This is a genomic window from Marinifilum caeruleilacunae, from assembly GCF_013141825.1.
GTDB classification, from domain to species: domain Bacteria; phylum Bacteroidota; class Bacteroidia; order Bacteroidales; family Marinifilaceae; genus Marinifilum; species Marinifilum caeruleilacunae.
This window is the reverse complement of sequence record NZ_RZNH01000036.1, coordinates 1-57,671: the sequence shown is the minus strand read 5'-3', so window position 1 is coordinate 57,671 and position 57,671 is coordinate 1. Positions and strand designations below refer to the sequence as shown.

Below are 57,671 nucleotides of genomic sequence, written 5' to 3'. Positions count from 1 at the left end.
CCAATTTGCTCTCTTCATCCTGATAACCAATTCGAATTTTATCGATAATATCGAAGCATAAATCGTAGGTTTCAAGACTGAACTCCAGATCATTAACTTGTTTTTTCTCTTCGTACAATTGGCTAAATACGTTAGCCTTCCCTTTTAAGATACTTAGAATAACTATTTGTGGTTCTATATTCTCTATAGTAGGATTGGTATAAATGGTAGAATCAACAAAATTATCCAATTCAGAAATGATTGCTTTTTGATAAAAATTAAGCGAAGTCAGATTTTGGTCCTGATCACCGTAAAATTCACCAATATTCATTAAGCAGATTGCAACATCAGGATGTTTAGGACCGAAATTACTTTCATAAATATCACGGGCCAATTGTAAATACTTTAAAACATTGTCCGTATTCTTTACTTTATATTGAAAGATTCCATAGTTGAGATAAAGATGCCCAAGGTTATAATGATTTTCGTCTCCCTGTGATTTTATTATATCTATACTTTGCAAATAATAAGAATCCGCTTCTTTAAAATTACCCAGGTTCTTATAGCAGTTCGCAATTCCATTTAAAGTTTTAAATATGTTTCTATCATTAGTCTCTTTCTTAACTGACAATGATTTCATATAATAATTCAAGGCAACTTTAAATTCTTTTCTGTTATAATAATTGTTACCAAGGTTATTATTTATATGCGAAAGGTAGCGTGAATGACCATCACCAATTAGTGACAAGGCTTTTTCATAATAACTTTGAGCCTTAAATAAATCTAAAATTTCATTATAAATATTCCCTGTATTAACATAAATAGGTACCAACTTAGCAGATTCAATACCATAATTGTCAATGGTATAAAGCTCTGCCATGTTAAAATACTTCAATGCATCAGCTCTTTTTCCCAATTGTTTTTTAATCACACCAAAATTGACATAGGTACGATAAATCATATTCTTATCGCTAACCCCACCATTTTCGATGGTTCCAACTGCATTTTCGAATGATTGAACCGCATATTGAAATTCCCGAGCCCTGAAAAATTCCAAGGCACGATTAAATTGATTAACCAGTACAGAATCAGGTTTAAGGTTTTCAACCTTTTGATCTTCAGTAAGAATGGAGGAAAGTGCCAAATTCTTGTTTTCGCCAGAGAGCAAAACAAGTAAAAGAGAGAAAAGCAGAACTTTTTTTAGATTTTTTTTCACGCTCAAGTAGTTTTTCTTAATCTTCTTAGAAACAATGCTTTATATACGCAGTGTTTCCTAAAAGGATTTAAATATATGCAGTTTTTTTCACTTTTTTTTAAAAAAACTTTCAATCGCAGGGTTACCTTTTTCTAAAAACCGGAATAAAGGGGTGTAATTGTTTCCTTAAAAACTAAAAAAACGACCCAATAGCAATGAAAAATTTCGAAGTATTAAACACAGAAGATTTAAAAAACATTAAAGGTGGAATGCAGGATAAATCAATCGATGAAGATATCCTAGTTTAACCATCCTCGACCCATAGTAATCCAAATTTTCCAAAAAAGTATTTTCCTAAGTATTAACGACCAAATTAAGCAATGAAAAATTTCGAAGTATTAAACACAGAAGATTTAAAAAACATTAAAGGTGGAATGCAGGATAAATCAATCGATGAAGATATCCTAGTTTAACCATCCTCGACCCATAGTAATCCAAATTTTCCAAAAAGTATTTTCCTAGTTATTAACGACCAAATAACAATAGCAATGAAAAATTTCGAAGTATTAAACACAGAAGATTTAAAAAACATTAAAGGTGGAATGCAGGATAAATCAATCGATGAAGATATCCTAGTTTAACCGACCTCGACCCAAGTAATCCAAATTTTCCAAAAAAGTATTTTCCTAGTTATTAACGACCAAATTAAAATAGCAATGAAAAATTTCGAAGTATTAAACACAGAAGATTTAAAAAACATTAAAGGTGGAATGCAGGATAAATCAATCGATGAAGATATCCTGGTTTAAGAAAAATTTGAATAAGTAGATAGTAATTTTTATATTTACTAGTCTCTTATCCTATTCACAATGAACACCTTTGAAAAATTAACAACTCAAGAGTTAGACCAGGTTCTTGGTGGTTACCAGGACAAAACAATAGATGAAGACATCTTAGTCTAACAAATTCCCATACCATATTTTCATAATTGCATCTTTTTAAGATGTATTTGATTGAGCCTTGTAGTGTAGGCTTAGGTCAAAAAGTGTAAAAAAAAATTAATGTCAAATTCATATTAATGGAGAAACGTCCTACATATAAAGAATTGCAACGACAGTTGGAGGAGGCACGTGCTCAGCTTAAAGAGACCGAAAAGCTGAAAGATGCATTCCTGGCAAATATGTCGCATGAAATTCGAACGCCGATGAACGCGATTGTAGGGGCATCAGAACTTCTCCGTGATGATTCCTTATCGAAACAGGATCGGAATGAATTTACAAAAATACTGACATCGAGCAGTAAAGAATTACTGGATCTCTTTAACAGGATCCTTGAGCTATCGCAATTGGAAAGCGGTGCTCTGGAATACAACGAATCGGAAATTGAAGTTCATGATTTACTGATTAATTTGTATTCGGCATACACGCAAAAAATTAGTATGAGCGGTAAAAACTTAGTTTTAAACTATACCGAAGATTTGCGTGAGAACAAAATATTTACCGATCACAAAAAACTGAACAAAGTTTTATCTTATTTGCTGGATAATGCAATCAAATTTACCAATGCCGGTGAAATCGATTTTGGTTGTGCCATTCAAGACCGACACAATATTCTTTTCTATGTAAAAGATACAGGTCCGGGCATTAGTGATCAGGAACAGGCAAAAATATTTAAAAAGTTTACCCAGGTGGATAACTCATACACAAGAGAACACTCTGGTGCAGGTTTAGGCCTTAGCATCAGCAAAGAAATTGTAGAATTTCTTGGTGGTAAACTCTACATTGATTCAAGTTTAGGAGATGGATCCATATTTTACTTTACCATTCCTTTCAAATTCTCAGAATCAAATGTAGTATTGAAAGAAAAAATTGAAGCTATATTGAAACAAAATATTAACGAAATATATTCTTCGTCTAATACTCGAAAGAATATTGCTATTTAGGAAAATTACTAGGGATGTTAAAAGGAGCTTGCTGGTCACAAGCTCCTTTTGCTATTTTGTCTTCAACGAAATTTCTTTGTAGTTAATAATCACATCCAGAACTACTGCCAGTATCATCATATTAAATTTTTGCTCCGAATTGGTAAAAATTAAAATACAGGCAAAAATCATAATCAGAATTCCGATTACTTTAAATATATCTGGCAATTTAAATTCCTTTAGGTTTTGAACATTTAAAGTGAAAACTCTGTAAAGGATATTTAAACCCAATCCGGATGTTAACATTGCAATACCATAACTTTCCGATTGCAAAATAAAAAGTGCACCTACAATAATCAATACAGTTGCAAGTGTATAAAGAATCGATAAAAATCTTTTCATTCAATCAACAATTAAAATAGTAATTCGGGATCGTTAAACCTGTTTTTCCCAAGGTGAGAATAAGCCAATGGAGTTACCTCTCTACCGCGTGGAGTTCTCTTGATAAAACCTTCTTTAATTAAAAATGGTTCGTAGACTTCCTCGATGGTTCCGCTATCTTCTCCCACAGCTGTTGCAATGGTAGAAATCCCAACCGGTCCGCCATTAAATTTATCAATTACGGTATTTAGTATTCTGTTGTCCATTTCATCTAAACCATGCTTATCGATATTTAAAGCTTCAAGCGAAAATTTGGTGATATCAATATCGATGGATCCATTTCCTTTTACCTGAGCAAAATCTCTTACTCTTCGCAAAAGTGCATTTACGATTCTTGGTGTTCCCCTGCTTCTGGATGCAATTTCGCCAGCAGCTTCATGTGTAATTTCAACATCTAAAATGCCGGCACTACGTTCTACAATTTTTGTAAGTACTGGTAAATCGTAATATTCCAAATGACAATTGATTCCAAACCTGGCACGTAATGGAGAAGTTAACAAACCCGATCGGGTAGTTGCACCAATTAATGTAAATGGATTTAATTCCAATTGAATCGATCTTGCTGCCGGACCTTTATCAATCATGATATCGATTTTAAAGTCTTCCATTGCGGAATACAAATACTCTTCAACAATGGGACTTAAACGATGTATTTCATCGATAAAAAGAACGTCATTTGGTTCCAGATTGGTTAGTAAACCGGCAAGGTCGCCAGGTTTATCCAAAACAGGACCCGAAGTAACTTTTAGTCCAACTCCCAATTCATTGGCAAGAATATTCGATAAGGTCGTCTTCCCCAAACCGGGAGGTCCGTGAAGCAAGACATGATCCAGTGCTTCCTCTCTCATTTTTGCTGCAGCCACAAAAATACTAAGGTTCTCTACAATTTTCTTTTGTCCCCTAAAATCGGAGAATTGCAGAGGACGCAATTTGTTATCAAACTCTTTTTCCTTATCGGAAAAGTTATGACTTCTTATGTCCAGGTGATCATCCATTCGACAAAATTAATTTGAAATCTTTAAATAGGATAAAAAATCCTGAACAAATAAAGAAAAAGGAAAATTGAAGGAAATTGTCAATTACAAATCCAGTTCGGTTAAAACCTTAAATAAATGGTCTACATCGAAAGGTTTTGACAAGTGTGCATCCATACCATTCTCGAGACATTTTTCTTCGTTAGCAACCATTATATCGGCTGTGAGAGCTATTATTGGAATACGTTCGTCACCTTCTTCCTGATCTCTTATGATTTTTGTTGCTTCTAATCCATCCATTTCTGGCATCATTACATCCATTAGAATAAAATCATAAGTACCTTCCTTATACATTTCAACAGCTTCTATACCATTATTCGCAACATCGATATTGTATCCGTATCGCTTCAAGGTAAATTTAACTACTGTCTGGTTTAGTTTGTTGTCTTCGACAAGAAGTATGGAATAATTTTTCGTTTCCCAGCTCATTCTCTTCAGTGTGGATTTTCTATAGATTGCAAGATAACAAAATCATCTAAATAATTAAGTAAACATCACAACTAATTCTTGTTTGCCTTTCAATCTTCTTTTCGTCCAAATTACAATTATCAACACTCATATTATTAATATTAATTTTTTTAAAATTTCTAAAAAATAAGATGATTATTATATCCTGTTAATAATGTTGGTAAGAGTACTGGTTTTTTATTGCTTTTCTGATAGAATTTAGTCTAATAACAGGATATTAACAGATATTGTTAATACAGGGATCTTGTAAAACAGTGAAATACCTACTTTATTAACTTCTTGTTAATAACTTCAGAATTTAATATTTTTCTCTTTGGAGAATATTAACATACTGTTGAAAACCGGTTGAAAGCTTTGAATAGTCTGGTAAAAAATAAAATTGGTATCAGGTAAAATTTTTTCTATACAATTGAGAAAATGTTAACTCCAAAAAAAACTTTAGATATTTTAATAAGGAAAAATCAACAGTATGTTAACTGAATGTGAACAACTTTGTTTATAAGAGAAATTAGTCTTCTTAAAAGCTTTACGTACAGAAAGTTGAAAATTCAGATTACTGTTTATGAATAGAAATGGGGTAGAAATGAAGAAATTTAAGCTGAAAGGCTAGCTTTTTAGAAACTACTCATTAAAAATACTTAGTTTTGTACTCCAAAATTTACTTGAACAACATAGCTTAATTGGGACGATAAAGTCGTCTGTAAAAATTTTAAATGATGAAAAAATTGAGAGTTGCCTTAGCTGCTGACCATGCAGGATTTCAATTTAAGAATGAGTTGGCAGAAATATTAAAAGCAGAAGGATACGAAGTAAAAGATTTCGGAACCAATTCAGAAGAAAGCATGGACTATCCTGATACAGCTCATCCATTAGCTGCAGCTGTAGAAGCAAATGAATTCGATTTTGGTTTTACGCTATGTGGTAGCGGTAATGGGATTACGATGACTGCAAATAAGCATCAGAAAATTAGAGCTGCTTTATGTTGGACAGCAGAAATTGCTGGTTTGGCAAGATCTCATAACGATGCAAATGTATGTGGAATTCCAGCAAGATTTATCTCATTCGAAGAGGTAAAAGAAATTGCTAATGTTTTCTTAACTACCGAATTCGAAGGTGGAAGACATCAAAAGAGAATCGATAAAATTCCTTTGTAAATGGGCTGTTCCCAATAGGAAGAATCATAATAAATAAGGAATAAAAGAATTAAAGATGCTTTATTGGGAGTAATTATTGTTATCTTTGCTCTGATTGTTAGATAAATGTGGAGTTAAAATAAAATTTAAAGATGTTATCGAATACTTGTAAATATGCAATTCGCTCAGTAATTTATTTGTCGTTAAATGCAAAAGAAGGCAAGAAAATAGGAATTAAGAAGATTTCGGAGGAGTTAGAAATTCCAACACCATTTTTGGGAAAAATTTTACAAAGTCTTGCCAGACAAAAATTACTTACATCAACAAAAGGTCCTCATGGAGGATTTGGAATGGGAAAAGATCCAGCTGAGATTACCTTGATGAATATTGTGGAAATTGTTGATGGATTGGATATGTTCGAAAATTGTTTAATTGGTATTCGTCCATGTAAATCTGACAATAAAGCACAGGCTGCTTGTCCGGTTCACAATCAGTTTGGACACATCAGAAAACAGATCTACGATTTGTTTAAAGGAAAAACAATTGGTCAGTTGATTACAGAAATGGAAAATACAAATGAGTATATTACACTATAGTATTTTCTTCAAAAAAGATATCTCACTAAAGGGCTTGCGATTTAACAGCAAGTCCTTTTGTTTTTTTAACCAGGGAAATAAGATTACCGCAAATACTCCTCCTAAAATATCTGCAGCCAAATCTACATAATCACCACTTCTGTTTGTGAAATAATGCTGTTGCAGATATTCAATCCCACCACCATAAGCCGCAATTAAAAACAGCGTAATTAAAGCAATATGAATTTGCTTTAATCGTGTTTGAAAATTGAGTTCGGCAAGTAAAAAAATTCCCATAATAAAGAACATTCCAAAGTGAACGATTTTATCGAAATGGGGAATATGAATGGCCGATGTTTTCGGTAAATCATCTCCAGGAATGGAACAGAGAATAAAAACAATCAATGCCCAGATTATATTGCGCCAAAACAATTTAAACTTCATAATTTTTTACAGCTCAGGTGAATAGTTTTCCCTATGGTAATATGCCAAATTCAGGAATTACGATCTATTTATAATTGTGCAAGGTACAAAAACGTATTGATCAATTTAGGGGAATTTCGTAATTTGAATATTATTTGAAATTTTGTTAAACTGAATTCTACCTGATATGAAGATGACGACAACTGAAATGATGGATGTTTTGCGCAGTGAAAAAATAAACACCTGGTTCGACTTGGGCCTGTTTATAGATCGATTTAAAGAAAACAAATCCATTCCGGTTGTAGAGTTCAACAAGTCCTTCGAAAATTTTAAAGCCGATATCAATAAAAAAGGAATTGCATTTATTACATTCTATTTCTCGATTGATGGAGTTAGTATTGAGGTGGAAAAATACGCGAAAACCTTTCGAAATAGTTTAGGAAAAGATACACCTGTTCATTACATCGCCGGAAAGTTTTACCCCGAAGCTTCGAAAATTATGAACCCGGGAACCAAAACTTGTACCATTGAAGAAATGCAAGCTTTTGATGATTGGGATTTATACAAAGATTTCTTTTTTACCAAACTTGAACGGGGAAGCAAAGAATACAATGCTTTAATTGTAAAGTTTTGGGAGCAAACATTAAGCATTTGCCAAAAATTAGGGCAGTATATCGAGAAGAATGATATTGGATTGCTTTACCTGATTAACCTCTGCTCTAACCCTGGTAATGTTTCTGCTGCATTGGCTACAGTTTTGGTTTCAGAATTTATGGGAATTCCTGTTATCAATAACAATCACGATTTTTATTGGGAAGGTGGCAATTCTGAAATCACGAAAGAGGTAAAAGGATTAAAGAAAGGTCCTCGCGATTTCTTCTTTCTAAACTCACATTTGGGAGAATTTTTCTCTCAGCTCGAAGTTTTGTTTCCCTGGGAATCGCGTTCGTGGATGAATGTAAATATCAATCAAAAGCAAAGCGATCATTTGATTCATTCTAAAGGACACAATCCGGCCAATGTAACCGAAATAGGAACTGCTGTTGACATGTCGGAATATGATGACATCAACAAAAGGAGAAGGATTGAATCGATGTACCAGATGGAGAAAATGTTGAGTAGATACCACAAAGATGCATTGATCAGTTACTCGGTAAAAGATGTAATTGAATACAAGCTGGTAAGTCGCAAGAACCCGGAACCTATTTACATTGGGTACAAGACAAAGGCGATGCACAAGTTTTTGTCTGAAAATATCATTTTTCTGCAACCAACTCGCGTAATATCACGCAAAAGAATAGAATTGGGATTTGATTTGCTATCAAAAATGTTGCAGGTAGATAGTTTAAAAGAGAAAATCAGAGAATCGGATGATTTAAAAATTACCATCCTGATTACTGGTCCGATTCCATTGGGACAATATCCCTATTTTCAGAAGTTACTAAAGCGTTTCCAGGAACTTTTGGAAGAAATAGAAATGGAATTTAGAAATCGAATTTATCTTGGTTTTTTATTTAGCGAGATGGATAAAGACAGGTTTAAAAATCATTTTAAAAACCCATTGGGAATTCCTGATTTGTACAGTATTTCTTCGCTGATATTATTGCCATCGAAAACCGAGGGAAGAGGTTTACCAATTTTAGAAGCCGCTGCTGCAGGTGTTCCAATTTTTTGCAGAAGGTACCAACCCGAAAATGTATATGCCGAGGTAATTGGTGAGCATTTGCCCGAGAAAGAGCGGCTTAAAGTGATAGAATTTACAGGCAGAAGCATTAGAGATTCGCATGTTAACGAGGTAATCGAAAAGGTATTTTTTCCACATATTCATCACCGCAGTGTAAGTCACAATAAGAAAGTGATCAATAACAGGTATAGTATTTCTTCGCTGAATTCGAGCATAAACGATATTGTAAAAAAATTATACCTTCAGTTGCAATCGAACCAAGAGAGTTTGCAAGAGGTAAAGGAATATTATAAAGTTTACCAAAAGAAGGTGAATTTTATAAATAATGATGTAAAAGCCCTGTTAAATACCGAAAACAGGCATTACCTTCCGGGATATGGCAGGCTTGGATTCATGCTTTACCTGAAATCTTTAATCGATCCGAGTTCCTTTAGAATGGAAGAACAGGAAATAAGAGGCGGTGCTTTTTACTTTGCCAGAAAGCAGGTGGAAGATCATCCTGAAGCGGAAAATTTAAGTTTGGAGCAGATTCATCAATTCTACAATTCAATTGATAATTTGTTCAATGTTAGAAATGGCGAAATTCAAATCAGACACGACCATTCATTTACTTATCGACATAGAAATAAAAACCATTACCCATTTCATGAGTTTACACATCAGGAATTATCGGGAATGGTAAATCTCGTAAAATCGAAACACTTGCCTCCGGGCATAGGAAGAAGAATTAGTGGTTCTTCACGTTTCTTCCTGGATAAAAATCTGGCACTTTCTCAACTCACTTCTTCATCGGTAATATCAATTGATGACAGGGATTTTTTGTTTCAAAAAATGAAACAGAATATCCCATTGGCTTATTTTCCGGGTAAATATGTGAAGTATGAACTGGAGTATTTTATTCTAAATTCGATTAAGAACAGGTTGAATATGGACATGTTCGACCCGATTGATGAAGAGAAACTTTCAAAATTAAAGATTGAGAATGTGTATGTATTTGCTCCTGAAGAAGCTTTAACCAACTGGACAACGGCTTCGGACATTCGTGAATTTATTGAAAACGGATCCGATCAGGAATTAAAACTGCTGTACGATAAAAAGATTCTACAGATTATCTCGATTGAATCGTTAACAGTAGGAATTCATATTCCACAAATGGGAGAGAAGGCCATAAAGGTTTTGCGCAAAGTAATGGATAAAAAAGGTTACCTGATTTCCAACAGAAGAAATGCTGCTTTTATGACCGATATTTTAAATATCGACAGGTTTCATATTGGAAAAGTAACCACAGAGCTGGCGGCAAATATTATGGGAATTCCGAACAATACAGGATACATACAGTTTGTACCTGCCGGAGTGCGTACCACATTGGCTTACCCAACTCCAATACAAACTGCAAAAGATTTTTCTGAACTTTTACATTCTGATTTGTTTCAAAAATTAAGTGCAGAACTTGGTGAGCAAAAACTTCTGGAATTAATTAAAGAAGATGCTCAGGAAAAAGCTTCGCCATTGCAATTGGTTTTGGAAAATATTTCTAAATCGGCTGAAGCAAAATCTGAAGTAGAATATTCTAATGTAACCGGTATTTATGATGATGGATATCCATGGAATGGGATTTTAGCTAAGGCAAACATTAAGGCCGATTTGAAGAATTGGGAATTTACTGCAGTAAGTTCTTTACAAACCCAAACAGTAACCAATTTTGTAGCCGAGTTTGAAAGTAAGAACAATTGTAAAGCGAAAATTGCCTGGAATGGTGGTTACATCCTAAATCCGGAATTGGTTGGAAAATTGGGCTTACCGGAATCGTACATAGGCTCTCCATTGGGTTTGTTAATTTCAAATGGAAAATGCCTGAGTACACCTCTTTTTAATAAACCTGCTTTGTTGGTTCACAAGAATGGTTCTTTGGATATTAAAAGGGTGAATTGTAAGCAAGGATTAATAATTGAAAGTGGAAATACAAAACTTGAGTTTGAAGCTAATGCATACAACTCATTCGATTCATCGGAATGTTCTTATTTCGATTTGATGTACGAAAAAGAGATGATTCCGGCCAAAGATTGTATTGTGTACCGATTGGCTGGAAATACGGTAAAAGAGATAATATGTGATGCTGAAGAAGTGAAACAAATTCCTGTAGGATTGACGCTATGTATTCCTAAAGGGTTGATGAAAGATCCTATAGCAAAGCTTGGTGATCAGATAAATATCACTGTAAAGGGTTTGGAAAATGTTTTACATGCGGTTGAAGCGGGTCCAATGTTATTAAGCCAGGGAAAGCAGTGTTTAGACATGCATATTGAAGGATGGAAAAAAGAAAATTCGATTCAAACACAGGCAGCCCGATTGGATTTTACAGATATGAGAGGACCAAAAATTGCGGTAGGAATAGATCGGGAAGGAGATCTTTATGTGCTGACCATTAATGGAAGAATTCGCGAATCGGTAGGAGCAACCCATTTCGATATGGCTGGTATTTTAGAGCAATACAATATCGAAAAAGCAATGGGATTTGATCCAGGAGGAAGTTCAACATTGGTGGTTCAGGGCGAAACCTTGAATATATCGCCTTACAATGCAAATTACGAGCGAAATATTTTCTCTTTGCCTCCACAACCAAGAGCAGTTTCCAATGCTGTAATTGGTTTTAAAAAAGACTAAGAAATATCAAACTTGATCTATAAAATAAAAGCTCTGTAAATTCTGCAGAGCTTTTACTTGATGTATATATTGATTTAATACTTTTTCAAACTTCCAAGGAAGGAAATATCGCTGGTTACCTTAGGATCTCCTTTGTATTTTACCGAACCAATACCCGAAATACTCACTCTTAATTCGTCCAGAACATATACTTTTCCACTTCCTACACCACTAATATCAATTGTTCCTTTAAGGGCTTTCATAGCGATTGCATTTACACTCCCGGCACCAGAAATATCAATGTCAATTTCTTCTGATTTTCCGGCCAGTTTAATGGTTGAGGCTCCACTATTGTCGATACTTAAACGGTTTGCACTTAGTTCCAAATCTGCCGAAGAGGCACCATTAATTTCAATATCCAGTTCATCAAATCGTAGCACCTGGTCAGATTTTAAAGAAATGGCACCATTGGCTTTAATTTCGCTAAGGTGTTTAAAACCGATATACAATTTTAATTCTTTCGATTTGTAAATGCTCTTCTCTGTAGTGATATACAACACATCACCTTTCATTTTACTGGTAATTACATCCAATAAGTTTTCGTCGGCAACTACTTTTAGGCTGTAATCATCGTCTTGCGATAAGTAAATTGTAAAAGCACCATTCACCTTAATGGTTTCGAAGTTACCAACCTCTCTCTCTTCCGATTTTACATTTCCATTGCCTCTAATACCATCTGCAAATGTTGGTAAGTTGGCTGCAAAGCTGATTAATAAAATCAAAATTGGTGAAATTATTCTCTTATATCCTTTCATAGTTGTTTGGTTTAGATTGTCATTCTTTGTAGTAAAGACGTTTGTATCATGCAAAGTGTTGCATGTAAATCGAAATCCTGTTTTGTGAATTTATCAACAGAAGAATGTCTAAATTGAAATCAAACATGGAAAATAAGAGAAATGCTTCTACCTTGCAAGAAAATTAAAATGATATGTCAGGAATTTATTTTCATATCCCCTTTTGTAAACAATTGTGTCACTATTGTGCTTTTCACAAGAGCATCTCTTTGCAATCTACCAATGAAATGCTGGACTGCTTTAAAAAGGAGTTGGAACTGAGAAAAGATTATCTGGATCAAAAATCCATATCCACCATATATTTTGGAGGCGGGACTCCATCGGTTTACAAGCCGGAACAAATACAAATGCTGATTGATGAATGTTCGAAATACTGGAATATAGAAAATGATGCAGAAATTACTTTGGAGGCCAATCCGGATGATTTGAGTGAAAAGTATCTTGCTGCCTTAAAAAATTCATCGGTCAACAGACTTAGTGTTGGAATTCAATCTTTTCATGATGAAGATTTGATTTTGATGAACCGACGACATAGTGGGAAAGAGGCTTATGATACCATAAAAAGAGCACAGGCTTATGGTTTTGATAATATTTCTGTTGATCAGATTTATGGTGTACCCGGATTGAGCATGGAAAAATGGATGGAGAATCTCGACCTGGTTTATGAACTGGACATTCAGCATATCTCTTCCTATCATTTAATGTACGATCCGAATACTGTATTTGCTAAAAAACTGGAAAAAGGTCAGTTAATAGAGGTGGAAGAGGAGGAGAGTTTTAATCAGTTTAAATATTTAATTGATTCGGCTCGACAAAATGGATTTACCCATTACGAAATCTCGAACTTTTGTAAAGAAGGCTTTATATCGCGACACAATTCCAGTTATTGGAAGCAAAAACAATACCTTGGAATTGGTCCTTCGGCACATTCATACAATTATACAGAAAGAGAATGGAATATTGCCCACAATTATAAGTACATGAAAGCCGTTACAGAAGGTGGTGAGTTTTCTGAAAAGGAAGATTTAAATTTTTACGACAGATTTAATGACCTGGTATTAACATCGCTACGAACTTATTGGGGACTTGACTTGAATTTGGTGAAAGAACAATTTGGCGATGATTTGTACAGGCATTGCGAGAAAAAGGCAACCAAATACATTCAGTCGAAGCACATCCGAAAAGAAAATAATTCTATCATATTAAGCGATGAAGGAGTATTTATTTCGAATGATATCATGTCCGACTTTTTCTTTGTTGAAGAGTAAATAGTGGAGTTTAATTTTGTATAAAATCAAGATATTAGTAGAATGAAATTTGTAAAAATCGTAATAGCATTGCTATTTGTACTGATGATTCAGCAGAATGCTTTTTCGCAAGTAGATACTGTGCAAGTACTAAGTCCTAAACAGTTTTTGCGGGTTTCGAAGTTGAACCCTCAAGCTGTAATGATTGATGTAAGGCTTAAAAAAGATTTTAAAAAAGGACATATCGAAGGAGCTTTAATGGCCGATACATCTGAAAAATTATACCAGATTATCGATTCATTAGGCCCTAAGAAAACCTACCTTCTATATTGTAAGTATGGTGAAAGAAGTATTACTGCCGGAAAATTTATTTACGAGAAGTACAACATTCATGTTTGCTCGCTTCAAGATGGATTAGATTACTGGAAGGAGTTGAAAATGGAGGTGGTGAAATAACAAAATCAAGATATTTTTAAAGAAATACAGGCATAAAAAAAGCAGACCCAAACGAGTCTGCTTTTCTTATTTTGTTATAAATCTGATTACAAACCAGCTTCGATCCATGACCAAGTTGAGATATCAACTTTAGCTGCATCTTTACCAGCATTTAAAGTATACTTTCTTAAAGTTTCACCAGCAACAAGTGTTACATCAGGATTTCCTCCGTCAATCTGAACATTGTTTACATATTCGTTAGCTGTAGTTTCGTCTTTCATATCAAGATCTACATCGTAACCTTCAAGGTACAAACCAGTGATTGAACCACCAGAAGTTTTCTTGAACTGAAGAGCAGTTCCACCAACAGTTGAGATCGCAGTAATGTTTTCGAATTGTGGGTTGTTGTTAACTTTATCACCTTCGAATACAGTTGAGAATCCTGCAATAGTGTGAGAAATGTATGCGTTGGTTACTTTACCGTTCCAACCTTCTGTCCAGTCAACAGAATCATCTTCGTTGTTTTCCAGGTAAAGGTTGCTGGCAGAAACAGTTCCACCAAAGAACTCAATTCCGTCATCAGAACCATTAATTACAGCTACATTTTCGATGGTTGTAGCAGAACCTACAGCGTACAAAGAAACACCGTTGTATTGAGACTCTGAGTTAATTTGAGCACCTGTACCTTTAATTACAAGGTAAGAAATAGAACCTGAGTTATCGTCATCGGTAGTGCCACCGTAAATAAAACCACCCACTTCAGCTTCAGCGTCAACACCTGCCGAAGTAGTTGCTTTACCACAAATTGTTAATCCTCCCCAATCGCCTGGTTGAGAAAGGTCAGAAGCAATTACAACCGGATTATCAGAAGTACCTTCGATATTGATTTTACCACCCATCAGAACAGCGATGTATACATCAGTACCACCTGCATCAGCATGAATTTTAGTACCAGCTGGGATTGTTAAAGTAGCACCATCCTGAACGATGTAAGAAGAAGTTAAACGGTAAGTTTTAGAAGCATCTAGAGTTACATCAGAATCAACATTACCCGATAAAGTTTCAACTTCTGCCAATTCAGCGTTTACCCATGTCCAAGTCGATGGATCAACAGTTGCAGGAGCGTTGTATGAATTTGCAGGATCAGCTTCAACACCATCGATTATTACATTAGCCAATGGACCATCATCTTTCATATCGATACTCTTAGCATAACCGCTCAAAGACAAACCGGTAATTGTGGCACCTGACTCTTTTTTGAACTGAAGAGCAGTACCACCTGTTGTGGATACAGCAGTCAGGTTGATAATTTTAGGGTTGTTATTTACTTTATCACCTTCTACAACAGTTGAGAAATCATCAATTGTGTGCTCAACATATGCATTGGTAATTGTACCATTCCAACCTTCAGTCCAGTCAATAGCATCATCTTCGTTGTTTTGCAAGAACAAGTTGCTCACAGAAACAGTTCCACCAAAGAATTCAACACCATCATCAGAACCGTTGATTACAGCTACGTTTTCAACAACAGTTCCCGAACCTACTGCGTAGAAAGAAACACCGTTGTACTGAGACTCAGAGTTGATCTGAGCACCAGTTCCTGTAATTACAAGGTTTTTGATTACACCAGAGTTGTCAGTATCATCAGAACCACCATAGATGAATCCACCTACTTCAGCTTCCGAACCTGCTCCTGCAGTTGTTGTAGCCTGACCACAAATTGTTAATCCACCCCAATCACCAGGGTTTCCATTTGCAGAAGACATTACAACCGGATTAGCAGTTGTACCATTAATATTAATTTTACCACCCATTAAAACAGCGATGTAAACATCAGTACCACCATTTTCAGCTGTAATTTGAGTGCCGGCTGGAATTGTGAAGGTAACCCCTTCAGGTACGATAAAAGATCCTGTTAACTCGTACGATTTTGTTGCATCAAGAGTGTAATCTTCGCTTAACTGACCGTTCATTTCACCTAATCCTAAAAGCTCAATTACTTCTGGTACTGGTACCGGAGCTGGATCATCATCATCAGAACAACTAGATAAAAATGGCATTACCAAGATTGCAAGACCTAAGATTTTAATCGTTAATTTTTTCATTTCAATTTCAATTTTTGGAATATAAAAAGTTATTTAGTAATTACTTATTTAAGTTGATTTTAACGCCTAAGCTAAGGCTGATACCTTTTTTGTATGAGCTTACAACTTCATTCGAAGCCTCTCCGGATAGAGGTTTAATTTCCTGCGTTTGTTCGATATCAGGATTCAATAAATTCTTTCCAGATAGTTTCATAGAGATACGGTCCGATAGTTTTTTGCTAAGAACCAGGTCAAGAGTCACAAACCCTTTTTCAATGATCTCGTTGTTAAAAAGGGTAGCAGAGTTGGCAAAATCTTCAGGAGCACCCAAGGCGAAAACCTTATCCGATGAGTAGTTCCCTGTTAAAGTGGCCATAAACTCTTTTTCTTTGTTGTTCGAGAAGCTAAGTGTACCATTCAAAATAAAGTCTGATGCACCTTGTAAATCGCTTTCAGTTTTATTATTGTATTGGAATTCTTCTAGTAGATCCTGCTTAAACCACATTTTAGTTGCGTTTAGCACAAGGTTTAACTCAGGCATTTCTGTCGTTTCTGCTTTGATTAAAGCAAATCTTGTTTCGAACTCAAAACCATAAACATCAGCTTTGTCGCCTGTATTTTCGTAAACAAAATTTCCCGATGATCCCCTGGTTTGTGCAAGGTTGATTGGATCTTTAATCATTTTATAGAAAGCCGATACTGAAACCAATTGTTTTGCAGTTGGGAACATCTCCCATTTTAAGTCGAAATTGTAGTTTTCAGAATTTTTAAGATCAGGATTACCCTTTGTTACACGACCAGTTGGAGACACGTACTCAAAAGGTGCCAACTCTTTAAACTCGGGCAATGTAATGGTTTTGCTTGCCGCAAAACGCAATGCCGATTTTTCGTTTAACTGATACTTTACATTTAAAGCAGGAAGCATATTATCGTAGCTGTTCGACAGACTACCTACTCTACCCACATAATTGGCCACATTCCAGTCAATTTCCATCTCATCTTTCTCGTAACGAACACCAACTGTTCCCGATAGTTTGTTGATTTGGAAACCAGCATCTACATAAGCAGCAAATACATCTAATGTGGCATTGTAAGTATCTGCAACTCTATCTCTAATAATTAAGCTGTTGTTAGAGTAAAGACTTCTGTTTAGCAATGCTTCATCCAAATTATCGATAGAAGAAACCTGAACACCTTTGGCTCTAACCCCAATGAATTGAGAGCTAAAATCTCTCTCTTTCATTCTGAAATTACCACCAAAGTTTAATTTGAATTTTTTGTCATCCTGATCGATGAAAATCATCTCATCTTTCAAATATCCATTCAACTCGCTGTCTTCAATATTTTGTTGTGATTTTCTTTGCTGAAAATCTCCCACGTGAGCAAACTGCACTGTATTCTCATCAAGAATATTTACTTCGTTACGGATACGGTTTGGCTCTTCGGCTTTTACCTGGTTGTAAGCAACAGCCCAGTTAATGGTATTTTTTTCGTTGATTTTGTGAGAACCCAAAAGCTGATTGATTAACAAATTGGTCTCTTTTAAATTTTGATCTCTAACGAATGCACCATCTTCTTGAGGATCCTGATCGAAAACATAACCTTCGCCATTTCTGCCTTGCTCATATAATTGGTCCGATGTTTTGTGAACCCAAACCGTATTAAAATTGATATTGTTGTTGGCATCGAAATCGTAGGTCATGTTTAATAAACCTGTAGTGTTTATTTTTGTCTCGAACTGCTCTACATCGTTAAAAGAGTTGTCGAGAACGTTAGAACGATATTTTTTGTAGATACCATCTTTGTATTCCGATTCGTTCTCGTGAGAAAGAGTTGCAAATACAGATAGATCTTTATCGAATAACTTAAACTTTTTACCTGCCAGAATAGAGAAGTCATAACCAATTGGCAAATCTCTTTTCTCGGTATTCCAGCTCTGATTGTTTACTGCATCAACAGTTTGGTAGGGTAGGTCATAAAATCCAAAACTAACATCCTTAAAGTTCTGAGTCGTTTTGAAATTGTCAAAAACACCACTTTGCAATACATTTGTATTTACTTTTGTGCCTAAACCAATTGTAATTTTTTCACTAAGGGTTTTCGATACAATATCAACATTACCCGACGATTGGTCGGCATAAGCTCCTGCCGAATAAGTTTTGTTGATACCAATGTTCTTAATAATATCAGTACCAAATAAATTTAAATCGATATTCTTTTTGTCAACATCATCCGATGGAATTGGAAGTCCGTTCATTGTAGTAGATAGGTAACGATCACCCAAACCACGAACATAAACATCTCCCGATCCCTCGTTTTTCGTTACACCTGATATTTTAGATGCTGCTGCTGCTGCGTCAGATACACCTTGCGATGCCAATTCCTGCGCACCAATTGATTGCTTTATCCCAATCGATTTTTTCTGATCAATCAAAAGAACAACTTCAGATTCCCTGTTGGCTTTAGCTACTACTTTTACATCTTCCAATGCCACAGTTGATTCTCCCATAACAAAATTTACAAGCGCCGAATTTCCCTCACTAACACTTACATTTTCTTTAGAAGAAGTTTCATACGAAATAAAAGAACATTTTACTGTAACAGTTCCAGCGGGAACATTTGGAATGGTATAATTCCCATCAAAATCGGTTACGGTTCCGAGTGTAGTTCCATCAACAAAAACCGAAGCTCCAATTAACGCTTCACCGGTTTTACCATCCTTCACATTTCCGCTAATGCTTCCCTTCTGCGCATATAAACCAAATGAAGAAAGAGATAGAAATAAAACTAATAATAATTGCTTTGTCATTTTTTTCCTTAATAAGTCAATACGATTTTTACTTTCAAATCACATTGCGATTTTAGGAATGATATATGAGCAGAATAATAAGGTGGTTTTAAATAAAAATTATAAAAATCGATTGCTGTGTTAACTCCAAGTTAAGGGCAATCGATAATGTTAATGACTTGTAAAAATACAGTTAAAACGTTTGAGTGTTACTTAAGGAGGAGTCGTTTTAACTTGCAGATAAACAGCTGTTAATACGTGTTAATTACGATAACATGAAGAAAAAATTACAGTAATATTTCAAAGGGAAAAGCTCAAAAAAAATTGGAAAAAAATGATTTTGCGAAAGCGATTTTTCCGTCTTAAAAATTGATAGAATAGGGATGATTTTTTCCTTTATTATATGTGCAGAATAAATAATGCAATATTATTGAAGAAATATTAAGATTTAATTAAGATTCAAGGCTCTGAAATACAATAAGATTAACGAAAAGTTAACTTCCTTTTCAGAAAATATCCTACTTTTATTTAAATATTTGCAAGGCATTATTAAATGTGATGTGCAATGCTAATGACAAAACAAAATACCTGGAGATTGTCATCTTCGGGGAATATAAACAGAGAAATGAAAATTATTTCATCAACTAAAGTTAGTGTATTTGTAAGTTTACTTGCTGGTGGATTGGTTGTGGCTTTTTGTGCCATTAGTTTTTTTGTGCCAATTCAGCCAACCTACATTATTTTATTTGGAATTTTTGCCGGATGGATTATCTACAGTGTAAGTAAGGTATTGGTAAATCGGTTTTTGTATTCGAAAGTAAGAATGCTATATAAAACCATACACGACACACAAGTTATTGATAAAGACTTAAGCGACAAGGTAAAAAGCACAGATATCCTGGCAGAAGCCGAAAAAGATGTAAAGGAGTGGAGCGAGCAAAGAGGTTCACTTGTGGCACAATTGAAAAAGCAGGAAAAATTCAGAAAAGAATTTATTGGAAATGTTTCTCACGAACTTAAAACACCAATTTTTAATATACAAGGTTACATCTTAACCCTTCTCGATGGCGGCTTGGAAGACAAATCGATCAACAGAAATTACCTTGAAAGAACCGAGAAGAGTATCAATAGAATGATCACCATTGTAAAAGACCTTGAAGTGATATCCAAATTGGAGTCGGGCGAATTGAAACTCATGTACGAAAAATTCAATATTACTGATTTGATTAGTGAAGTGTTGGAGATGCAGGAGATTCGTGCACAGAAAAATGGGATTAAACTAAAATTCGTTCAACGTGTGGATGCACCCAAATTTGTGTACGCAGATAAGAAGGAAATTTTTCAGGTATTAAATAATTTAATAGTAAATTCGATAAAGTACGGTAAGGATAAAGGGACCACGATTATCGAAGTAATGAGCATGGATAATAAAGTGCTTATCGAGGTTCGAGATAATGGAATCGGAATTGAATCTGATAATTTGCCTCGTATTTTTGAGCGTTTTTACAGAGTAGATAAAAGTAGAGCACGAAATATGGGAGGTTCAGGACTGGGTCTTGCAATTGTAAAGCATATAATCGATGCTCACAACCAAAGTATTAATGTAAGCAGTACTTATGGCGAAGGTACTAGTTTTACTTTTTCACTTGATAAATCAAAATAATAAGAACTAAACAACCAATAGCAAATGGAGAGTAGTAATTACAAAATTTTATTGGTAGACGATGAGTCGGATATTCTGGAATTCTTAAGTTATAACCTTAAAAAAGAAGGTTTCCAGGTATCAACTGCCGGCGACGGTAAAGAGGCAATTGAAAAAGCGAAAAAATTGCATCCACATCTCATAATTTTAGATGTAATGATGCCAGAAATGGACGGTATCGAAACCTGTGAGAAAATCAGATCCCTACCCGAATTTTCGGATGTTTTGATTTCTTTCTTAACGGCAAGAGGAGAAGATTATTCTCAGATTGCAGGATTCGAAGCAGGTGCAGATGATTATATCAGCAAGCCAATTAAGCCTAAAGTTTTTATTAGCAGGGTAAAGGCATTACTGAAAAGATCAGGAAGAGGTTCTGACGAAGGTAGCAATGCCAATAATGGATTAATTACCATTGGAAACATTTCCATCGATAGAGAAAGATACCTGATTATTCAGGATGGTAAAGAGTTCTCTCTGCCCAGAAAAGAGTTTGAACTATTGATTCTTTTGGTTTCTCGTCCGCAAAAAGTTTTCACTCGCGACGAAATTTATTCTTCGATTTGGGGAGAAAAAATTATTGTTGGCGATAGAACGATTGACGTTCATATTAGAAAGCTTCGTGAAAAAATTGGGGATGATTATATCCAAACTGTAAAAGGAGTGGGATATAAATTTGTTGATGCGGCAAATTAGGCCTTTCAACTTTATCCATTAGTAATCGAAATATTAAGCATATGCCAGGGTAGCAATACTAACTTTGCTACCTTTTGTATTTAATATTGCCTGTGCACAGGCTTCAAGTGTGGAACCCGTTGTAACAACATCGTCGATTAACAAGACATGTTTTCCTTCCAGTTTGCTTGGATCGTGAAGCCTAAAAATGTTATCAACATTCTCCCACCGTTCCATTTTTGATTTGCTGGTTTGCGATTGGGTATAAACAGAACGGTACAGATTGGCAGTATCCGAATCAATATCCAGAATCTCATTCATACCCTTAACAATTAGCACTGCCTGGTTATAGCCCCGCATTTTTTCTTTTTTCGGATGAAGAGGAACAGGAATAATCACATCAATATCCAATAAGAAATCTGATTCTTTTAATTGATAAGCCAGCAACTTTCCCATTTCTATACCAATGTCGGTTCGCTTATGGTATTTTAGTTTATGGATTAACTTCTGAAATTTGCTTCCTTTTGAAAATGTAAAATAGGAAGTTGCCTGTTCTATTTTTACCCTGCCCCAAAAAAGAATGGAAACAGGGTTATTTTTCTGCAAGTGAAAATTTGTTTTTGGAATTTGATATAGGCAACGGCTACAAATCGCAGTTTCGTTCTTGAACAAAACATTGTTGCAAGACTGGCATAAATTGGGATAAAACAGATTGATAAAATCACTCCAAAGTCCGGATACTCTGCGATTTAGTTTCGAAAACGCCTTGTTGTAATATTTTCTCAATAAAAAGTTAACCATCACTTAAGGTTTTGATAAGCTTCATCTAATCGACAGGAAAATTCGCCACCTTATTTTTGTAGTGTAATTAAAGGTGTATTGCTCACCGAAGAACGATTAACTCTAAAGATAAACAAATTAAGTTAACAGATAATTTGTTTTCGATGAGATGAATTGAATATAGAAACAGAGATTTATTACTAAAACAGAAAAATTAAAAACAATGAAAAAATTTGTTTTCCTTTTTATCGCATTACTTTTTGTTGGACTAGGAAGTCAGGCAATTAAGGTAGTTACACCTGAGGGTGACAGAGAAGTTGAAAAAGCAGAATTGGTTGGCATTGAAACAACAAGTTTATCGGGAGTTGTATTGGACAACGAAACTGGTGAAGCTTTGGTTGGTGTTGCAATTCGTTTCGAAGGTTCGAATGAAACTGTATATACTGACTTCGACGGTAATTTTAAAATTGAGAATGTGGTTCCTGGTAAGTACAATGTATTGTCGAGCTACATTTCGTATACAGATAATAAAATGAAAGAAGTAAACGTAAGCGGTAAAAACAATGTTGTTCGCTTGGTACTTAAAAAGGACTAATTAGGAGTAAATGATAAAGAAACTTGGAGTAATCTTAGGGATATTATTTTGCCTGATTACGAATCACACTTTTTCTCAAGCAATTGAGGAAATCGAAGGATTGTATTACAATACAAAAGGAGATTTATACACCGGAACATATACTGAGTTTTATGAGAGTGGTGTAAAAAGAATTGAAATGAATATTGAAGAAGGAAAGAGAAATGGAAAAATTACTCTTTACTTCGAAAATGAACAAGTTCAGGAAGTTAGATCCTACGTGAAAGGTTTAATGGATGGCACCTGGATCACCTGGAACGATAAATCAATAAAAATTGCTGAAGCAAACTATAAGAAGAATAAGAAACACGGCAAGTGGTACATATGGGACGACAATGGCGTAAAGCGCTACGAAATGGAATATCACGAAGGAGATAAAGTCGGAACATGGTACATATGGGATGCTGATGGCAAATTAATTAAAGAACGGAAGTTTTAGTAAATTCAGATAATAGAAGTTCTCTTGGAAGTCGCTTAATTTTATTAAGCGGCTTTCTTTTTTATATATTCTTATTGATTTCGCTTGATGCCCGCTTGAATTCTTAATAATTTTGAATAAGATTCGTTAATATTGCAGAAGCTTTAAGAATTGAGAAGATAAACCATGAAATCATTTTCTGAAATAGGAAAAATAATAGTCGAGCAAATCAAAGAATTTGTTCCCTATGTACTGTCTGAATTCAGAGGATTCTTAAAGAGAAACAAATACGGAGTGATGGGTACTCTTGCCTTTCACATGATTTTATTAATCCTGCTTTTTTCTTTTAAACTTCACACAAAGAGAGAGTTTCTCGAAGCCGAAATTTTTATTGATATCCCACCAGAAGTAGCTGAACAGATACTCGAAGAGAAAGAGGAAGAAATAAAAAAAGAGATAGAAGAAAAAAATTCTGAAATTAACGAAAGCGTAGACAAACTTCTGCGATCAATTGCCGTAAACCAAAACGTTAAAAAATCAAATTCCGATCCAAAACAAAAAGTGGAGGATATGATTGATGAAATCAAGAAGAATTTGGATGAGTATGGATCTGATGATAATTCGAGCGGCGATGATGGTATAAACGAGTATAAAAAAGACAGTTTAAGCCTTGCCGAAGAGAGGGAAAAACAAAGATTACTAGACTCGCTTCAAAGTATTGAATACAGCGGACCAAGTAGTGTTTATTATAGTCTTGAGGGACGTCATAAGATCTATTTACCAATTCCGGTTTTTAAGTGCGAAGGCGAAGGTAAGATCGTTGTTAGTATAGGGGTAAACCGAAGTGGGAGAGTTGTAGAAGCTAAAATATTGGAAGATCAGTGCAGTGTGATTGATGATTGCTTATTCGAAGCGGCCATTGATGCAACCAAGCGATCGAGATTTAATGTAAGCAATTCGAGTCCACAAACCCAAAAAGGAACAATTACTTATCAGTTTGTGAAGCAATAAATTACCTTCAAATACTCTTGTCTTCACAAAAATTCGGATTATGATTATTTAACGATATTGTATAAATTGGGCATTCGTTTTTATCCTAAAGAATTAAAAATATGGGCTTTTTTTTAGCATCAAAACTTCGCAAAGCATCAAACACTGTTGCGATCGAGAAAAAAAGAGATGAGCTGAGAAGTGATTTCGAAGAGTTCGAACAGTTTTCGAAATCGGATGAATTAAAGCAGTTTAACGAACTGGAATTGTTGGTTTTGTCTGATGATTTCAAGAGAAATAAAAAGATGATAGAAGGCAAATCCTTCAAGAAAAGTGAACTTTTCCAGGAGGAAAGAGCTTTTAAAAAGTACCAGCGTTCGCGCAAGTTTAAAACTTACTTTCGTTTAAAAGACTCTTCGGAATTATCAACTTATAATTTGGTTGCCGATTCGGAAGATTTAGCCCGTTTTAAAGAGTTGGAACTTCTTAAAAAATCCTCCAAACTGCATAAAAAAGAAAATGCAGAAGAGATTGCAGAATACAAAAGGTTGAAATCCTCTGCCCGTTTGAAAGAGTACTTCAAGTTTCAAAAATCAAGAGCCTTACGCATATACAAGGAGATGGATAATTCTGCTGAACTCGAAAAATATTATCAACTCGAAGAGAGGATAAGTTCAGAAGAATTTAAGGAAGAAAAAGCTTTTCTATTAGATAAGAAACGATTCGAAAAAACGGAAGATTTTAAAAAGCTTCAGGAATATGAGCAATTGAAATCATCCGAGAAATTTGTAAAATATTTCAAATTGAAAAATAAAAATCCGTTTGAGGAACTTAAAAAGTGGGAGCTTACCTTTTCTGAGGAATTCGATTCTGGAAGCTTAGACGGAAACAAGTGGATTACACGTTATTTCTGGGGCGATAAATTAATGGATAAGGGATACAGTCTGGAAACAGATCTACACACTTTTACCGACGGTGAGAATGTTAAAATTGCTGGATCTTCGGCAAGCTTAATCGCGAAAAAGGAGAGCAAGGAAGGTTTGGTTTGGAATCCATCTTTGGGCTTTGTTCCTAAAAAGTTTGATTACACTTCGGCCATTATCAATACAGGAAATTCTTTCCGTCAGAAATATGGCAGATTCGAAGCCAAAATAAAGGTGAGTAATCCGGCACAAGTGCAAAATGCATTCTGGATGGTGGCAGATAAGAGCTTGCCGCATATCGATGTTTTCAAAACTTTGAATGGAGGCAAAATTATGAATGCTAACTTCTGGGGAAGCGAAAATGCCCCACAGAAACAGGAGTTCAAAGTAAAAGGTATTGACCTGAGTAAAGGTTACTTTATCTATACTTTAGACTGGAGTGCAAACGAATTGATTTGGAAAATTAACGATGTTCCGGTAAAAACTCAAACAACAGGAGTTCCGCAGGATTCCATGTATTTAAATTTTAGTGTAGCAGTAAAGGAGGCAGCTAATCATTTAAATGCTGCAATGGAAATTGACTGGATACGTTGTTATCAACGAAAATAAGACAATAAAAAAAGTGCCTTTCGGCACTTTTTTTAGTTTAAGGATGTCCCTACATTGAACACACTAAAATAATTATCAATGGAATCGGCCAGTTGGTCTTTTAAATCGTCCAACTCTTGCTTTTCCATCTCATCTTCATCCCAATAGGTAAGAATGATGTTTAGATAATCCTTAATCTGTTCCGGAGAGGTTTCCAATCCCAAATCTTTACGGAGCAAAACATTAAACTCGGCAAACCATAACAAAGCAATCTTGTGCTCGTGTACTGTTCCTTCTACAAAAGAACTTAGAGATTTAAATTCTAAAAACTTCCGAATGGTTAATTCCGAAGCCAAATAGTACAGTCGCGTTCCAAGTTCCAGAAATTCCTTCTGGAGCCTCTTAAAGTTGCTCTTGCTCTTTTTTTCGCACAAAATCTTCATGAAGAAAGCATTGATTCGAAGAAATTCTTCTCTCTTCTCATCGGAAGCAACAAGTGAATTTGTGGTTGATTCTTTCACTTCTGTTTCCTTTTCTACTTCCTCCACACCTGAATTTGCAGCTGCATTTCTTTTCTCCTGAATTAGGAAAGAAATGATAAAAGCAAGGGCAGATAAGATTAAAATTTGCAGTATTACCGAGATGATTTCCATGTTTAAAGGTTTAGTGAATATGATTAATTTGGTTGATTGGAAATAACAAACTCATATTTAAAAAATTTACGAATTATTATGTTTTTGCCCAAAATCAGTTTGCTTGATTTTATTTACCCACGTATTTTGTGGATAAACAAACCATATTTAATGATGAAAATTTCATTTTAATTTTTAATAAATAATCTTCTAAAATTAGATAAATCAGTATGTTATCGATTATGGTTTAAGATTCTTCAAGATAATAAAAGCAAATGAGAAAAGAGTAAATTTTTTATCAACAATCACATATTGTTTAGTTAAAAACCACGGAAATCAAGTGAATTTAATGGGTATAAAAAAAGCCGACTCGGGGTCGGCTTAATCTTTATTATTGTTTATGAAACCTGGTTCACTATTTTTTAGAGAACAAATCGTAAATATGATGTTCAATTTGTGTTGACAATCGGAACATTACCGGAGCAATTACCAAAGTCAGGAATGTTGCCACCGTTAGTCCGAAGATTACGGTCCACGACATTGGTCCCCAGAATGCTGTACTATCGCTACCAAACGACAAATGAGGGTCGAACTCACTCAATAAAGAGAAGAAATCGAAGTTCATCCCTACGGCTAAAGGAAGAAGTCCCAATACCGTGGTAATGGCAGTTAGCAGTACAGGACGCAAACGTGTTTTACCTGCCTGCGCAATACAATCTATTTCTTCTGCTGAGCTTAGGTACTTTCGTCCCGTCATATCGGTATTCTTTATCTTTCTCTTTCTCAATAAATCGATATAATCGACCAATACAATACCGTTATTTACCACAATTCCTGCCAGCGAAATAATACCAATACCAGTCATCAGGATTACGAAAGGCATTTGGAAAATTCCCAAACCCAGGAACACTCCAATGGTACTAAATAGTACTGTAATCATGATAATAAGAGGCTTAATGGCAGAATTAAATTGAGATACAAGTATTAAAGTGATCAAAGCAAGAGCAATCATCAAGGCCTGTGCAAGGAAAGCTTGTGTTTCTTCCTGTTCTTCCTGCTCACCGGTAAGTTTGTAGGAATAACCTTTAGGCATTTCGAAATCGGCCAATAATTCTCTTACTCTGCTATTAATAATGTTTGCATTAAAACCTTCCTTCACATTCGAATAAATGGTTACCACACGAGTATTCTCGATACGGTTAATTCTTTCGTATGTCGATCCGTAAGCATAATCAGCAACAGCCGAAATTGGTACCTGAACCATTTCATTGCTGATTGGACTCATAACGCTAATTTTCTGATTCATTAATGCAGGAACATCATATCGGTAATCATCGTGTAAACGAAGCATGATATCGTATTCATCTTCACCATCTTTAAATTTGGATACTTCCAATCCATAAAGAGAGTTACGCAAAGCTCTTGCTACCTGGTTGGTTGATAAACCAAAACGACGAACCTTATCTCGATCGATATTGATTAACATTTCAGGTTTTCCCTGATCCAGGTCTAGTTTTAACTCTTCCACACCAGGAATTCGATCATCATCGAGTAATTGCTTAACGCGATTTGCCTGTATCAGCAAGTTTTCAAAATCGTCACCCGATACTTCAATATTAATAGGATATCCAACAGGAGGTCCCTGGTCGTCTTTTTCAACAAATATTTTGGCACCAACAAAGCCTTCAAAATTGCCTGTTAACTCCTTCATAATATCCGAAGTACTCACTCCTCCACGCTCTTTAAACTCAACAAAAGAAATGGTTGTTAATGATTTATGTGGAGCTCGGTCCGACTCGAACATTGCACCTTTACCCGATCCAACATTTGTTGATTTAGAACGGATAATATCCTCGTACGGCTTCATGGTTTTATTCACAATTACCTCAACTCTTTTGGTAAGTTCGTTGGTTTTGTGAATGTCTGTTCCCAAAGGCAACTCCATGGTTACGTAAATCGACTTAGGATCGTTATCCGGGAAGAAAACAAAAAGAGGATTCGTACTAAAGTAGAATGAAATGGAGGCGATCATTAAAATGAAGGTTCCAACAAAGAATAAGAAGGGTCTGATTCCTTTTAGGGCGAAACGCAATGTTTTTTCGTACCTGTTTTCAAGAATCACGAGTAATTTTGTTTGAAACCAACGGGCAAATGGTTTTAATGCAGCCAGGTTAAACAATACAATTACACCGATAATCATCAGTAGGTTGGCCATCAGGAAAGTTTCCATTACACCAAATATTTTCAGGATATAGAATGGCATGGAAGCCACAATAAAGGCCGATCCGATGATGATGAATTTCTTCTTGTTCATTTTTTTATTTACATCATCGAGCTTAACAAATGTTGCTGTAAATACCGGGTTAAGAATTAATGCTACAAATAATGATGACGCCAATACAATGATTAGTGTAATAGGCAGGTATTTCATAAACTCACCCATAATTCCACCCCATAACAACAATGGGAAGAAAGCCGCTAAGGTAGTTGCGGTAGATGAGATAATCGGACCGGCAATTTCACTAACACCTTTTTTGGTTGCTTCCAATTTCGATAATCCTTCCTCGTGTAATCGGTAAACATTCTCGACCACAACAATTGCGTTATCCACAAGCATACCCAGGGCCAAAATCAGCGAGAAAAGAATCATTTGATTCACGGTATAACCAATCTGGTTCAAAATGATGAAAGAGATCAGCATCGACATTGGAATAGCCAAACCAGAGAACAGGGCATTTCTTAATCCCATAAAAAGGTAAAGAACAATAATTACCAAAAGCATCCCCATAATAATGGAGTTTTCCAAATCGGCAACCTGTCCGCGAACGTCCTCCGAAGTATCATCGGTAACTGTTACGATCAATCCTCTTGGAAGCGCACCATTTTCTTTCTCTTCCCCAATAATTCTATAAATCGCATCGGTGGCGGCCAATAGGTTTTCACCCGATTTTTTGGTTAAGGAAAGTGATACTACCGGCTGATTATTCAATCTCGAAATGGATGAAAGTTCCTCGTAACCATCAACCACCTCTGCAACATCTTTTAAGTAAACTACTCTACCATTTGTTACCTTAACAATGGTGTTTTCGATTTGCTGCATGCTGTTATAGTCGGCGCTTGTACGAATACTTCTTCGAGTGTTATCGGTAATTAAAGTACCAGCACTCACGGTAACATTTTCGTCGCCAATGGCCAATTCAACATCGTGGAATGTAACACCGTTTGCCTCCATTTTGTGCAAATCAGCATTAATTTTAATCTCTCTTTCGTCTATCCCTTTAATGTCTGCTTCCGATACTTCAGGAAGGGCTTCGAATTTGTCTTGCAATTCTTCTGCAAACTCCTTCAGGTCATCCAAACCAAAATCACCCGAAAGGTTTACATTCAGTATCGGAAAATCTGCAAAGTCAACATCCTCGACAATTGGGTCGGTATCCAAATCATCGGGAAGTTCGCTCAAGGATTTGTCCACTTTATCTTTGGTGTCCTGCAGTGCTTGTTTTACCGGAATATCAGTATTAAACTCTACTACAATTAAACTCATGTCTTCGTAAGAAGCAGAGCTTAATTTTTTTACTCCCTTTAACGATTTTAATTCCTTTTCGATCGGTCTGGTTACCAGGTTTTCAATATCGATAGGAGAGTTACCCGGATAGGGTGTTGAAATCATGATATTTGGTACAACAACCTCTGGGAAATATTCTCTTGGCATGCTTTGGTACGAAAACCATCCAAACATAACCAGGATGAAAGTTAGAATAAAAATGGAGTTCTTATTCTTTAACGCACCAAATGTGGGTTTAAACTCCCGCTGAACATTTTCAGCCGAAGTATTATCTTTTATATTGTCCATTTTTTGCGAATTACTTAATGCTAATTAGTGTTCCGTTAACAACTTGCGAGTATCCTTCTGTAATGATCTGATCACCCAGTTGAACGCCCGACTCAACCAAAGACAAATTGTTGTAGGTTTTCGAAATGTTGATGTAAGTTTTCTTGGCAATCAGGTTTTTACCCTCTTTTTTTACAAGGTAAAGGTAGCTGCCTTCAAAATCTTTCTTCACAATTATTGATGGAACCACAATTGCATTGTCGATTTCGTAATCTTTGATTTTTAGAACAGAAATTAGGTTTGGCTTAATTTTATGACCCGGATTGTTCAGGTTGATTCGAACTTTAAAGCTTCTGTTACTTGGATCGATAATATTCGAAGTACGGTAAATTGGAGCCTTGGTAGCGAAGTCAATTGCAGGAAACTCCAGGTCTGCAACTTCACCTGCTTTAATATAGTTCAGGTACGATTCAGATACATCAGCTTCAACATATACCTGGTCGATATTCACCAATTGAGCAAATGGAATTGAAGGTCCGGCCAACTCACCCTTTTTCTGATGAATTTCATCGATGATTCCATTGAAAGGAGCTGTAATGATGGCAAGATCTTTCTGTGCCTCCAATGCCTCAAGCTTGGATTCCAATGCCTCTTTGTTTGCTTTTGCTTCAAGGTATTCAACTTCAGATCCAATTTTTTGTTTCCACAATCTCTCCTGTCTCTCGAATAGTATTGAAGAAAGTTCAAGATTGGTTTTTACCTCGTCGATACTTCTCTGAATTTGCGCAGTATTCAGCCTTCCCAATACTTCACCTTTTTTAACTCTTTGGCCTTCTACAACATCAATAGAAATGATATTCCCGTTTGCTTCGGGAGTAATGGTGATGTTCTTATCAGCTTCTACATTACCAGTTACCTGGATAAAGTGTTCGAATTTTGAGTTGGCAATTTCAGTAACTGCTACTTTAATCGACTCCTCGCTATTGCCTTCGTCTTTGATTTCTTTCTCAAGTCCAGAGATTTTTTTCTTCAAAATTGCAAGTTCCGACTTGTACTTCTTCAATTGATCTTCCTTGCTCAATCCCTTTTCTGCATCTTTGGCAGAGCATGAAAATAGTAGTGGAATTAATGCTGCAATTAATATTTTTTTCATCTGTTTATGATTTTTTGTAGGATGTTTTTAATTATAGTTTACCAAGTGCTTTATCGAAAGCAATTTTAGAACTCAACAAGCTTAGAGTTGAGTTGATATATCTTGAATGGGCATCAAGGTACTGCTTCTCATTATCCGATAAGTCGGTACTTGTAGAAATCCCCTCGTTAAATTTAATTATGGTTCTGTCGTAAATTCTTTTGGCAATTTGTACTCCTTCAAGATTGTTTTCGTAGGTTTCCTGTGCATTCAGCAAATTCGAAAATGAAAGACTCAATTCCTTTTTCAGATTTTGCTGAGTCATTGACATTTCATTTTCAATTTTCATGTATTCGATTCTTTGCTGTTTCACCCTGGATCTTTTCTTACCTGCCGAGAAAATTGGCATGTTCAGCTGCAATCCTATCACCGAAGATTTAAACCACGGCACTTCCGATTTGAAAACGTTTCTGAAATCGGTACTGGTGTTCTTGCCATATCTGTAAAAGGCAGAAATGGTTGGCAAATATTGAGCTTGCTCATTTTTAATCAGCAGATTCTGAGATTTTAATCGAGTTTCTAAAATGCGATAATCGATATGACTTGCTGCATCGTAACTTGAAATTTCCGGACTGCTTGAGCGAATTGGATCTACAAGATTGGTCAAACCGTTACTCAATTCTATTGCATGATCGATATCCATTCCCATGGTATACTTCAAAATGGTAAGTGAAGTGGTAATGGCTCTTTTTGCATCAGAAAGTTGAGTTTTACTGGTGTTCAGGTTCAATTGTATTTGATCTACATCCAACTCTTCGCGAAAACCGTTTTCCCAATACGCTTTGGTTTCTCTTAGAAGTTTTTCGTTGATTTCAAGGTTATCCTTTACCGTATTATAGTTGTCTTTGGCAACTAAAACTGCAAAATAAGCCTGCGCAACTGCATCTTTTATTTCAATTTCCGTTTTCTCTTTCTGATCTTTCGAAAGCTGAACGAAAACTCTTGCTGCCATGGTTCCAACAATGTACGAGCCATCAAAAATTTTCTGACTAACACTTAAAGTTGCCGAACTTGCATATTGCTGTCCAAATTTAATAGGAGTATAGGTTCCGGGTTCACCACCAAAAAATTCCGATGGCAATAGAGAAACTGCTACATCCAAATTGTTGTTGTAATCGGCAGAGAAATCAACTTGCGGAAGTCCATCGGCAATGGTTTCCCAAACTCTTTTTCTGGCTACCTGTAAGTCATAATCGGTCCCCTTTACCGTATATGAATTTTCCAAAGCATATTGCTGTGCTTCGGCTAAAGTGAAGTTAATTTTGTCTTCAGTTTGGGCTTGTGTGGGATAACTGAAAACAAGAAAAATCACTACAAATGATAGTAGGATGTTTTTCATTATTTCTGATCTATTAAAAATTATTTTTAAAATATTCGATTCCTTTTTCGGTACATACGCCGTGCAAATGGTAGGTACCGAGTTCTTTATGATACTCTATATTTTCAATGTCTTCTTTTTCGAGAATTACATTATCGGCCTCGACCATATTCAGATAAAAACGAGCCATGGTTTTACTGATAAACTCGATATTTACTTCGGGACGGAACAATCCTTCGTCAATTCCCTGTTGAAGGTTTTGAGACAGTTCGCTTTGAAACCTGGTTAGCTTTTCAAGGTGAAACTTGTGCCACAGTTTCGGATAATATTTTCTCAAATCGTAACGCATCGATTCGCACGAATTAGAAATCTGGCTTACCACAAAGCGGTAAAATTCGATGTACTGATCAATGGCATTCAGTTGGCTCATATTCTCCGACATGAATGAGAACTTTGGATGGTTGATTTGCCATTCAATGGCCTGTTCTACCAAATCGGTTTTGTTGCTAAAGTGTTGATAAATGGTTTTTTTCGAAATGCCTAGTTTGGCAGCAATATCGTCCATGGTTACACTCCTGATTCCGAATTGAAAAAACAACTCCCAACACACCTCAATAATATCTTCCTTCTGATTTTTCATCTTGCAAATATAATCACATAACACTATGGAAACTATAAATGTTCCTAAAGTTTCCAGTTTTTAAAGTTAAATTTTGTTAACATACAGTGTTTCAGTAATCGAGATTTATTTATGCATTATAAAAATAGAATTTGAAATGTGCCTTATTACCATTAATTAGGTAACCTTTTCATTTTTATCGGTAAATGGTATGAATAAAACGGTTTTAACATTTGACAAGTTTTTATGGCGTATCAATAATAAAATGCAGAATTTTACGCTTAGTATGTAAAGCCATAAACAATGAGAAAATTAATTTGTTTGTTAGCCCTAAGTTTTTGTGTTGGAAAATTCTGCTTTGGCCAAGTTCCATTGGTTGGAGGAGAAAGGGTGGATTATTATAGCAGCTGGACCGAAAGAGGAGCTAAAGTTGTTCCGATGGGCGAGATTCATTTAAGTGCGCTGGCCAAAAGCAGGTATGGAAATTATCCCAAAACAGAATTAAATTCGGAGCTCCTGCTATTTCCTTTGGCACCCAATATTGGATTCAAGCATCAATGGTTTGGGAAAAATACCATTCTGTCAAGTCAGCATACCTTTTATTATCCTACTTTAGGTTTAAAGTGGGCGCGAAGTTCAGGTTTTCAGGATCAGCTTCCCGAGTCGGCCGATGTTCCCCATATATTCACATTTAGAAATGAACTGATATTGAGCCGAATACTTAATCCACAACCGGAAGATTGCTTTATTCGCATCCCCGATTTAATTCTTAGCGCACGAGTGGGTTTCGACTTTTCGTTAAAGTCTGGCGACGATAATTTTCCCAAGTTGGATTACTATTGGCTTTATCAGCGATCGGCCTCTTTTTACAACGATCAGAAGGTGTATTTTGCAGGATTGGAATTGGCCGGAAATGCATACCGCAATTTCAACTTTTCCATAACGGCCGATTATTACAATATCAATTTCGATGGAGAATATGCACTCGAAAGCCAGGGTAAAATACATTGGCACAAAAACAGTCGTTTCTCTCTATCGGGAGGTTATAAAGCTTACTATTTGAATAATGATACACAAACTCAACTTTTCATGATGCCAGTAGTCGATTTGGTTTTTAAACTCAATCACAGGACCAAACTACAAAGGGGATTGTTTAAAAAATAAAAGCCGATCAGTTGATCGGCTTCCTTACTATTATTCGTGATACAAATTAGTATACAAGTATCGTTTAATATTTCGTTTTGGCGTTTTCTTAAATTCTTCGGGGAAGAGAATAATTCTCGAAATCTGCATATAAGCAGGCATCGATTTGTTAATGATCTGCTTGTCTTTATCCAGTGCCTGCTGAATTTCATCCTTATTTAATCCTTCGGCATCACAGGCTTCGTAATCAGGATAGATCAAAGCAATTAGTTTGTGATCTTTATCATCGGTTACGATCGATTCCTGTACAAATGGCATATTATTTAACGCAGCCTCAATTTCTTCCGGATAAATATTTTGTCCCGACGGCCCTAAAAGCATGTTCTTACTTCTTCCTCGTATATAAATTACATCATCGGCATCAACTACACCCAGGTCGCCCGTTTTAAGCCAACCATCCTCTGTCATTGCTTCGGCAGTAGCTTCAGGGTTTTTGTAATAACCATTCATCACATTATCACCTTTTACCTGTATTTCTCCAACAATATTATACGGATCTTTCGAATCGATTCTTACCTGCATACGATCAACCACCTTACCACAGGAATGAGATCGAAATTTTGTTGTAGGGCTGTAGCTAATTAGCGGACCACATTCGGTCATTCCGTAACCAACAGTAAATGGGAAATCTATCTTTTTCAGGAAATCTTCAACTTCTTTGTTCAAAGCAGCACCACCAATAATCACTTCAATAAAATTGCCACCAAAAGTCTCAATTAATGAGGTTCTGATTTTCTTGTAAATTTTCTTCTCCAGCAGAGGAATCTTAAGCATCAGTTTTACCCTACGGCTTTCCAAAACCGGTAATATTCTTTTCTTATAGATTTTCTCCATAATTAAAGGAACCAGGCAAATGAGTCTTGGTTTTACATCCTGGAAAGCCTTGGTAATAATCTGTGGAGTTGGAACCCTCGATAGGAAAGTAACGTGACAACCAATACAGAATTCGGTTAGAAATTCGAATAAACAGCCAAAAACATGAGCCAATGGCAGGAATGAAACTACCTTATCCTGAGGTTTAAAATCGATATAATCGAAACCGATTTGTACATTCGAATGCAAACATCTGTAGGTAAGCATTACCCCTTTCGAAAAGCCAGAAGTGCCTGATGTATATGATAAAACGGCAATGTCATTTTCTTTTGGATCTGCAAAGTTCAAGTTGTCAATGTCAACCGGATTGTTCTCAGCCTTTTCAGTCGCAAGCTTGTGCGCTTTCTCCAGTTTATCGCAAGAGGAGCAAAGAATTTCAAACTCTCCCAAAGAAAGAATTCCTTTCAGTTGCTTCATTTTACTATCGTCAATCTTGTTAAAGATATTTTCGGTGGCAAATAGCAGTTTCGAATCGGAATGAGTAACGATATGGTGAATATCGCTCGAATTAAAATCGGGAAGAATGGGAACAATAATCGCTCCATAGCTAATGGTACCCAGGTATGTTATGGCCCAGTTGTTCAGGTTTCGGCCAATTACTGCAACCTTATCTCCTTTCTTAATTCCCAACTCTTTAAAAAGGATGTGCATCCAATGAATACGTTGGGCTACATCTGCATATGTTACGGTGTCTTTTTGGTAGTTTGTGAAAGCCGGAAATTCCCGGTTTTTTTGAATAGCTTCTTGTAAGCAGTTGACTAACTTGTTTTGAATCATTGATTTACTTTGATTGATGCAATCGCTAAAGTTAATAATCTTGTTAAAAAATCATAAACTAAGCAAGGTCATTTTTAGTCCGTTTGTGTCTAAGTTTCAATAAATCAATCGTTTTCGCAAAATGAAATAATCTTGAAAAAAATATTTATTTAGGAGAAGAAAGCTTTCGTACTAATTATTTATGTGTGAAAATGAACTGCTTTTAATAACAGATCATGTTTTCTTTTGATTCATTCATGGCTAAAGCACAAAAAAGCTGTTACATAATTATATAACAGCTTTTTAAAATTTATTGCAATAAGTTTTCAAGTCTTTTCTTTAGTACTTTCCAATAACTGCTACCCTTATTCTTGTTCAGTTTTTTTCTTTGTTTAATAAGAGCATCACGATAGTTTTCAATACTACCATATCTTTTTACAACTCTTTTTTGTCCTTCTGTCGATAAAGGTTTTACAATCCCAAACTCTTTGTCAATTTGTTTGAAACTTAGTTTTTCAGTCACTTCAACTTTTTGTTCTTTCGAATTGCAGGAAGCGAAAGATGCAAACATGCTTAGTAGCAAAAAACCTGCAAAAATATTCTTCTTCATAAGCTTAAATAAATTAATTTCGATACTTTCTATTATGGTGAAATAGCAGAGTGTTTGATAAATTTATTGATTCTTCGTTAGAATTGTAAGATGCTCAAAAGCTTGTAAAGAGAAGATTGGTGTCATATTGCTATCTAACACCTTTATTGCACAGATACCGATTTATTTACAATCTTATTTATAATTGATTTTTATTATATTAAATCGAAATGTAAGGCTTGAGAATCATATGAAATGGGATTTCAATTAGAACCTAAAGTGTAGTGTACAGTGAAAGTTTACTCTCTTTTCCTTTTAGCTGTATTTCACCAACATTTTGGGTTTGGTACAAATTGGCAGGAAGGTTTAACTTGTTTAGCAAAAATTTCGAGAATAGAATATCTACACCCAGGTCATTGCATTTGTTTTGAATTCGCGAGGTTGTGTTTAAAACATCGCCCGAAAAAACAATATCTCTTTTGATAACTCCTATTTCGCCTGCCATTACATTTCCATAATGCAGACCAGCCTTAAATTCTGGCATGATATGATATGTTTCCATGTAATATTTGCTGTTGGCCCGAAGGTTCTGCCTGATGTCGAAGAAACAATTGATACAATTTGCGTTTTCAACACCTTTATCTGTTGGCCAACTAATAACAATTTCGTCACCTACATACTGATATACCTCACCTTTCGCCAATAAAATACTGCTTGTAGAGTCGCGATACAAATCTTTTAAAAAGTTAAAGTAGGTCTTTTCGCCTAGTTTTTCTGCTATTTCAGTTGAGGATCTTAAATCGAGGAACATGAATATTCGTTCTTCTCTTTTAGGGTGAAAATACTTACCAAGCAGGAATGCGCGAAAAACCCCTGGTCCGTATTTGTCATTCACCAGAAAGTAGATTAAGGTGCCAATAACTACCATAAGCCAGAACAAATAATTTTGCAATTGCATTAATTTAAAAAAGTCGGAGAATATGCTTTCCCAAACTTTGGCAGAGAATGCCGGTAAATTGAACTGATTGCTATAAGTATATACCCCAACCGATAGGTGCACAGTATAATAGATAACACTATACGAAACAATAATGCTTAAAATAGTCCAACCATAAGGCTCTGTTCTGAGCCATTTTTCCCAAATAAAAACAGTTAATGAGCCACCCAATAAACCAGCTAAAACACCTGTAAGTACACTCCCTTTAAAAGCAATCATCGGGTCAATATTCGTTACATCCAGGTTTAGTGAAGTAATGGCAGCATAAATGGTAAGAAACTGAAAAATGGCAATAAAAGTCCAGGCGATAGTAATCCCAAATACTTTTAACAATTGTGCTTTTAGTTTCGAATATTTTTTAAGGTGCGACAGGTTCATAATTAAATGATTAAAAACTGTTCTGTTTCCAGAATCTAAGTTAGTTAATAATACTCACTCTTGACCTGCAATAACGACACAACAAAATATTTTTTCTTGATTTTCTGGGATAATACTCAAACAACAATCTTTTGTTTGCAAGCTTCTATTCACATTGAATATGCCAATTACAAGAAAGCATTTTATTAACAGTAGAGTTTTTTAAACTGCGTAAAATGTCATGTTATTTGTGACTAAAATCTGCATTAAAAATCCTTTTACTATTGCTTATTAGATGTGTTGTTTATGCTTATTATAGTTCAGGTTTTAGACTGATATACATGTATTTTATAAAATGTAATATTCTTATTTATAATCAGTTCAAAATATTAAACTTAAGCTGTAAAGTTTGACTTTAATATTGATTCATGTTAAATTAACATCGTTTTACACCTAGCAATAATCTGACACTAATAAACTATGAAAAAATTTTACTTAATTGCCTTATTAATCTGTATTTGTAGCAATTTATATGCTCAAACTACATTTGAGAAAGTTCTTTATCATCCTAATGAAGAATGGGAACAAGCAAATGACATTTGTATTACATCATCGGGTGAAATATTGGTTCTCACTTCTATTGAAAGCGGTACGTCATTATACAAACTGAATGAAAAAGGAGATACTCTTTGGCGCAAAGTTTTGCAACACCCTGAAGGAAAAATATTAGGAAAAAGAATTTGTACGGGTGCAGATAACGGATACATTATTGGAGGAGATTTAAAGTATGGTGACTATTACCATATTTACCTTCAAAAAATTGATGATAATGGGAATCAGTTGTGGGAAAAAAGAATTGGTGATAGCAACAGCTACAATTATTGCAACGATCTGATTTCTATTTCAGGAGAAGGTTATGCCATCGCTGGTCAAATGTCTACTCCACTTACTCGTCCTGCCCTTTTAAAAGTAGACCTTAATGGTGATTTGATTTGGGCAAACAATTCAATCACCTTAGATGGAATTTCCGACCCGAACAGTTTTACTCCGAGGGCAGTTGTTAAAACTCCAGAGGGATATGTTATTGGTGGAGAGTATTACAAGGATGCGGCTGCGAATACAGCGATAGCAAAATTGGATGATTCTGGAAATCTACTTCAGAATACTCAGACCCTTAGTATTGAAAATGAGTTTTTAAGGAGTTTACATTATTGTAGTGATGGTTCTTACGCATTTGCAGGACGATTTGAATATGATGACAATGGATCACTAAGATCAAACTTGTGGTTCGGCAAATACGATTCCAATTTAAATATCCTGTGGAACAAGAATACTTACACTCCTAACAATCTGGCCGGGGAAGATATTGTGGAAGATGCAGAAGCTAATTTATTAATTGCCGGAAACATTGATAAAGCGGAATATAGCACAGATCCATACTTAATTAAAGTAAACTCTGAGGGAACTATGCTTTGGGAAAAGTTTTTTGGTTCAAATCTGGGAGGTCAATTGCAGCGTATTAAATTAAATGGAGATTTTATATACGGATCAGGTTACCATTGGGGAAATGCAGCCTGGGGAATTGATGGTAATAATAACAGAGCCTATGTTCTCAAAACAGATGCGAATGGTGATGTAAATCATTTACGAATTATAAATGCAAGTAATAACATCTGCGAAGGTGAAGAAAGAGAAATTAAGGTGTATGATTTTATGCAGTCATACGAATGGGATACCAAATTAGATGTTGATAAATCAAGATACGGAATCATAGTAGATAAGAAAGGAAAATATTCTGTTTCAGCTGTCGATAAAAATGGAAACAAGCGCTTTTCTGATACCTTAACAATCTATACAGGTGCAATTCCTGAAATTGTTTTTACAGAAGAATCAAAATTTTGCGGAGATGGGGATAAAATTTTAAGCACCGAAAAAGAATATGACTCTTATGAGTGGTTCTTTAATGATTTGGGGGAAACCCTTACCAGTATAGGTAATGAAAAAAATCAATTGGTCGATAAATCGGGTAAATACAGGGTTCAGGTAAAAGATGAAAATGGTTGTCTTAACCAGCTTAATATTGATGATGACAATTACACAATTGCATATGAATCGGCAGAACTGAAAGCATTTGTTGCCGATAGCACCAATATTTCCAGGTCTGATTTAAGCGATGGTTCTGCTACTATTGGTGTTAAAGGAGGAAATCCACCCTATTCTTATTTGTGGGAAGAGTCAGGTTCTATATCAAACACCGCCAATAATTTGAAAGCTGATCATTTTTACCATGTAACGGTTTTTGATGATAAAGGCTGTCAAACAAGAGTCTCTTTTGTGTTGAAGGTAATACCAGTGGTTGAGAATAGCCTTTGTAACTTTTCAAAAGTGGGAGATGGTTTGCAGTTAAACGATACTTATATTAATGCCATAGAAAGAGATTCTGAAGGAAAGTTGTGGTTTGCAAACAGGTTGGAAATTGGCAAGTATGATGGTTCAGATTGGGACATTATTGAAACGACTAATGAATTTGAATGTGTGCACGTCGATAAAAATAAAAATATATGGGCTGGTACCGACTTTAATGGCCTTGGATTACACAAGTATGATGGAAACAGTTGGACTACTTTTAATAAAGAAGATGGATTAGCAGGTATGGATGTGAGAGATATTGAGGAAGATCAATATGGGAATTTGTGGTTTGCAACAAGCGAAGGACTCTCTCGATATAATGGAACAGAATTCGTCAATTTTGCTTATTCCGATGGTTTACTTGATGCAAACATCTATTCCTTAAAAATTGATAATAAAGATCAGTTATGGATAGGTTCCAATGATGGTGTCACCAGATTTAAAATACTCAATGATAACAAAATAGATTCTTGCGCTACTTTTATTGTGAGTTCGGAAGGGAAAAGTATAGGAGGAATTAAAAACCTGGAAGAAGACAAAGATGGAAACATTTGGGCAAGTAGCGACTGGGTAGAAGAAGGGGAATCTGGATTACTTAAATTTCAGGCAGGTGAATTTATTCGAATCAATCCAAACCTAAATAATACACTTACATGGATTTATGATATTTATGCAGATGCCAATGGAGGAGTGTGGATTGCTACGGATAATGGTGTAGGATACCTAAGCAATGATGCTTGGTACCAATATTCAAGTGAAAACGGATTGTTATCTGATAAAGTATCAGCCATAGGAGAAGATCTGTTTGGAAACATTTGGCTTGGTTTTAACCCTGGAGAAGGATTAAGTAAGTTTAAAGATGGAAATTGGGTAACCTATAATACCCAAAGTGAACTGCTGAACAGTGGAGTAAATAACTCTACTTTAGATAAGGACAAAAACCTATGGGTAAGTGTAGATTATGGGTCAAATAATTTACAAAAGTTTGACGGAACCGGATGGTTTAAGTTTTCGGAAGAAGATGGCTTTACTGGTTTTATCTACGAGCTTGCAAGTGATTCAAAAGGTAATGTTTGGATTGCTACGGATATCGGATTGTACAAATATACCGATAATCAGTTTGAGAAACTAAGCACCGAAGATGGCTTGAAAGCCAATAAGGTGATGGGTGTAACTGTTGATAAAAATGACGATGTTTGGTTGCGTTTCGATGGTCAGTATGGAATCAGTAAATATTCAAACAATCAGTTCGTTTCATACACACAAAATGAAGGTTTATTAGACAATACAGTAAATGATATTCAAGCCGATTCGCTTGGAAATATGTGGGTTTTTTATAGCGGTAGAAAGTTTAATAAATACGATGGTAATGCATTTAGCGAGGTTGAAGTACCACTAACACCGGCAGGGAATACAATGCTTACGGAAAGAGCTTTTGTTGATTCTCAAAATCGGGTTTGGGTGGCTTTTGAACAACATGTGGCAGTTTTTGAAAATGATAGCTGGACATTTTACGATGGTGATGATCATGGAGTGAGTAGTGAATATTATCCTTCTATATTTGGAGAAGATGCAGCAAAAAATGTGATTCTTGCTTATTATAAAGATCTTGATCAAGGAGAAACAGAAGCAAAACTGGTACAATATTCTGGCGAGTCATGGGTTGATATTGAGCCTAACAATGCTTTACCAGGATCAACAGTTTACTGCATTCAGGATGATTTTAAAGGCAACCTGTGGTATGGAACTGCATCAGGACTCCTAAAATATACCAAGTGTACCAACGAAGAGGTATTAATTTCTGTAAACAATGGTTCATGTTCAGGCGATGGTAATCGTTCTCTAATTATCACTCCAACAGGAGGAAATCATCCATATCAGTATTCTATTGACAATGGAAAAACATTCCAGACCGATAGTATTTTTGCAGATCTTCAGGCCGATACTTACCACTTGTTGGTGAAAAACAAGAATGGTGAATTGGTAACAGACAGACAGTTAACAATTACAGAGCCGCTTCCTTTGATTGTAAATGTTGAAGGTTTTAATGTTACATGTACAGGCAGAACTGATGGTGCTGCCATTTGTAAGCCAACAGGTGGTTTATCTCCATACACCTACCTTTGGGACGATTCAAATGCCAGTACAACAAGCAGGATAGAAAACCTGGAAGAAGGAGTAGAATATACGGTTACTGTTACCGATGCCAATGGCTGTTCAGAAATAGCAACAATTAGTGTTGGGCATGATCCGCTCTTAAAATTTACCGACAAGAAAGATGTCTCCTGCTATGGCCTTACCGATGGTATGGCAGTAATTACCCCAATTGGAGGAAAAGCTCCTTTTACATACCAATGGGATGATGTAAACAACACAAGTGATTCAATTGTGAATTCCTTAGGAGGTGGAAAATTTCATTTTGTGACAGTTACCGATGCGAATAATTGTGTATCGATTGACAGTATTAAGCTCAATCAGCCAGAACCAATCTTGGTTGAAGTGAAAAGTTTTAACAGCTGTGGTGAAGAAAACTCAGGAGGTATTGAAGCAATTGTTTCAGGAGGAACACTTCCATACGAATACCTATGGAATGATACCAACAATTCAACCACTAAGGATTTATACGATCTTAGCGCCGGAAGTTATACTCTTACCGTTAAAGACCATAATTCATGTGAGACTACAGAAACAGCTAATATTGAGCAGTTAGAGAAAGTTGAGGATGTAAATATCATTTCCAATAAAGGCGAATATTTCTGTCCGAATACAACAGAGCTAAGTGCCAATGGAGATTTTTCTTCCTACAAATGGTCAACAGGCTCGACCGATAAATTAATTGCACCACCTGGCGAAGGAAAATACTGGTTAAGAGTATACAATGATGAAGGTTGTTCTGATATTGACACCATTTCGATTGCAGTATTAAATACCTATCAGGAACAGAATCTGTGCATTGTTTCTGTGAATTCCGACAATAAAAATGAGATAGTTTGGGCAAGACGGGATGGATATGGAATCGATTCATACAATATCTATAAGGAATCAAATACTTCCTCACAATATGAACTGGTGTCAAATATGCCTTTCGATCAGGAGAGCCTTTATATAGATGAGGACTCGGATCCAGCTGCCCGTTCACATACCTATGCAATTTCTATTGTTGATGTTTGTGGAGTTGAATCTGAAATGAGTGAAGAACATCGTACCATGCTACTTCAGGCCAGTTATGGTGTTAATGGAGCAATTAATCTGGCTTGGAATAAATATCTGGGGCTCGACTTTGATACCTACCATATTTACAGGGGAACATCACTTGACGACCTTCAATTGTTAACTTCGATTTCTAATTCAGAATCAAAATACATTGACAATTCAGCTCCGGGCGAAGAAGAATTTCTATACTATGTTCTTCAGATAGAAGCACCAGATGTTTGTGATCCTGCTACTATAAAATCAAGTATCTATTCTTATGCAGTATCAAGCTCTAATGTAGTAGATGCAGGAAATAAAACTACAGGTATCGTAGAAAGAAAAGGGAAAGTAGAGAAATTAACAGTTTATCCTAACCCGATGACCGACAGGTGTTACGCTCAATTTGAGAACCAGGCTTTCAAGGAATATACTCTTCGGATACTTGATGCAAGAGGTAGCGTAGTTTACCAAAGAAAAGGAATAAAGTCGGACCAGGTTGAGATACCAAGAGGCAACTTAAGCTCCGGTACATATATTATAGAACTAAGAGGAGATAAAATTTACAGGGGTAGATTAATTGTACGATAAATTACCAGAATAAAAGATCGGGCCTTTAGGTTCGGTCTTTTTTTCAATTAATTAGCATCGATTAAACAGTATTGCAAGCAATTTTTATATTTTTGTAGTTCGATTTTGCAAAAAGTGATTTTTTAATGCAATATCTTTCAGAAATAGAATGATTTAACTAAGTCATTCTCAATTAATTTTGAGAATGACTTGCAGCTTGAGGCTTGAAGCTAGTAGCTGTATTCATCTCATTAAGTATTAATTAAAATGGAACAGAAAAGAATTAAGATCAAAGATCTGTTGACTTCTGCAGAAGTAGGCAGTACGGTGAATGTGAAAGGATGGGTAAGAACAAAGCGCGGAAACAAGCAAATTAATTTCGTGGCTCTAAATGATGGTTCTACTATTCAAAATCTTCAGGTAGTTGTTGATGTTCCTAATTTTAATGAGGACTTGCTTAAAAAGATCACAACAGGCGCAGCCATTTCGGTTAATGGAGAAATTATTGAATCGCAAGGTAGTGGTCAATCGGTTGAGATTGCTGCTAAAAATATAGAGGTTTTAGGTGTTGCCGATCCTGAAAAGTATCCACTTCAACCTAAAAAACACTCTTTGGAGTTCTTAAGAGAAAAGGCTCATTTGCGTTTCCGTACCAATACATTTAGCGCAGTATTCCGTATTCGTCATGCCATGGCGTATGCAGTACACGAGTTCTTCAACAAAAAAGGATTCTACTACATGCACACACCATTAATTACCGGTTCGGATGCCGAAGGTGCTGGTGAAATGTTCAGAGTATCAACCCTTGATCCTAAAAACCCACCTTTAAACGAGGATGGAACAATCAACTATAAAGAAGATTTCTTTGGAAAAGAAACCAATCTTACTGTATCAGGACAGCTGGAAGGTGAATTGGGAGCTATGGCTTTGGGTGAAATTTACACTTTTGGCCCTACTTTCCGTGCCGAAAATTCCAATACAACTCGTCACCTGGCAGAGTTCTGGATGATTGAACCTGAAATGGCATTCTATGATATCAAAGATAACATGGATTTGGCTGAAGAATTCCTGAAATACATGATCAAATATGCTTTGGACAACTGTATGGAAGATCTTCAGTTCCTGAGCAAGCGCTTACAGGAAGAAGAAAAAGGCTTGAAGGCAGAAGATCGCCAGATGGAGCTAATCGAGAAATTGAACTTTGTATTGGAGAACGATTTTGTACGTTTAACTTATACAGAGGCAATTGATATACTTCGTAACTCTAAGCCAAATAAGAAGAAGAAATTCCAATACCTGATTGAAGGGTGGGGAGCCGACTTGCAATCGGAGCATGAAAGATATTTGGTAGAGAAGAAATTCAAGAAACCAGTTATCCTGATCGATTATCCTAAGGATATCAAAGCATTCTACATGAAGCAGAACGACGATGGAAAAACAGTTGCTGCAATGGATATTTTATTCCCGGGAATCGGCGAAATCGTAGGAGGTTCTCAGCGTGAGGAAGATTTAGACAAGCTGATGAACAGAATGAAGGAAATGGATATTCCTGCAGAAGAAATGGATTGGTATTTAGATACACGTCGTTTCGGATCTGCAACTCATGCAGGTTTCGGTCTTGGATTCGAAAGAATGATGTTGTTTGTTACCGGAATGGGTAATATCCGCGACGTAATTCCTTTCCCAAGAACTCCAAAAAATGCAGAATTCTAGAAAAGAAATAAGGTCATAAATAGAACCGCATTACTACCGTGATGCGGTTTTTTTATACCCTTTTCCGAAGAATATCCACGACTGATCATTGATAGTTTACACTTGCCACTGGCTACCAATTTCCTTTAATCATTTTTAACTTTTTCGTTTTGGCTCGATATTTGTAAGTTCAGCGCAGATTATGTACCTTGCTTCGACTAAACCAGAACACAATTTTTTATGCTAAAGCAAAGTTTACAGCAAAAATTACTTCAAAAATTATCGCCCCAGCAAATACAGGTGATAAAATTGTTGGAGCTTCCAACTTTGCAGCTTGAGGAGAGAATTAAAAAAGAACTGGAAGAAAATCCGGTTCTCGAAGAAGGCGAGAAAATAGAGGAGTTTCAAGACTCGGCCCAAACAGAAGATAACAACGAGCGCGATACCGATAAAGAAGAATTTACCCTAGAGGATTACATGAACGACGAGGACATCCCGTCCTATAAATTATCTGCTCAGAACTATTCAAAAGACGATAAACATGAAGAAATTCCTTTCTCGGGAGGAACAACCTTTCATGAACTGCTAATTTCTCAGCTTGGATTACGAATATTAGAACCCGAAAAAGCTGCTTTAACCGAATACCTAATTGGCAACATCGACGAAGATGGTTACCTGAGAAGAGATATCGACAATATTGTTGATGATCTGGCTTTTTCAACCGGAATTGAAACCTCTTTCGAAGAATTGGTTGAACTGCTTCGTGTGATTCAGGATTTCGATCCGGCAGGAGTTGGCGCCCGCGATTTGCAGGAATGTTTGTTATTACAGATATCACGAAAGGGCAAACACAACCCGGATGTTAAATTGGCACATTTAATTCTAAAGAAACATTTCGAGGAGTTTACAAAGAAACACTACGATAAAATTCAGAAAAGAGTAGGCGCAAGCGATGAAGATTTTAAATGTGCCATCGATGAAATTCTGAAACTAAATCCTAAACCAGGAAGTGCATTTAACAATCCGATGGTGAAAGCTTCGCCAACCATTATTCCTGATTTTATTCTGGAAGAAGAAGATGGAGATTTACGATTAAGCCTGAATGCACGTAATGTTCCTGAATTGCATGTGAGTCGTACCTATTCTGAAATGATTCAGGATTATGCAGGCAACAAGAAAAATCAGACCAAGGAGCAGAAAGATGCTGTAATGTTTGTGAAACAAAAGCTCGACTCTGCAAAATGGTTTATCGATGCCATAAAGCAACGACAGAACACTTTGTTGATTACCATGAATGCCATTATCGAGTTTCAGCGCGAATATTTTATGGAAGGCGACGAGAAAAAACTAAAACCGATGATTCTGAAAGATATTGCAGACATCACGGGATTGGATATCTCAACCATTTCTCGTGTATCCAACTCAAAATACATTCAAACACATTTTGGTATTTTTTCCTTAAAATATTTCTTCTCGGAAGGTTTGCAAACCGATAGCGGCGAGGAGGTTTCAACACGTGAGATTAAAAAGATTCTTCAGGAGTGTGTTGATAACGAGGACAAGAAAAAACCATTAACCGACGATAAGCTGGCGGCAATTTTAAAAGAGAAATCCTATAAAATTGCCAGGCGAACAGTTGCCAAGTATCGCGAGCAATTGAATATTCCGGTTGCCCGCTTAAGAAAGGAATTGTAAAAAAGAATAAATTAGATACTGAATTGGTGCAAAGACAATTATCTTTGCACCTTTCTTTTGTTAAAGTACGGGCTTATTAAAAGCTGATAAATAAACCAATAGATTATGAATCTTTCAAGAATAATTTCGGGAATAGCACACCCAATGTTGATGCCTTTGTATTCAATTTTTGTGATATTTCATTCAGGCACTTTTCTCGATTTTACACCTCCACAGCTGATTCGTGTGATCTATTTAATTGTTGGAATATCAACCATCCTTTTGCCAATAAGTATCCTTCCATTGCTAAAAGCGCAAAAGTTTGTTTCCGATTATGGCTTAACAGAACGAAGAGAGAGAATGGTTCCCCTTGCATTAACACTTATTTTTTACGCTTTGGGTTTCTATTTGCTAATGAAATTCCCAATTACCAGGATTATTGCTCACCTGCAATTGGCTGCAATCATTTCTATTGGCATGATTGCTTTAATCTCTACGAAATGGAAAATTAGCATTCACATGGCCGGTATTGGTGGATTCATTGGAATGGTGATTAGTTTTACCATCCTCTATGCCGGATCGATGCGCATGTATTTTATGGCTGGAATTCTGTTGGCAGGACTTCTTGCTTACTCCCGCTTAAAATTAAACCTGCATACTCCTTTGCAGGTGTATGCAGGTTTTATATTAGGTTTTGTTGTTATTTTCTCTACTGTAATGCTTCTTCAGCTTTATTGACGCAACAACCACAAATCTGGTTTTTTATTGAGTTTTCTCAATCGTTTTAGCTCTTTTATAGCAGATTCTTTGTTGTTAAACGATTGAAGAATTACCCTGAATTTACCATTCTTCTCCAAAACAATAGCAGGATATCCTTTTTGGTACAACCTGTTTTTAAATGCATCGGCCTGTTTTTGGTAATTGTAGCTTGCTGCAACAATATGGTAATCGAAAATTTCCCTGTTTTTGGCAATTTCGGCACTGCTCAATTTTGGTTCTGGTTTTTCAGGCGGTGGCGTTAATTCCGGTACCTGTCTTTTTGCCGTTTGTTCAACAACATTGTCCTTACTAACAGTAGTTAGCTTTTTTTCATCTTTGCACGATAGCATAAGAAGAAAAAGAGGAATGAGTAAATAGCTTAATCTTGCCATGTCCTAAAAATTATCGTTTGATATATAGCCAGGTGTCTTTGTGTTCTTCCGTTGCACGCACCGATGCAAGTTCCTGGAATGCTAGTTTTCTATCAGCGAAAGCTTTGTATGAAACGCGGTAAAAACCATTATTGGCATCATGAACATTTGCTACATAACCTTCACTTTTTAATTTGGATTGAAGATTTTCAGCATTTGCTTTCTCCTGGAAACTTGCAACAATCAGGAAATATTTGTTGGGAAGCTTTTCAACCACAGGTTCCAACTTCTTTTTTTCAACAGGTTTTGGTTTCGGCTTTTTTACTTCCTGCTTTTTGGCCACTTTTTGGGTGGTTTCTTTTTTCACGGGTTCTTTCGCCTCTTCCTTACAAGAACTTAAGCCAATTCCACAAATTAGAACAGACAATAATAGAATTTTAGATAGGTAGTTCATATTGTTTGCATTAATATAATATTAACAAATTTACAATTTTATTACTGATTTGAAGAATACTTTGTTTATTTGTTATCGTGATTTAAAATTCAATATTTGTACTACGATAGCAATCATTATCAGATATTCCTATTCGAATCAATATAGATTAAGAATTACACAATGTAAAGTGCTGTTGTACTAATCAGAAAAATACAAAAAACTTGTTTGAAAGGACAGACTTCTTCTAAATAATATGTTTTTTTTTGATTACATGTAGAAGAAATTCACTAAACACAGAGAAATTAACATCAAATCAAATTAATAAGAGATTCTTATGGAAACGAAGAAAACAATTGCCCTGGTTGCACACAACGAGAAAAAGAGTGTAATGCTTGCATGGGTAAAAAGACACCTGGATGAGTTGAAAAAGCACAGATTAATAGGTACTACTAATACTTCTGAAATCTTAAATTCGGTATTGGATCTTGAAGTTGAGCCATTTGGACATGGACCCAATGGTGGTGACATACTTTTGGCCGCTCAAATACTCGAAGGAAAGGTTCATGAAGTCATATTTCTAATTGATGCTGAAACACCTCATGGGCACGAACACGACATTCAAACGTTAATTAGAACCTGCGTAATTAACAATGTACCAATGGCTTTAAACGTTGCTACAGCCGATTATTTAGTTAAGCTTAATAAGACTGAGGAAACAAAAAGTTAACACAGAGTTAACACAAACGTAATAAAAACGAAACATTTTAGTCTCCATGTGTTCGTATGTTTGCGATGAATTTACGAACTTAATAACATGGAGAACTTTTATTTACTAATTGTGGTCGTGCTATTTGCATTGGCCATAAGCGATCTTATCGTTGGCGTGAGTAACGACGCCGTGAATTTCCTAAACTCTGCATTCGGTTCTAAGGCTGCCCCACGTTGGGCTATCATGATTATTGCCAGCCTTGGGATTTTGGTAGGAGCAACTTTCTCGAGTGGTATGATGGAGGTAGCCCGTAAAGGGATTTTCCACCCAGACCAATTCTACTTTGCAGAAATCATGATCATTTTTATCGCGGTAATGCTAACAGATATTATTCTGTTGGACTTTTACAACACCGTAGGTCTTCCAACATCAACTACAGTATCGATTGTATTTGAGTTGCTTGGAGCTGCTGTTGCTGTTGCCGTTGTTAAAATTATGAATTCTGCCGATCAAAGTTTGCTCGATTTAGGAACTTACATTAACTCGGCCAAAGCACTGGCAATTATTACCGGTATTTTGTTGAGTGTTGTTATCGCCTTCTTATCGGGTTCATTGGTTCAATGGATTACACGATTAATTTTCACGTACAAGTACGAGAAAACATTCAAGTATTTTGGTGCCATTTTCGGAGGTATTGCAATTACTGCAATTACTTATTTTATCCTGATTAAAGGTGCTAAAGGATCCTCTTTTATTACCAAAGAAACTTTGACTTGGATCAAATCCAACACTTTAACAATTATTGCTGTTTCATTTGTTGGATGGACGATCTTGTTACAAGCTTTAGTTTGGTTTGTTCGTTTAAATATCCTTAAGGTGATTGTATTGGTTGGTACATTTGCTTTGGCTATGGCCTTTGCGGGTAACGACCTTGTAAACTTTATTGGTGTGCCATTGGCTGGTTTCAAATCATTCCAGGCATTTGCTGCTAATCCGGGTACCGATCCTTACGGAATGACAATGGGTATTTTGAGTCAGAAAGTACAAACAGAGACTTACCTGTTGGTGATTGCTGGTATTGTGATGACCGTTACACTTTGGTTATCTAAAAAAGCAAGAACTGTTACCGAAACAGAGATTGGCCTAAGTAGCCAAAATGAGGGAGACGAGAAATTTGGATCATCCTTCTTTGCACGTTTATTAGTTCGTCGTTCATTATCTGCGAACAGTAACTTTAAGCGCATGATGCCTGCAACAGTTCAGCAAGGTATTGCCAACCGATTTAGCAAACCAGAAGAAGTAGTAATTCCTGGAGTTGATCCTAAAGACAGACCTGCTTTCGATATGATTCGTGCATCGGTTAACCTTACTGTAGCCAGTATTTTGATTTCTATTGGTACTTCACTTAAGTTGCCATTATCTACTACCTATGTAACTTTTATGGTAGCAATGGGTACTTCGTTGGCTGATAGAGCATGGGGTAGAGATTCTGCCGTATATCGTATTACTGGTGTACTTACCGTAATTGGTGGATGGTTCTTTACTGCATTTAGTGCGTTTACAGCGGCATTTATCTTCGCTAACCTGATTAACTGGTTAGGTGGTTTTGCAATTTTCGGATTGTTAGCCCTTGCAGTTATCTTCGTGGTGCGTTCTCACGTTTTCCACAAGAGAAAATCTAAAGCAAAAGAGGAAACCGTTACCGAAGATGATGATACTATTATTATAAAAGGTGGAATTTTTGAACAGCTGACTTTTGCCGTTTCAGGTATTACGGTTAAGATTCCAAACCTATATGGTAAAATTATAAATGGCCTGGCTTTCGAAGAACGTGCCAAATTGAAAGAATGCAACAAAAAAGCGCGTAAATTAGATAAGGAAGCTAAACTGATGAAAGATCAGGTTCCTGCGATGATGAAGAAATTGACAGAAGATAGCATCGCAACCGGTCCATTCTATGTACAGTTAATTGATTACTTGCGTGAGATTGCTCACTCAATGAGTTTCATTGCTGGTCCGGCTTTCGATTACGTTGATAACAATCACAAGACTTTGATCAAGGAGCAGGTGAACGAATTGAATATCATTCAAACCAAACTTGATGATTTCTTCAGAACCATTAACCGCTTATTGAAAGACAGCAATTATGAGAATGCTGAAATTGAGAAAGCCCTTGAAAAACAAAAAGACTTGTTGAAATCGCTTCGCAAGTTCAGAAAAGAGCAAATCAAGAGAATTAAGGCAGAAAAAGTAGGAACAAGAAATTCTGTTCTATATCTGGGTATCTTGAACGAAACCAAGAACCTTACGCTTCATGCCGGAAACTTATTGAAAGCTTCAAGAGACTTCTCAGGATTCAATGGAGAAGAAGTTGAATCTATGGAAGAAGAATCTATGGATGATTAGTCCAATACATTAATAATATAGAAAAGCCGGAATTATAAGTTCCGGCTTTTTTTATTTTTCAACTTTTCGACTTAAAACTCCTTCGGTCATAAAAGTTTTATTAAACTCCTTCTGATTGCTTTCAACATACTTCCGAAATTCACCTGTTGAGTTAAATTGTTTTTCGAAATGATCTTTTGCCAAATACAAAAGTTTGTATCGGTTTCCCGATATTGCTTTTAGCTTGTAGATCAGGAAACTGGATTTTTCATCTGTACCCAACATCTGTAGGTTATAATATATATCCTTCTTAATCTTACTTGGGAACATTCTAAAATTCAGGATCGACTCAAGGTAGTCTGTCGAATCGGCATATTCAATAATTTGAACCAGGTATTCCTGTCTATTAAAAGGGATAATTTCTATATGGCCCGATACTTCTTCTGTTTTCTTCTCTTCACTTAAAATCCATTTCCCAAGAAACTTATCATCCAATTCGGTATCTCCAGGATTTCCAAGAGGCACTTCCGATTCGTAGGTACTACAGGATGCCAAAGCGATTATCGAGAATAAGGCAACAAGTAAGTTTTTCATAATTTTAGGATTTAATGTCCAGAATTTCAAAAAGTTTTTCCATACCAACACTTGCCTTCTCTGTTATAAAAGTGATGTTTTTATTGGAATGAACAGCAGGTTGGTTGGGATCTATAATATAAACCGGGATGTTGTTTGGTGCATAATCGATAAGACCAGCTGCCGGATACACATTTAAGGAAGTACCTATTATTAAAAGAATATCGGCCTGCGAAACAATTTCTGCTGCCTCGGAAATGGCAGGAACACTTTCACCAAACCAAACAATGTGCGGACGAAGTGGAGAACCTTTTTCACAGGTATCTTCCAGTTTTAATTCCCATTTGTCTAATTCATAAACAAGATTCGAATCAACCGTGCTACGTGCTTTCTTTAATTCACCATGTAAATGCAGAATTTTTGAACTACCGGCTCTTTCATGCAAATCGTCTACATTTTGAGTTACGATATCCACATCGAAATATCCTTCCAAATCTTTAATTAAAATATGACCTTTATTGGGCGAGCATTCAAATAACTGCTTTCTTCTTTCGTTGTAAAACTGATGAACCAGATTAGGATTGTTGGCCCAGGCAGTTGGACTGGCCACTTCCATTACATCATATTCATTCCATAAACCTCCCATATCGCGAAAGGTTCTGATTCCACTTTCGGCACTCATGCCAGCACCGCTTAATACAACTAGCTTTTTCATCCTTATTATTTATTGGGTAATTCGTTTAAAATCTTTTGCCAAGAATCCATCAGTTTGCTTTTTGTTGATCATGTGATAATCGAAATAATAAAAATCAGAATCACTCGCTCCAACCAATATCTTAAAGCAACGGGCTTTAATTTTCCATTGTTCCGGACCAACCTTATGCAGAAAAACAACATTGTCCAATTTGTGTTCAATCGCTTCTTCCAAGTCTTCCTTACTCACAATTTTTACCTTACCGGGATATATCTTCCTAATTTTTGCCAGGCTGTTTACTTCCTTTTGTAATTCATCCATTAGCAAGTAAAGCGTTTTCCCTTGTAATAGGGCAGCATTCTTATTATAGTATTTCAGCATGTTTGCTGATATGATTTCCGGCTTTTCAATCACCAATTGCACATGTTTTTGCATAAAGCGAATAAAACAAGGTAGTTTATGTGCGTAAACATCTTCGTGTACATGCTTGTACGATAAAGGTACCGAACACAAATCGGGCATGTTGGCAATTCGCTTTTCTTTTCCACCCATCAGCAAACTCAAAAAATTATACCTGGCTTTGGTTTTATCCTTGTTAAAAGTCACCAGGGTATTCATGATAAAAGAATAGTTTGGGTCAAATCGTTTCTTTTCAAATTCGGCATTGGAAATAAACTCATACTCGGTAATGGTCCAGTTCTTTTTAATCACATTGCGAATTCTAAAGTTGTATTCACTCATGGGGTTGTCGTCAAGTACAACCAGGGTTTTGCTTTGTACAAAAGCCAGGTAATCGGCATGTGTTGGCAAATGTTCCTGCGATAAAAGTGGCATGCTTAGCAGGCAAATGAATATGGCACAAAGAAGTTTTTTCATCATAAGAATTAATTCAGTTTCAATTTACTCATTAATACAATCTGTCACAAAAATATGTGTTCCGATATCTGATAATAAAACTCTCAAAGGCAGATAAAATTATATTTTACGAAGAAGTGTTTTTAAATTTTTACATTCCTTGAATGTATATCAATCTTGTTTTCTATTTTTGTTCGTATGATTGATCAGGCTACGATATCAAGAATTTTTGATGCGGCAGAGATAACTGAAGTTGTTTCGGATTTTGTAACGCTTAAGAAACGTGGGGTAAACTATTTGGGTTTGTGTCCGTTTCACAACGAGAAAACACCTTCATTTACCGTGTCTCCTGCTAAGGGAATTTACAAGTGTTTTGGATGTGGAAAGGGTGGAAATTCCGTTAACTTTATCATGGAGCATGAGCATCTCGATTATGTTGGTGCCTTAAAATATCTTGCAAAAAAATACCATATCGAAGTTGTTGAGCAGGAATTGTCGCCCGAGCAGGTAAAGCAAAAGAACGATCGTGAAAGTATGATGATCGTAAATTCTTTCGCTCAAAAGACTTTTTCGCACAACTTACATCAACACCCGCAAGGAATGGCTGTTGGTATGAGCTATCTTCGGGAACGTGGTTTTCGTGACGATATCATTAAAAAATTCCAAATCGGCTTTTGTCTCGAAGAGTGGGAAGCATTTTCCAAACAGGCCATCGACAGTGGATACAAGAAAGAGTACCTGGTGAAAACAGGATTAAGTATCGATAAAGAAAGCAGGTTGATTGACCGGTTTAAAGGCAGGGTGATTTTTCCAATCCATGGAATAGCCGGCCGTGTTCTGGCCTTTGGTGGTCGTACTCTAAAGAACGATAAGAAAACCGCCAAATACCTAAACTCTCCCGAATCGGAAGTGTATCACAAGAGTCGAGTGCTTTATGGGATTTACCAGGCCAAAAAATCTATCGTTCAAAACGACAGGTGCTTTTTGGTGGAAGGTTATACCGATGTCATCTCTTTTCACCAGGCAGGAATCGAAAATGTGGTAGCATCTTCAGGTACAGCTTTAACACCCGATCAAATCAGGCTGATCAAACGATTCACCAATAATGTTACCATTATATACGATGGCGATCCCGCAGGGATAAAAGCGTCATTACGTGGAATCGATTTGGTTTTGGAGCAGGAGGTAAACGCTAAGGTTTTGTTGTTGCCAGAGGGAGAAGATCCTGATTCCTTCTCGAAAACTATGGGTGCAACCGAGCTTACCAATTATATAGACCAAAACGAGACCGATTTTATTGTATTCAAAACCAACCTCCTTTTAAACGATGCCAAGGATGATCCGGTTAAACGAGCCAATTTAATTATTGATATTGTACGTTCCATTGCCATTATCCCCGATGCTATTGTGCGTTCGGTATATGTGAAAGAGTGTAGTGGAATTCTAAATGTAGATGAAAGGGTTCTGTATACCGAAATCAATAAGATCATTCACAAGAGAAAAGAAGAAGCCTGGAAGCGCAATCAGCGACCTGATTTTGATGAGCCGGAACCAGCAAAAAAAATGGCTGAGAATTCAGGATTTTTAAGATCGGCGAATGAATGCGACCTTGAGGAACGAGCACTGGTGCGTTTTCTATTGAATTTTGGCACCGAAATTCTCTTTAATGATAAGGACGAAGAAGGAAATGAGCATCAAACTTTGGTGGGGCAGTTCATTATTTCAGAACTGCAAAGGGATGAGTTGGAATCGGTAAATCCATTGTATCAATTGGTATTCGATCAATATGGTTCACATATAGATGATGAAAATTTTAATGCGAAAACCTTTTTCCGCGATCATTCCAATGATAAAGTGAGTCAGCTTGCCGCTGATATCCTTAGTGAACCATACGAGGAAAGTAAAATATGGACCAAGAATGGAAGTTTTGTTGAAACCATATTGGAGAAATTAAAAGATTTGGTTCCTAAAATGGTAAATGAATATAAGGGCAAGAAAGTGCGCTTATTGATGAAAGAGGTACTGCAGGAAATGCAAAAAGCCCAGGAAACGGGTGATGCTGATCGTATGTTGGAACTGATGCAGCAAAAAATGGTACTCGATCAAATCAAAAATGCAATTTCGAAAGAGTTAGGAAATCGTACAATCTTATAGAATATCAATTCTCAAAAATCATATCTAATAGAATGAAAACAATATTTATCGAAGACAAAAAACAGATTGATGAGATAATTCGCTCATGTGATATCTGCGACCTTGGGGTTATTGATACTGAAAACAAACCTTATGTTGTACCAATGAATTTTGGTTACCACGATGATTATATCTATTTACATGGAGCAGATTTTGGTAAGCTGATCGATGCAATGAAAGCAAACCCGCAAGTTTGTATTACTTTCTGCACGCCAGTAGAACTTGCTGCTCAAGATGCTCATGTTGCATGTAGTTACCGAATGAAAGGAAAAAGTGTAGTGGCAAGAGGGAAAATTGAATTCATTACCGATTACGATAAGAAAGTTGATGCTTTAAATATTCTAATGGCACAATATACCGATAGAAAATTTACCTATAACTCACCCGCAGTTAAGAATGTTGAAGTTTACCGATTAAAACCAGAAGAGTTAAGCGCAAAAGAATTTGGTGCACCACATGGAAACAATTTCCCCTGGCAAATCGAAAGGGATAGAAAAAAATCGATGAAAGATTTATAATAGCAAAAGCCTTCTTAGCAAAGAGGGCTTTTTTCATATCTGAAACCCTAAGTTCAGGCTCAATTTAAAAAAGTTTAATTTTTTCTAAATTTCTAAATTTTTTCCATCGGGATATCAGAGTGTTAGGCATACGGTGGTAAAAAGATTGATTTTTTCATTTGGAAATAGGAATTATTATCAGTTATCTTTGCACCCGCTTTACAACGGTAAGGCGTTAGAGTAGTTCTGGAGAGAATGGCGGTTTATCCGCAAATAGGTTTTTAAAGGAATTACGATTTTGAAGTTTTTTAATTTTTTTCAAAAAAGTTTTGGATTTGTAAAAATAAAGTGTTTATCTTTGCAGCCGCTTTTGTAAGAGAGAAGATTCTTTGGAGCACTAGTATCCATGAGGCTTTCGAGGGGATCTAACTTGAAAAAAAAGTTTAAAAAACATTTGCAAGTTTAAATTAAAAGTATTTATCTTTGCAGCCGCTTCTCAAACGAGAGGAGTTAGTTAAAAGTTTTGAGAGTGAGATGTTGATTTAAAGAAATCGCATCGGGTAAAAAAAACTTCAAAAATATTTCAAAAAACATTTGGAATTAAAAACAAGTTTTATTTATCTTTGCACTCGCTTTTCCGCCTGATTTTTCAGGGGATTTAGAAGGAAAAACAGAACGATACGTTC

At 36.0% G+C, this 57,671-nt stretch carries 48 protein-coding genes (1 of these 48 running past the window's edge); 26 read left to right on the top strand and 22 right to left on the bottom strand.

From position 1 onward, the window contains the following. Positions 1-1,195 carry the 5' end (the start) of a CHAT domain-containing protein gene (locus ELS83_RS17485; protein ID WP_171596834.1) on the bottom strand. 1,637 nt of this gene lie to the left of the window's left edge, so only the first 1,195 of its 2,832 coding nucleotides appear in the window; it begins with the start codon at positions 1,193-1,195; its stop codon lies beyond the left edge, outside the window. A gap of 194 nt (positions 1,196-1,389) precedes the next feature. Here ELS83_RS17485 and ELS83_RS22720 point away from each other — a divergent pair, with 194 nt between their 5' ends. The 6 genes from ELS83_RS22720 to ELS83_RS17455 all read left to right on the top strand — a co-directional run bounded on the left by ELS83_RS22720 (position 1,390) and on the right by ELS83_RS17455 (position 3,116). Continuing rightward, the gene (locus ELS83_RS22720; RefSeq protein ID WP_171596833.1) at positions 1,390-1,482 is read left to right on the top strand and encodes a bacteriocin class II family protein; all 93 of its coding nucleotides are present in this window, start codon (positions 1,390-1,392) and stop codon (positions 1,480-1,482) included. 72 nt (positions 1,483-1,554) lie between these two features. Next, positions 1,555-1,647, top strand: coding sequence for a bacteriocin class II family protein (locus ELS83_RS22715; RefSeq protein WP_171596833.1), 93 nt, complete (start codon positions 1,555-1,557; stop codon positions 1,645-1,647). Between the two features lie 75 nt (positions 1,648-1,722). Then, positions 1,723-1,815: a bacteriocin class II family protein gene (locus tag ELS83_RS17470; protein WP_171596833.1), complete on the top strand. Its 93-nt coding sequence runs from the start codon at positions 1,723-1,725 to the stop codon at positions 1,813-1,815. Positions 1,816-1,890: 75 nt separating this feature from the next. Continuing rightward, positions 1,891-1,983, top strand: coding sequence for a bacteriocin class II family protein (locus tag ELS83_RS17465; protein ID WP_171596833.1), 93 nt, complete (start codon positions 1,891-1,893; stop codon positions 1,981-1,983). Positions 1,984-2,043: 60 nt separating this feature from the next. Continuing rightward, positions 2,044-2,136: a bacteriocin gene (locus tag ELS83_RS17460; protein ID WP_171596832.1), complete on the top strand. Its 93-nt coding sequence runs from the start codon at positions 2,044-2,046 to the stop codon at positions 2,134-2,136. A gap of 116 nt (positions 2,137-2,252) precedes the next feature. Continuing rightward, on the top strand, positions 2,253-3,116 hold the full coding sequence (locus ELS83_RS17455; RefSeq protein ID WP_171596831.1) for a sensor histidine kinase: 864 nt from the start codon (positions 2,253-2,255) through the stop codon (positions 3,114-3,116). Positions 3,117-3,167: 51 nt separating this feature from the next. On the opposite strand, the gene ELS83_RS17450 is transcribed toward ELS83_RS17455, so the two are convergent. From ELS83_RS17450 to ELS83_RS17440, 3 genes are all read right to left on the bottom strand, one after another. Further along, positions 3,168-3,497, bottom strand: a complete 330-nt coding sequence (locus ELS83_RS17450; RefSeq protein ID WP_171596830.1) for a hypothetical protein — start codon at positions 3,495-3,497, stop codon at positions 3,168-3,170. A gap of 11 nt (positions 3,498-3,508) precedes the next feature. Then, a complete protein-coding gene (ruvB, locus tag ELS83_RS17445; protein WP_171596829.1) occupies positions 3,509-4,531 on the bottom strand; it encodes a Holliday junction branch migration DNA helicase RuvB in 1,023 nt (340 codons plus the stop codon). A gap of 84 nt (positions 4,532-4,615) precedes the next feature. Then, the gene (locus tag ELS83_RS17440; RefSeq protein ID WP_171596828.1) at positions 4,616-4,999 is read right to left on the bottom strand and encodes a response regulator; all 384 of its coding nucleotides are present in this window, start codon (positions 4,997-4,999) and stop codon (positions 4,616-4,618) included. Positions 5,000-5,754: 755 nt separating this feature from the next. On the opposite strand from ELS83_RS17440, the gene rpiB reads away from it, so the two are divergent. Continuing rightward, on the top strand, positions 5,755-6,192 hold the full coding sequence (rpiB, locus tag ELS83_RS17435) for a ribose 5-phosphate isomerase B (RefSeq protein WP_216616651.1): 438 nt from the start codon (positions 5,755-5,757) through the stop codon (positions 6,190-6,192). Positions 6,193-6,323: 131 nt separating this feature from the next. Further along, a complete protein-coding gene (locus ELS83_RS17430; protein WP_171596826.1) occupies positions 6,324-6,767 on the top strand; it encodes an RrF2 family transcriptional regulator in 444 nt (147 codons plus the stop codon). Here the strand turns inward: ELS83_RS17430 and ELS83_RS17425 are convergent. Then, positions 6,762-7,190, bottom strand: coding sequence for a VanZ family protein (locus ELS83_RS17425; protein WP_171596825.1), 429 nt, complete (start codon positions 7,188-7,190; stop codon positions 6,762-6,764). The two genes, ELS83_RS17430 and ELS83_RS17425, sit on opposite strands and share 6 nt — an antisense overlap. A gap of 166 nt (positions 7,191-7,356) precedes the next feature. Here ELS83_RS17425 and ELS83_RS17420 point away from each other — a divergent pair, with 166 nt between their 5' ends. Next, complete coding sequence (locus ELS83_RS17420; RefSeq protein ID WP_171596824.1) at positions 7,357-11,517, top strand: phosphodiester glycosidase family protein; 4,161 nt, start codon at positions 7,357-7,359, stop codon at positions 11,515-11,517. Positions 11,518-11,591: 74 nt separating this feature from the next. Here the strand turns inward: ELS83_RS17420 and ELS83_RS17415 are convergent, their stop codons facing one another. Next, positions 11,592-12,311, bottom strand: a complete 720-nt coding sequence (locus ELS83_RS17415) for a head GIN domain-containing protein (RefSeq protein ID WP_171596823.1) — start codon at positions 12,309-12,311, stop codon at positions 11,592-11,594. Positions 12,312-12,484: 173 nt separating this feature from the next. On the opposite strand from ELS83_RS17415, the gene hemW reads away from it, so the two are divergent. Both hemW and ELS83_RS17405 read left to right on the top strand, forming a co-directional pair. Beyond that, positions 12,485-13,618, top strand: a complete 1,134-nt coding sequence (hemW, locus tag ELS83_RS17410) for a radical SAM family heme chaperone HemW (RefSeq protein WP_171596822.1) — start codon at positions 12,485-12,487, stop codon at positions 13,616-13,618. Between the two features lie 42 nt (positions 13,619-13,660). After that, positions 13,661-14,053, top strand: a complete 393-nt coding sequence (locus ELS83_RS17405; RefSeq protein WP_171596821.1) for a rhodanese-like domain-containing protein — start codon at positions 13,661-13,663, stop codon at positions 14,051-14,053. Between the two features lie 86 nt (positions 14,054-14,139). Here the strand turns inward: ELS83_RS17405 and ELS83_RS17400 are convergent, their stop codons facing one another. Both ELS83_RS17400 and ELS83_RS17395 read right to left on the bottom strand, forming a co-directional pair. Further along, entirely contained in the window at positions 14,140-16,137 is a 1,998-nt protein-coding gene (locus ELS83_RS17400; RefSeq protein ID WP_171596820.1) for a hypothetical protein, read from the bottom strand. 40 nt (positions 16,138-16,177) lie between these two features. Then, positions 16,178-18,925: a TonB-dependent receptor gene (locus ELS83_RS17395; protein ID WP_171596819.1), complete on the bottom strand. Its 2,748-nt coding sequence runs from the start codon at positions 18,923-18,925 to the stop codon at positions 16,178-16,180. A 544-nt stretch (positions 18,926-19,469) separates the two neighbouring features. Here ELS83_RS17395 and ELS83_RS17390 point away from each other — a divergent pair. Continuing rightward, complete coding sequence (locus ELS83_RS17390) at positions 19,470-20,567, top strand: sensor histidine kinase (RefSeq protein WP_249414484.1); 1,098 nt, start codon at positions 19,470-19,472, stop codon at positions 20,565-20,567. 24 nt (positions 20,568-20,591) lie between these two features. Continuing rightward, positions 20,592-21,299: a response regulator transcription factor gene (locus ELS83_RS17385; protein ID WP_171596818.1), complete on the top strand. Its 708-nt coding sequence runs from the start codon at positions 20,592-20,594 to the stop codon at positions 21,297-21,299. 33 nt (positions 21,300-21,332) lie between these two features. Here ELS83_RS17385 and ELS83_RS17380 read toward each other — a convergent pair whose 3' ends face one another. After that, positions 21,333-21,884: a ComF family protein gene (locus ELS83_RS17380; RefSeq protein ID WP_216616649.1), complete on the bottom strand. Its 552-nt coding sequence runs from the start codon at positions 21,882-21,884 to the stop codon at positions 21,333-21,335. 397 nt (positions 21,885-22,281) lie between these two features. Between ELS83_RS17380 and ELS83_RS17375 the strand changes: the two genes are divergently transcribed. From ELS83_RS17375 to ELS83_RS17360, 4 genes are all read left to right on the top strand, one after another. After that, positions 22,282-22,653 carry a carboxypeptidase-like regulatory domain-containing protein gene (locus ELS83_RS17375; RefSeq protein ID WP_171596816.1) on the top strand — a complete coding sequence of 124 codons (372 nt, stop codon included), beginning with the start codon at positions 22,282-22,284 and terminating at the stop codon, positions 22,651-22,653. Positions 22,654-22,663: 10 nt separating this feature from the next. Further along, a complete protein-coding gene (locus ELS83_RS17370) occupies positions 22,664-23,131 on the top strand; it encodes a toxin-antitoxin system YwqK family antitoxin (protein ID WP_249414482.1) in 468 nt (155 codons plus the stop codon). A gap of 165 nt (positions 23,132-23,296) precedes the next feature. Continuing rightward, entirely contained in the window at positions 23,297-24,121 is an 825-nt protein-coding gene (locus tag ELS83_RS17365; protein WP_171596815.1) for an energy transducer TonB, read from the top strand. Positions 24,122-24,222: 101 nt separating this feature from the next. Next, complete coding sequence (locus tag ELS83_RS17360) at positions 24,223-25,632, top strand: glycoside hydrolase family 16 protein (protein ID WP_171596814.1); 1,410 nt, start codon at positions 24,223-24,225, stop codon at positions 25,630-25,632. A 32-nt stretch (positions 25,633-25,664) separates the two neighbouring features. On the opposite strand, the gene ELS83_RS17355 is transcribed toward ELS83_RS17360, so the two are convergent. The 5 genes from ELS83_RS17355 to ELS83_RS17335 form a co-directional block, all read right to left on the bottom strand. Beyond that, positions 25,665-26,264: a hypothetical protein gene (locus tag ELS83_RS17355; RefSeq protein ID WP_171596813.1), complete on the bottom strand. Its 600-nt coding sequence runs from the start codon at positions 26,262-26,264 to the stop codon at positions 25,665-25,667. A gap of 394 nt (positions 26,265-26,658) precedes the next feature. Then, positions 26,659-30,096: an efflux RND transporter permease subunit gene (locus ELS83_RS17350; protein ID WP_171596812.1), complete on the bottom strand. Its 3,438-nt coding sequence runs from the start codon at positions 30,094-30,096 to the stop codon at positions 26,659-26,661. Positions 30,097-30,106: 10 nt separating this feature from the next. Further along, entirely contained in the window at positions 30,107-31,228 is a 1,122-nt protein-coding gene (locus ELS83_RS17345; protein WP_171596811.1) for an efflux RND transporter periplasmic adaptor subunit, read from the bottom strand. Between the two features lie 31 nt (positions 31,229-31,259). Continuing rightward, positions 31,260-32,606, bottom strand: a complete 1,347-nt coding sequence (locus ELS83_RS17340) for a TolC family protein (RefSeq protein ID WP_171596810.1) — start codon at positions 32,604-32,606, stop codon at positions 31,260-31,262. A 13-nt stretch (positions 32,607-32,619) separates the two neighbouring features. After that, entirely contained in the window at positions 32,620-33,225 is a 606-nt protein-coding gene (locus ELS83_RS17335) for a TetR/AcrR family transcriptional regulator (RefSeq protein WP_171596809.1), read from the bottom strand. Between the two features lie 282 nt (positions 33,226-33,507). On the opposite strand from ELS83_RS17335, the gene ELS83_RS17330 reads away from it, so the two are divergent. Further along, a complete protein-coding gene (locus ELS83_RS17330) occupies positions 33,508-34,368 on the top strand; it encodes a hypothetical protein (RefSeq protein WP_171596808.1) in 861 nt (286 codons plus the stop codon). Positions 34,369-34,398: 30 nt separating this feature from the next. On the opposite strand, the gene ELS83_RS17325 is transcribed toward ELS83_RS17330, so the two are convergent. The 3 genes from ELS83_RS17325 to ELS83_RS17315 all read right to left on the bottom strand — a co-directional run bounded on the left by ELS83_RS17325 (position 34,399) and on the right by ELS83_RS17315 (position 38,000). Further along, entirely contained in the window at positions 34,399-36,057 is a 1,659-nt protein-coding gene (locus ELS83_RS17325) for an AMP-binding protein (protein ID WP_171596807.1), read from the bottom strand. 289 nt (positions 36,058-36,346) lie between these two features. Next, the gene (locus ELS83_RS17320; protein WP_171596806.1) at positions 36,347-36,646 is read right to left on the bottom strand and encodes a hypothetical protein; all 300 of its coding nucleotides are present in this window, start codon (positions 36,644-36,646) and stop codon (positions 36,347-36,349) included. A gap of 253 nt (positions 36,647-36,899) precedes the next feature. Continuing rightward, on the bottom strand, positions 36,900-38,000 hold the full coding sequence (locus ELS83_RS17315) for an adenylate/guanylate cyclase domain-containing protein (RefSeq protein WP_171596805.1): 1,101 nt from the start codon (positions 37,998-38,000) through the stop codon (positions 36,900-36,902). A gap of 459 nt (positions 38,001-38,459) precedes the next feature. Here ELS83_RS17315 and ELS83_RS17310 point away from each other — a divergent pair, with 459 nt between their 5' ends. The 4 genes from ELS83_RS17310 to ELS83_RS17295 all read left to right on the top strand — a co-directional run bounded on the left by ELS83_RS17310 (position 38,460) and on the right by ELS83_RS17295 (position 48,251). Then, positions 38,460-44,168, top strand: coding sequence for a two-component regulator propeller domain-containing protein (locus tag ELS83_RS17310; RefSeq protein ID WP_171596804.1), 5,709 nt, complete (start codon positions 38,460-38,462; stop codon positions 44,166-44,168). 246 nt (positions 44,169-44,414) lie between these two features. Beyond that, entirely contained in the window at positions 44,415-45,860 is a 1,446-nt protein-coding gene (asnS, locus tag ELS83_RS17305; protein WP_171596803.1) for an asparagine--tRNA ligase, read from the top strand. A gap of 219 nt (positions 45,861-46,079) precedes the next feature. Next, entirely contained in the window at positions 46,080-47,534 is a 1,455-nt protein-coding gene (gene rpoN / locus ELS83_RS17300) for an RNA polymerase factor sigma-54 (protein ID WP_171596802.1), read from the top strand. A gap of 105 nt (positions 47,535-47,639) precedes the next feature. Continuing rightward, entirely contained in the window at positions 47,640-48,251 is a 612-nt protein-coding gene (locus ELS83_RS17295) for a hypothetical protein (RefSeq protein ID WP_171596801.1), read from the top strand. Here ELS83_RS17295 and ELS83_RS17290 read toward each other — a convergent pair. Together ELS83_RS17290 and ELS83_RS17285 are read right to left on the bottom strand one after the other, a co-directional pair. Continuing rightward, positions 48,245-48,664 carry an SPOR domain-containing protein gene (locus tag ELS83_RS17290; protein ID WP_171596800.1) on the bottom strand — a complete coding sequence of 140 codons (420 nt, stop codon included), beginning with the start codon at positions 48,662-48,664 and terminating at the stop codon, positions 48,245-48,247. The two genes, ELS83_RS17295 and ELS83_RS17290, sit on opposite strands and share 7 nt — an antisense overlap. Before the next feature lie 10 nt (positions 48,665-48,674). Beyond that, positions 48,675-49,097 carry an SPOR domain-containing protein gene (locus ELS83_RS17285; RefSeq protein WP_171596799.1) on the bottom strand — a complete coding sequence of 141 codons (423 nt, stop codon included), beginning with the start codon at positions 49,095-49,097 and terminating at the stop codon, positions 48,675-48,677. Between the two features lie 316 nt (positions 49,098-49,413). On the opposite strand from ELS83_RS17285, the gene ELS83_RS17280 reads away from it, so the two are divergent. Beyond that, entirely contained in the window at positions 49,414-49,806 is a 393-nt protein-coding gene (locus ELS83_RS17280; RefSeq protein ID WP_171596798.1) for a methylglyoxal synthase, read from the top strand. Between the two features lie 87 nt (positions 49,807-49,893). Continuing rightward, entirely contained in the window at positions 49,894-52,194 is a 2,301-nt protein-coding gene (locus tag ELS83_RS17275) for an inorganic phosphate transporter (protein WP_171596797.1), read from the top strand. 51 nt (positions 52,195-52,245) lie between these two features. On the opposite strand, the gene ELS83_RS17270 is transcribed toward ELS83_RS17275, so the two are convergent. From ELS83_RS17270 to ELS83_RS17260, 3 genes are read right to left on the bottom strand one after another with little or no spacing between them, the layout of a single operon-like run. Continuing rightward, the gene (locus ELS83_RS17270) at positions 52,246-52,767 is read right to left on the bottom strand and encodes a hypothetical protein (RefSeq protein ID WP_171596796.1); all 522 of its coding nucleotides are present in this window, start codon (positions 52,765-52,767) and stop codon (positions 52,246-52,248) included. Positions 52,768-52,771: 4 nt separating this feature from the next. Further along, positions 52,772-53,461 (bottom strand): SIR2 family NAD-dependent protein deacylase, encoded by a 690-nt coding sequence (locus ELS83_RS17265; RefSeq protein WP_171596795.1) that lies wholly within the window; start codon positions 53,459-53,461, stop codon positions 52,772-52,774. 9 nt (positions 53,462-53,470) lie between these two features. After that, positions 53,471-54,319, bottom strand: coding sequence for a hypothetical protein (locus ELS83_RS17260; RefSeq protein WP_249414480.1), 849 nt, complete (start codon positions 54,317-54,319; stop codon positions 53,471-53,473). Positions 54,320-54,493: 174 nt separating this feature from the next. Between ELS83_RS17260 and dnaG the strand changes: the two genes are divergently transcribed. Both dnaG and ELS83_RS17250 read left to right on the top strand, forming a co-directional pair. After that, positions 54,494-56,449 (top strand): DNA primase, encoded by a 1,956-nt coding sequence (gene dnaG / locus ELS83_RS17255; RefSeq protein WP_171596794.1) that lies wholly within the window; start codon positions 54,494-54,496, stop codon positions 56,447-56,449. Between the two features lie 32 nt (positions 56,450-56,481). Further along, the gene (locus tag ELS83_RS17250; RefSeq protein WP_171596793.1) at positions 56,482-57,006 is read left to right on the top strand and encodes a pyridoxamine 5'-phosphate oxidase family protein; all 525 of its coding nucleotides are present in this window, start codon (positions 56,482-56,484) and stop codon (positions 57,004-57,006) included. Positions 57,007-57,671 lie beyond the last annotated feature (665 nt).

Coding starts and splice junctions, on each gene's coding strand:
- ELS83_RS17330 (WP_171596808.1), top strand. CDS start 33,508: ATGAGAAAATTAATTTGTTTGTTAGCCCTAAGTTTTTGTGTTGGAAAA.
- ELS83_RS17335 (WP_171596809.1), bottom strand. CDS start 33,225: ATGAAAAATCAGAAGGAAGATATTATTGAGGTGTGTTGGGAGTTGTTT.
- ELS83_RS17420 (WP_171596824.1), top strand. CDS start 7,357: ATGAAGATGACGACAACTGAAATGATGGATGTTTTGCGCAGTGAAAAA.
- ELS83_RS17385 (WP_171596818.1), top strand. CDS start 20,592: ATGGAGAGTAGTAATTACAAAATTTTATTGGTAGACGATGAGTCGGAT.
- ELS83_RS17350 (WP_171596812.1), bottom strand. CDS start 30,096: ATGGACAATATAAAAGATAATACTTCGGCTGAAAATGTTCAGCGGGAG.
- ELS83_RS22715 (WP_171596833.1), top strand. CDS start 1,555: ATGAAAAATTTCGAAGTATTAAACACAGAAGATTTAAAAAACATTAAA.
- ELS83_RS17320 (WP_171596806.1), bottom strand. CDS start 36,646: ATGAAGAAGAATATTTTTGCAGGTTTTTTGCTACTAAGCATGTTTGCA.
- hemW (WP_171596822.1), top strand. CDS start 12,485: ATGTCAGGAATTTATTTTCATATCCCCTTTTGTAAACAATTGTGTCAC.
- rpoN (WP_171596802.1), top strand. CDS start 46,080: ATGCTAAAGCAAAGTTTACAGCAAAAATTACTTCAAAAATTATCGCCC.
- ELS83_RS17440 (WP_171596828.1), bottom strand. CDS start 4,999: ATGAGCTGGGAAACGAAAAATTATTCCATACTTCTTGTCGAAGACAAC.
- ELS83_RS17290 (WP_171596800.1), bottom strand. CDS start 48,664: ATGGCAAGATTAAGCTATTTACTCATTCCTCTTTTTCTTCTTATGCTA.
- ELS83_RS17260 (WP_249414480.1), bottom strand. CDS start 54,319: ATGATGAAAAAACTTCTTTGTGCCATATTCATTTGCCTGCTAAGCATG.
- ELS83_RS22720 (WP_171596833.1), top strand. CDS start 1,390: ATGAAAAATTTCGAAGTATTAAACACAGAAGATTTAAAAAACATTAAA.
- ELS83_RS17365 (WP_171596815.1), top strand. CDS start 23,297: ATGAAATCATTTTCTGAAATAGGAAAAATAATAGTCGAGCAAATCAAA.
- ELS83_RS17470 (WP_171596833.1), top strand. CDS start 1,723: ATGAAAAATTTCGAAGTATTAAACACAGAAGATTTAAAAAACATTAAA.
- ELS83_RS17270 (WP_171596796.1), bottom strand. CDS start 52,767: ATGAAAAACTTACTTGTTGCCTTATTCTCGATAATCGCTTTGGCATCC.
- ELS83_RS17295 (WP_171596801.1), top strand. CDS start 47,640: ATGAATCTTTCAAGAATAATTTCGGGAATAGCACACCCAATGTTGATG.
- ELS83_RS17310 (WP_171596804.1), top strand. CDS start 38,460: ATGAAAAAATTTTACTTAATTGCCTTATTAATCTGTATTTGTAGCAAT.
- ELS83_RS17370 (WP_249414482.1), top strand. CDS start 22,664: ATGATAAAGAAACTTGGAGTAATCTTAGGGATATTATTTTGCCTGATT.
- ELS83_RS17430 (WP_171596826.1), top strand. CDS start 6,324: ATGTTATCGAATACTTGTAAATATGCAATTCGCTCAGTAATTTATTTG.
- rpiB (WP_216616651.1), top strand. CDS start 5,755: ATGAAAAAATTGAGAGTTGCCTTAGCTGCTGACCATGCAGGATTTCAA.
- ELS83_RS17415 (WP_171596823.1), bottom strand. CDS start 12,311: ATGAAAGGATATAAGAGAATAATTTCACCAATTTTGATTTTATTAATC.
- ELS83_RS17405 (WP_171596821.1), top strand. CDS start 13,661: ATGAAATTTGTAAAAATCGTAATAGCATTGCTATTTGTACTGATGATT.
- ELS83_RS17265 (WP_171596795.1), bottom strand. CDS start 53,461: ATGAAAAAGCTAGTTGTATTAAGCGGTGCTGGCATGAGTGCCGAAAGT.
- asnS (WP_171596803.1), top strand. CDS start 44,415: ATGGAACAGAAAAGAATTAAGATCAAAGATCTGTTGACTTCTGCAGAA.
- ELS83_RS17460 (WP_171596832.1), top strand. CDS start 2,044: ATGAACACCTTTGAAAAATTAACAACTCAAGAGTTAGACCAGGTTCTT.
- ELS83_RS17345 (WP_171596811.1), bottom strand. CDS start 31,228: ATGAAAAAAATATTAATTGCAGCATTAATTCCACTACTATTTTCATGC.
- ELS83_RS17355 (WP_171596813.1), bottom strand. CDS start 26,264: ATGGAAATCATCTCGGTAATACTGCAAATTTTAATCTTATCTGCCCTT.
- ELS83_RS17280 (WP_171596798.1), top strand. CDS start 49,414: ATGGAAACGAAGAAAACAATTGCCCTGGTTGCACACAACGAGAAAAAG.
- ELS83_RS17450 (WP_171596830.1), bottom strand. CDS start 3,497: ATGAAAAGATTTTTATCGATTCTTTATACACTTGCAACTGTATTGATT.
- ELS83_RS17400 (WP_171596820.1), bottom strand. CDS start 16,137: ATGAAAAAATTAACGATTAAAATCTTAGGTCTTGCAATCTTGGTAATG.
- ELS83_RS17425 (WP_171596825.1), bottom strand. CDS start 7,190: ATGAAGTTTAAATTGTTTTGGCGCAATATAATCTGGGCATTGATTGTT.
- ELS83_RS17360 (WP_171596814.1), top strand. CDS start 24,223: ATGGGCTTTTTTTTAGCATCAAAACTTCGCAAAGCATCAAACACTGTT.
- ELS83_RS17285 (WP_171596799.1), bottom strand. CDS start 49,097: ATGAACTACCTATCTAAAATTCTATTATTGTCTGTTCTAATTTGTGGA.
- ELS83_RS17340 (WP_171596810.1), bottom strand. CDS start 32,606: ATGAAAAACATCCTACTATCATTTGTAGTGATTTTTCTTGTTTTCAGT.
- ruvB (WP_171596829.1), bottom strand. CDS start 4,531: ATGGATGATCACCTGGACATAAGAAGTCATAACTTTTCCGATAAGGAA.
- ELS83_RS17395 (WP_171596819.1), bottom strand. CDS start 18,925: ATGACAAAGCAATTATTATTAGTTTTATTTCTATCTCTTTCTTCATTT.
- ELS83_RS17465 (WP_171596833.1), top strand. CDS start 1,891: ATGAAAAATTTCGAAGTATTAAACACAGAAGATTTAAAAAACATTAAA.
- ELS83_RS17375 (WP_171596816.1), top strand. CDS start 22,282: ATGAAAAAATTTGTTTTCCTTTTTATCGCATTACTTTTTGTTGGACTA.
- ELS83_RS17250 (WP_171596793.1), top strand. CDS start 56,482: ATGAAAACAATATTTATCGAAGACAAAAAACAGATTGATGAGATAATT.
- ELS83_RS17275 (WP_171596797.1), top strand. CDS start 49,894: ATGGAGAACTTTTATTTACTAATTGTGGTCGTGCTATTTGCATTGGCC.
- ELS83_RS17455 (WP_171596831.1), top strand. CDS start 2,253: ATGGAGAAACGTCCTACATATAAAGAATTGCAACGACAGTTGGAGGAG.
- ELS83_RS17325 (WP_171596807.1), bottom strand. CDS start 36,057: ATGATTCAAAACAAGTTAGTCAACTGCTTACAAGAAGCTATTCAAAAA.
- dnaG (WP_171596794.1), top strand. CDS start 54,494: ATGATTGATCAGGCTACGATATCAAGAATTTTTGATGCGGCAGAGATA.
- ELS83_RS17390 (WP_249414484.1), top strand. CDS start 19,470: ATGCTAATGACAAAACAAAATACCTGGAGATTGTCATCTTCGGGGAAT.
- ELS83_RS17315 (WP_171596805.1), bottom strand. CDS start 38,000: ATGAACCTGTCGCACCTTAAAAAATATTCGAAACTAAAAGCACAATTG.